The following is a 57,671-nucleotide window of genomic DNA, read 5'->3' on the forward strand; positions in this document are numbered from 1 at the left end:
CCGCCGCCGCGCGGCACCTCGAGCACGTAATCGCCGGACGGGTCGTCATGCGTCAGCGCACGCGCGCCGCAAAATGCGGTGACGCCATGCGCTGCGGTCAGCACGAGCGCACTCGCGGCCGCGCACACGATATCATCGCCACGATCGGCGAAGCCGGCATGACCGCTGACGGTCAACTTGACGATCGTGCCCTTCGGCGAGCGCTCGCATCGCACGATGAGACTGGGCTTACGCGAGCGAGATCTTCTCAATCCGGAGTTCGGTGATGGGCTGGCGATGGCCATGACGGGTTCTCACGCGCTTCTTCGGCTTGTAGCGGAAAGCCATGACCTTGGCGGCTAAGCCTTGCCGGACGACGCGAGCGCTCACGCTGGCGTTTTGGACGAGTGGCGAGCCGACGATGAGGTCCTTGCCGTCGTGCGCGAGCACGACGCGGTCGAACACGATTTCCGCGTCGGCGTCGCCGGCGATGCGGTCGAGGCGCAAAATCTCGCCTTCCTTAACCTTGAGGTGTCGGCCATTTGCTTCGATGACGGCGTACATGGGAGTAGGTTGTGACCTTTCGAATAGCTTCGATACAGACGCTCAATCGTACCACGAGGGGCAGTTGAGCGTCAAACGCAACGTGTCCCGCTGGCCGGCGATAATATCTATTTACAAACCTGAACAAATGCCCTAGTATTTGTTCTTGGTGGCCGGACGACTGCAACAAGGTTCACCGCACCGGAGGTGGGGCTTCCCCAAATTAAACGCTAGGGTTGCATGGGGGCTGAATGGTTGAACGCTCTTGGGACTCACATTCTCGTCGAACTGTCTGAATGCGATCCGGAGATCCTCAGCGACGTCGACAAAGTAACGAACATTTTGGTCAAGGCCGCGAAAGAAGCAAACGCGGAGGTCCTCCAAACCGCCTTTCACCGCTTTAATCCTCAGGGGGTTAGCGGTGTCGTCGTTATTGCGGAGTCGCACCTGTCCATCCACACGTGGCCGGAATACGGTTACGCAGCCATGGACATCTACACGTGCGGCGACCACACCGATCCCTGGAAAGCATGCCGATTCGCGGCCGAGCAGTTCCAAGCAAAACAGATGCTGACCACCGAAGTGCGGCGCGGAATGCCGGACGAAGCGGGTGTGTTCAGCCACGTCGTCGGCAAGAAGTCGACAGGGATCGAGCCCGGTGCCAAAAACCGAAAACTCTCAGTGGTACGTTGAGCAGGTAGCCGACGGAGAACTGCACAGCCATGCGCTAAAGCAGACGTTGGCCCAAGGCAGATCTCACTACCAATCCTACGCAATAGTCGAAAGCCCGCTTTTCGGTAAGATGCTCGTACTCGACGGCGACACGCAAAGTGCCGCCCTAGACGAGCATATCTATCACGAATCGCTTGTGGCTCCCGCCTGCGCGGTGGCGGGCACACCCCGATCCGCGCTCATCCTCGGCGGCGGCGAAGGTGCGACGCTTCGCGAGTTGTTGCGCGTGCCGTCGATGCGCCGCGTGGTCATGGTCGACATCGACGGCGAAGTCGTCGAAGCGTGTCGCCGCTTGATGCCGGAGTGGAGCGCCGGCGCATTTGAAGATCCGCGCACCGAGTTCATCGTCGGCGACGCCAAAGCGTACGTAGAACGTTCGTCCGAGAAATTCGACGTGGTGCTGAGCGATCTCACCGAACCGCTCGAAGATTCTCCGTCTTACGGCTTGCACACCGCCGCGTTCTATCGCGCCACGCGCGCTCGTCTCGCTCCCGGCGGCGCGTATGCGATACAAACATCCACCGCCGGTCCTCACAATTTCGCGCTTCACGCCCGGATGATCGCGACGCTGCGCGCGGCGTGGCCGGCGGTGGCGCCGTATACTGCTTACGTGCCCGCGTTCGACACCGCGTGGGGTTTCGCGCTGTGCGCCGACCAGCTTGATGTGTTCGGCGAAATCATGTGGGAACGGGCGGACGAATTGGCGCGCGCGTGCGGACTGCGCCATTACGATGCGCAGACTCATCGTCATGCGTTCAATCTGCCCCGCTATCTGCGCGATGCATACGCGGCGGAAAAGCGCGTCTTCGAATAAAATTCGGCGTGTAGGAGGGCAGGCATCGCTTGCCCAGTGGGTGAGCGATGCTCACCCTCGTACGGGATGGTCACCGTACTACGAACAAAACGACGGGGCAATCGATGCTTGCCCTCCTACTCAAATGAATTTATCTGACGAGGTTGTTCGAGATCGCGTGAATCGCCGCTTGGGTTCGTGCGGTTATCTTCAATTTGCGGAAGATGTGCGAGATATGGTTTTTGATCGTCTTCTCGCTCAGGCTGAGCTTATCGGCGATCTGCCGGTTGGTGAGGCCAAGAGCGATCAGGCGGATAACGTCGGTCTCACGCAAGGATAGGTCGGGCCGCTTCGGCGGCGGACCGACGTCCGGCGTCTTCAGCAGAAGGCTCGCAATCTTCGGATCGATGTAGACTTGACCACGAGCGACGGCGAGCACCGCGCGGTGCAACTCCTCTATGCTGCAATCTTTGAGCAAGAAGCCGTCGGCGCCCAGGCTCAGGCATTGACGTACTGTGGCCGGCAGCGCGCGATACGCGAGCACGCAAATCCGCAGGTTTTGGCCTGTGCCAAGCAAGCGGCGCATGAGATCGCGGTGGTTCTCGGGTTGGAAGTCGAGGTCGAGGACGACCGCATCTATTCCGGGGCCGAAACCGGCATCCGGAACATTTGGTACACCGAACGGTTCGACGTCCCCATACTGCTCAAGCGCCGCGCATAGCGACGACCTGAACACGCCTTGCGGAACGATGACCGCGACCCTTAGCGCGTTTCCCATTTCGCGTTTCCCGGGCGCCGATCTCCATCGCCGGTGCCCTGTAATCTCGGTCGGGAGTCATTACTCAATAATCGATTACGAGCGATCGCTCCCAAAAAAGCAAGCTTGACGCTCGCTCATTCGCCCGAAGTGTTCGTAACACCATAACATGCGGATGACTACACGTCGTCTGACTCGCGGCTCATTTACGCGCCGGACTCTCGACCTAACAGTCCGCACACCTACCGCGCGTTCCGTCTAGGACTGCAGTCTGGCTGCCTGACTCACGCTCATGGGACTAACCGGGGGGCCTATGTTCGAATGTGGACGCCGGGGAAAATGCGAAGGGCCGGTAATACTTCCGGCCCTACGAATTACCACTGAACTGGGGCTTTTGCCTAGACAATTCCGCTTTTTATCGCGTAAATCGCTGCTTGCGTTCTCGCGGTGACGTTGAGCTTACTAAAGATCCTGCTGATGTGATTCTTGACCGTCTTCTCGCTCAAGAACAACTTTTCCGAAATCTGTTTGTTGGAAAGTCCGAGTGCGATGAGACGGATGACATCGGTTTCGCGCTCCGAAAGTTCGGTGGGGTCGTTGCGGTAGCGCTTGGTGCTGAGCCGGCGCAGCATGTTGCCCGCAAGTCTCGGATCGACGTAGACGTCGCCGCCGTGGATCATGAGCAGCGCGCGGGTGAGATCGGATGGGCTGATATCTTTGATTACGTAGCCTTCGACGCCGAATATGAGGCTTCGTGAGAGCAAATCTTGCTGTGCGTGCATGGAAAGCAGGCAGATGCGAACTCCCGGATGCGACTCGCGAAGCGCGCGAACCGCGTCGACCGGATCCCCCTTGTGGAAGTCCACATCGAGAAGGACGATGTCGGGTTTTGCGGCAGCTATGCGCTGCAGATCGCACTGTTCGATGCACTCTGGGACGATGCTGAACCGCTCATCTTTTGCGAGGAGCTGGCAGAGCGATTTACGGAACAGTGCTTGCTGTTCGACGATAGCAATGCGGACGCGATCCATTCTATATCCTTCCGGCCTGTGGTGGAGCTGTGGAGTCGGCTGATACGAAGGTGTCTTAGGACCATGGAATGCTTTTGGTCCCGCTACCAGACCGGTTAGTATTGAGTCCCTAGACGTCTAGAGTAGTGCTTTCGGACTCGTTTATGTCGGTTCCGGTCCTAGGGTTATACCATAGTTCCTAAAGCGTAGTCCACCCCGGGAATCAGGGTACGTCCCATATAACATTGTAAGCTACGCCATAGGACCTAAGGGGAATTCACTTCGCGTCGAGGGCGCCACGCTTGAGACGGGACTTGTTTACTCCTCGAAATGGACGAGAATTTTTTTTGCCTGATTTGAACCCAGGGTCCCCGACCCCAGCGGATCGACCGTCATCTGTCCCAATCGGGGCCGCGCAGCACCGCCAAATGCCGGCGGTGATCGTGGTCGATGCAGACGATCGCATCGTGTTGGTCAACGACCGGGCGATGAAGCTGATGCGGGAAGTCGCCGGCGCGGAACTGGCCGGCAACGGCGGCGAGCTGTCACCTATATTGAAGGCACTCGTTCCGGAGCTGCGAGCCCGGGTGCGGGACCGGCTCGATACCTCGACCGTGGCCTTGCTGACGATCGACAACTGCGTCAGGGCCTGCCTCCTAGACGGCTCCGCGGGCCGCCACCTCCTGCTGGTCTTCGAGCGAGTCGAACGTAAGGACGCCGTTCAACACAATCTCGAGCGGTACGCCTTGAGCCCGCGCGAGTGCGAAGTGGTGATGCTCGTGCTCTACGGCTACTCAAACCGCCGCATCGCCGACCAGCTCTTCCTCACCGAATATACGGTCGAAGATCATTTCAAGCGAATATTCGCAAAGCTCGGCGTCCGGTCGCGAACGGCGCTCGCCGCCAAAATCCTCGGTTGGCACGCGGGTTGAGCTTTGCGCACCGCAGCGTCACTAGGACGCATTCGCCACCTGAGCGAACCAACGCGCGTGACCGTAGACGCCGACGTAGCGCGGACACCCCTATACGATGTCCACGTCAGCCTGGGTGCAAAAATGTCCCCGTTCGGGGGCTTTCTTATGCCCATCTCTTACTCGGGGATCATCGAGGAGCATAACGCCGTTCGCGGAGCGGTCGGTCTCTTCGATCTTTCGCATATGGGCCAGTTCGTCGTCAGGGGCGAGGGCGCCGCGCGGTGGCTGGATTCGCTGACGTGCAACGACGTCGAGACGATGAAAGCCAATCAAGCCCGCTACAATATCTTCACGAACGATCTCGGCGGCGCGATGGACGATGCCATCATCTACCGGCTCGACGGCCGATGGCTAGTCGTCGTCAACGCCTCGAACGCACCGAAGATGTGGGCGGCGCTCTCGAAGAACGTTCCCGACGGTGTGACGATCGAGAACCGGACACCGCGGTCCGCACTTATCGCGCTGCAGGGGCCGCGATCGTACGAGCTGCTGCAGACATTCACCGGCGTCGATCTTTCGGCCATGAAATACTACTACGCCGCTGAAGGCAAGGTCGCCGAAATCCCCGCCGAGATCGCGCGTACGGGCTACACCGGCGAAGACGGCTTCGAATTGTTCGTGGCGGCCGATGCCGCGGAAGAATTATGGCAGCGGCTTATGACAGACGCGGGCCGCGTCGGCATGATGCCCGCCGGACTTGGCGCGCGCGACGTCTTACGGCTTGAGGCCGGGATGCCGCTGTATGGCCACGAGTTGGAAGAAGACATCTCGCCACTTTCAGCGGGGTTGGATTGGGTCGTCAAACTCGGTAAGCAATTCCGCGGCAGAGACGCACTAGCCGCGCAGGCGGCCGATCAGCTTTACCCTCGCATCGCCGGCATCATCATGGCCGGCCGAGCACCCGCACGCGCGGGATACCCGGTCTTCCTCGACGGTGTCCGCGTCGGCGAGGTCCGCAGCGGCTCGCCGGCACCCAGCCTAGGGGGCAAGAATATCGGGACGGTGCTCGTCACTGCCGAAGCGGCGTCGGCGGGGACGGAATTGGAGGTCGAGATCCGCGGTCAGCGGCACGGCTGCCAGGTGGTGCCCCTTCCATTCTACAAGCGGAAAAAATAAAAGGAGACACCGAATTGCCCGCTCCCACCGACCGCCTTTATACTAAGGAACACGAATGGGTGAAGATCGACGGCGCGAACGCGACGATCGGCATCTCCGATCACGCGCAGTCGGCGCTCGGCGACATCGTCTACGTCGAGCTGCCGAAGCCCGGCGCAACTCTCGCGCAGGGCAAGCCGATCGGCGTCATCGAGTCCGTGAAAGCCGTCTCGGATATCTACGCCCCGATATCGGGAACCGTCACCGAGGTGAACGGCGCCGTGGAGGACGATCCGGCCAAAGTCAACGCCGATCCGTACGGAACGGGTTGGCTGGCGAAGATCACGATCACAAACGCGGATGAGGCAAAATCGCTTCTCGACGCGGCGTCGTACGAACAGTTTTTGAAGAGCGAAGATCACTAGATTCCCGGACGATCAAGGGCCACCGGAACAGATAAGGATACCAACGACCAGCCATGCATGCACCTCACACCGACCGCGACGTTCGGGAGATGCTCGACGTCATCGGGGCGCCGTCGCTTGCGTCGCTTGCGGCGCCGCCGAAGGGTCTCGAGGTCAAAGGTGCGTTCGATGTCGCGCCGGCGCTGCCTGAAGCACTGGCGTTCGCGCATCTGACCGAACTGGCGAACAACAATCTCGGCGCGCGCATGACGAGCTTCATCGGCGCCGGCGCGTACCGCCATTATCAGCCGCCGGCAGTACCGTACCTCGCCACGCGTTCGGAATTCATCACGGCATACACGCCGTATCAGGCAGAAGCAAGCCAGGGAAGTCTACAAGCGATCTTCGAGTGGCAGACCTACATCTGCTTGCTCACCGGGCTCGACGTGAGCAACGCGTCGCTGTACGACGGATCGACCGCGCTGGTTGAAGGCGTCATCATGGCGTCGCAGGCTACCGGCCGGCGGCGCGTTGCAATTAGCCGCTCGGTGCATCCGGGCTATCGCGCCGTGCTCGACACGTACGCGCGCGGCATGGGCATCGAGGTTGTCGAGCTTCCGGTTGGTGAAGACCTGTTGGTCGACATGAAGTCGGCGGCCGTCAAAGATCTCGTCGCCGGCGCCGGTGCCATCATCGTGCAAAGTCCGAATTTCTTCGGGTGCATCGAAGACGTGGCCGGGGCGGCCGCGCTTGCCGGGGCCGCAGGTGCGCTCACCATCCAAGTGATCGTCGAGGCGATGTCGCTGGGCGCGCTCAAAACGCCAGCGGAATGCGGCGCCGATATCGCGGTGGGTGAAGCGCAGTCGTTCGGGCTGCCCGTGGGCTACGGCGGTCCTTACGTGGGATTCGTCGCCACCACAAAACAGCACGTGCGCCGGCTTCCCGGACGTTTGGTGGGCGAGACCCACGACGTCGACGGCCGCAAAGCATATGTGTTGACGCTGCAAGGGCGCGAGCAGCACATCCGGCGCGAGCTGGCTTCATCCAACATCTGCACTAATCAAGCGCTGTGCGCGCTCTTCGCTACTATATATCTTGCGACGGTGGGCGCGCACGGCTTGCGCTCGATCGCGGCGGCGAACATGGCACGCGCGCGCGAGCTTCGCGCCGCGGTGCTGACCGTGCCGGGCATGCGCCCCGCCGGGAGCGCGCCGTTCTTCAACGAGTTCGTCGTGCACACGCCCTTGCCGGCTGCACTGCTCACGGAGCGCATGGTCCGGCGCGGTATCCTCGCAGGGGTGGACCTTTCGCGTTGGTATCCCGACATGCCGCAATCGCTGCTTCTGTGCGCCACCGAACTCACGTCGGCAGACGACATCGCCCGCTTCGCCGGAGCGCTTGCAACGGAGATCGACAATGCTGTCGCTGCTGTTTGACCAGGGCGCGCCCGGCCGGGGAAGCGATTTCGTCGCGCCCGCGGGCACGCCGTCCGACTACTTGGATGCCGGTCTGCTGCGTGCCGACTTGCCGTTGCCGGATCTCGCCGAATTTGAAGTGACGCGCCATTTCGTGGCGCTTTCGCACCGCAATTTCTCGGTGGACACGAATTTCTATCCGCTTGGATCGTGCACTATGAAGTACAATCCGAAGCTGAATGAGGCGGTAGCGGCGTTCACCGGTTTCACCGATCTCCATCCGCTCGCACCCGACGCCACCGCGCAAGGCGCGCTCGAGCTCATGTGGACGTTAGAGCGCACGTTGTCCAGCCTTTTCGGCATGGAAGCGTTTTCGCTCATGCCGTGTGCGGGCGCTCATGGCGAGCTCACCGCGATGCTCATGGCGAGGGCCTACCATCGCGATCGCGGCGACGACAAGCGCCTCACCTGCATCGTGCCCGACACGGCGCACGGCACGAATCCCGCGAGTGCGGCGATGGTGGGCTACAAAGTCGTAGCGATACCGTCCACGCCGAAGGGCCGCACCGATATCGTGGCACTTCGTGCAGCGCTCGACGACACCGTGGCCGTCTGCATGATGACCAACCCGAACACGCTCGGTCTGTTCGAAGACGATATCATCGAGATGACTAAAGCGGTGCACGACGCCGGCGGTCTCATGTACTACGACGGCGCGAATGCCAATGCCATCGTGGGCCTCTGCCGCCCGGGCGACATGGGCTTCGATCTCATGCACCTCAACCTGCACAAGACGTTTTCCGTGCCGCATGGCGGCGGCGGTCCCGGCGCGGGCCCGGTCGGCGCGTCGGCACGTCTTGCCCCGTATCTGCCGGTTCCCCGCGTCGGCAAAGACGCCGACGGGCTTTTCTCGCTGCAGGAAGCAGAGCCGAAATCCGTCGGCCCCGTGCGCGTCTTCGCGTCGCACTTCATCGCGCTGGTGCGCGCGTATGCGTACATCATCGTCCATGGTGCGGAAGGTTTGAAGCGCAACAGCGAGCTCGCGGTATTGAACGCCAATTACGTGCGCGCGAAAGTGAAAGATATCCTCACGGTGCCGTACAGCGACTACTGCCGGCATGAATTCGTCTGCTCGGCGGAGTCGCTCAAGAAAGAGACGGGCGCGCGTGCGCTCGACCTCGCCAAAGGACTGCTCGACGCGGGCGTGCACGCGCCCACGATGTACTGGCCGCACGTCGTGCCCGAATGCCTCATGATCGAGCCCACGGAGACCGAGACCAAGCAAACGCTCGACGCATTTTGCGAGACGCTGCGCGCTTTGGTCAAGCAAGCGCACGACGATCCGGCGTCGATGCAGGAGCTTCCATTGCACACCTACGTCCGCCGGGTGGACGAAGCGCAAGTCGGGCGGCTTGCCAATAAAGGCATCGGGTTGCGTTGGACCGGCGAAAAGTAGCCGCGCCCGCCTCGCGCCGGTCGCCTCGGATCAAGCACGAACGCTCGGCCGGCGGGCTCGTGCTCATGCGCGAAAACGGCACGTATTCTGGTCTTTTGATCGGGCGCAACACGCCGCGCATCTGGTCGTTGCCCAAAGGGCACGTCGAGGCGGACGAGACCATCGAGCAAGCGGCCGTCCGCGAGGTCCACGAAGAGACGGCCGTCCAAGCCACCATCGTCTCGAAACTCTCCGACATCCGCTATTGGTTCTATAGCCGCGACGTCAAGCACAGCAAGATCGTGCACTTCTTCCTGATGCGCTATGTGACCGGCAAGCCCAAGCCACAGGAAGGCGAAGTCGACGAAACCGCGTGGGCGAAACTCGATGAGATGCCGGAGATCATGACGCATCGCAACGAGCGGCGGTTGATCGAGATGGCGCGCACGATCGTCGCGGAGAATCCGGCGGGCGATCTAGGCTTTTGAAGGGGACCTTGAGCGCTCGGCTCGGGCTCGCGCCGCTCACGCTGTGTGCGGCGGTCGTACTCGCAATCGCAGGGTGCGCCCGGCATGCGGCGCCGCCGGTGCCGAAGCCCTCGCCGACGCCAAGGCCGAAGATTCTCGCCGTGGACCCGCTCGACGGCGTGCTGGTCGATCCACCCACACTCAAGCATCGCATCGCCGCCGTGATGATCGACAACTATCCTATCGACGCGCGGCCGCAGAGCGGCCTGCACGACGCCGAAATCGTCTACGAGGTCGAGGCCGAAGGCGGCATCACGCGCTATATGGCGCTCTACTTGACGTCCAAGCCGGCCAAGATAGGGCCGGTGAGATCGGCCCGGACGTATTTCGTGGAGCTTGCCCGCCCCTACAACGCGCTTTTCGCCCATGCGGGCGAGAACGACGACGTTTGGGGCCCCCTCAAGCTGCTGCGCGCCGACGGCTTCGCGGATATGGAAGAGATCGTGGGTACGCCGGAGGCGTTTTGGCGCGACAACACCCGCGAAATGCCACACAATTTGTACACGTCGGTCACGAGACTGCGGGCGGCCGCCCCAAATCACGGCTGGCCCGACAGCGCATTCAAGCAGCCCGAGTTCGATTTCGACTATATGAGACCGCCGATCGTGAACTCGGCCATCGTCTCGTTCTGGATGCACTACCAGGTCGACTACCGCAGGTCGGGGTTTGCGTTCGAGCGCTCGATCTCGGGCGACGTGCAGCACGATCGCGACGACTCGCGCCCATACCAAGTCTCCGACATCATCGCGATTTGGATTCCGGCGCAAGTGCTCGACAATCTCGGCGATCTCGCCATGTCGGTCTACGGCGATTTTCCCGCCGAGGTCGTGCGGCCCGATCGCGTTGAAGCGGCGCACTGGATCGCGACCGGTCCGGACGCGCCGCCGGAAATCGTGGACGACGTGGGCAACCCGATCGCATTGGCGCGCGGCCAGATCTACATCGAGGTCTTGCCGCAGGGCGGAAGCGTGACGGTCGGGAAACTCACCATCAGCCACTAGCACGACGGGAGCGAATCGATATCCTGGTAGTGACGACAGCGCCTACCGCATCCGCCAAGCCGGCACTGCTGGTCAAACTCGACGTCTTCGACGGGCCCCTCGATCTACTTCTCCAACTCGTGCTGCAGCAAGATCTCGACATCACGCAGGTCAGCCTGGCTTCGGTGTGCGAGCAATATCTTTCGTATCTCTCGTTGATGGAAGCGCTGGATATCGGCATCGCGAGCGAATATCTCGTCATCGCCGCCACGCTCATCTTCATCAAATCGAAGAAATTGGTGCCGCCGCCGCCGCCGCCGTTCGATCAGGATTTCACCGACGATGCGGCCATCGCCGAAGAAGCGTTGCGGCAACGGCTCATCGCGTACCGGCACTTCAAAGATGCAGGCGGCCACTTGCGCGAGCGCATGGAAACCGCTGCGGCCTATTATCCGCGGCCCGCGGAAGCGTTCGAACTCGAAGGTCTGGTGCAGCGTTACGTCCTCGATTCGAAGACGCTCGCCGCGGCGTTCATGCGGGCGTTGGAAAACGCCGAAGTGCGTCCGGCCGTGCTCAAGCGCGAGGCGTTCTCGGTCGTCGTCAAGATGAACTACGTGCTGCGCTTGGTGCGCGAGCGTGAGAGCCTGACCTTCACCGAACTCGTCGCCGGCTGCGCGCCGCTGGAAATCGTCGTCACATTTCTCGCCGTGCTCGAGCTGATCCGGGCGCGCAAAGTCCGCTACGAACAGTCGAAACTGTTCGACGACATCGTGTTCACGCCAATGCCGAAAGGTGCGGTCGACGACCTTGCCCAGTCTGCGTAGCCGCCTCGAAGCGGTGCTCTTCGTCGCGAGCGAGCCGGCAACGCTCAAGGATTTGTGTGCGGCCACCGACGCCGAGCCCGGCGCGATCAAAGCCGCGCTCGCCGATCTCGCGGAGTTCATGCGCGATCGCGGCATGACGCTGCGCGAAGTAGGTGGCGGCTGGCGCCTGACCGCCAATCCGGCGTGTAGAGAAGACGTCGAACGCTTTTTGCTGCCTCCGAAGAATCATCTTTCGCCCGCGGCGCTAGAGACGCTCGCTATCGTCGCGTATCTGCAGCCCGTAACCCGCGCCGAAGTCGAAGGTCTGCGCGGCGTCATCTCCGACAGCGTCATGAGCACGCTCGAGCAGCGCGACTTCGTCCAAGAGCTTGGCCGCAAGGAAGTCGTAGGGCGTCCGATCCTCTACGGCACCACTGAGTTCTTTCTCGAATCGTTCGATTTGCAGTCGCTCGACGATTTGCCGCCGCTGCCCGACAGCGCGCCGAAGCGCGTGGACGGCAGGGTCATACAACTTCCGTTGCCCGAAGGGCGCGAGCAAGCCATGGCACAAATCCACGATGCCGTTGAAGGCCATGAGGACGATGTCTCCGCCATGGGCGATGCAAAGCTCAGCGACGACGTCTCGCACGAACTCGAACGCGCGCTCTCCGACCCGGATTGACGAAGGCCGCCGCGCACCGTTCCGACTTTTCGTCACTTGCAAAGCAATACGCGGCGTATCGGACATCGTACGGTGACGATCTTTTCGACACGATAGCGTCGTTCGCGCGCGCGTCGCTGGCTGACGATTCCATCGACGCGCGACCGGCGAGCCTTCGCGCGCTCGATCTCGCCTGCGGCACGGGACTCAGCACCGCGGGATTGACGGCGCACGGTTATGCGGTCAGCGGCGTCGACATCGCAGCCGGGATGCTCGCGCAAGCGCGCCAAAGCGTCGACGGTGACTGCACGTTTTACGAAGCCCGCGCCGAGGCGCTGCCGTTCGCCGATGGTGCGTTCGAACTCGTTTCGTGCGCACAGGCATTTCACTGGTTCGACGCTCCCAAGAGCCTTGGAGAGATCGCGCGGGTGTTAAAGCGCGGCGGCGCGGTCGCGCTCTATTGGAAGCACGCGCTGCCGGACGACCCGTTCGAAACGCGCGCCGTCGAGCTGATGCGCGAGATCTCCGGCCGCGATGATCCGTACAATGTTTCGCGTTCGTTGACCGATCGATTCGAAGAATTCTGGTCCGAGCGTCGTGCGTTGCGCGATCACGAGCAATGGCGCCTGCCGCTCGAGCTCTCGTTCACCGTCGAGTCGTTCGTCGGCTATCACTCATCGCGCGAGATCGCGCGGTTCCAGTTGGGCGATAGGCGCGCGGAGTTCTTGACGCGGCTGCAAAAGGACGTCGCCGAAATGGCGCCCGGCGGATCGTTCGCCGTGAAAGCTCTGCAATATCTATTTCTGGCGAGGAAGCGATAATATGAGGTTCGGCGTTCATGTGGGCATCGCAGGCAAATTCGCCGGAACGGTGGCAGAGGCCACGGCGGCAGGCTGCGAGTGCATCCAAATATTCGCGGGCAATCCTCGAGCGTTCAAGATCGGCGCTTACGACGCCGGCTCATGGGATGCGTTCGCCGCGCAACGGCGCGCGAACGACATCTACCCGACCGTCATCCATACGTCGTATCTCGTCAACCTCGCCACCGACAACAAGACGCTGCGCGCGAGCAGCGAGAAGCTCGTCGCAAACGATTTAAGCGTCGCGGCCAGCGCCGGCATCGAATACGTGAACACACATCTCGGCAGTTACGGCAAGCAAGATCGCGGCGTCGGGTTGGCGCGCGTCTGCGACGCGGTGGCACGGCTTATCAAAAGCGCGAAGGCGGGTCCGATGCTGCTGCTGGAGAATTCGGCGGGCGCCGGCAGTCTTTGCGGCGGAACTATGGAAGAACTCGGTGAGATCGTCGCCGCGGCGAAGAGCAAACGCGTGGGCGTCTGTCTCGACACCGCGCATGCGTGGGCGGCCGGTTACGATCTCTCGACACCGGCCGGCGTTAAGACATTTCTTGCGTTGGTCGAAAAACACATCGGTCTCGCGAACGTGCGTGCGTTGCACCTCAACGATACGGAAGTCGATCTCGGCGGACGACGCGACCGCCACTGGCATGTCGGCAAAGGACGCATTGGCGATCGCGGCTTCAAAGCTATTCTCCGTACGAAGTCGCTCTCGCACGCCGCCGGTATCTGCGAGACGCCGAAAACGCCGGAACTCGACCGCGAAAATCTTGTCACCGTGCGGCGGCTTGCCGGAGCGAAGGGGCCGCGACGGAAGTCGCTCAAAGGTTGATGGCTCGAGCGGGAACGTGCTCATGCAGCCCCTTCCGCAGGCTAACTTCTTCAAAAGAGGCCGGATAGTCCAAAGGCCGGGACGTTTTTTCCCCGAAGTTCGTAACCTCGGCCGCGATTCCGCAGTAGACTCAGTCGACATGGCAATGAAACACTTACGTCCGTATGCATATGCTTCGATTATCTGCGCGCTCGCCGTTGCAGGTCCAGCCGTTGCTTTGGCCCGGGCGGGCGGCGGCCAAGGCTTTGGCGGAGGCGGCGTCGATATCGGCGGCGACGGCTTCGGCCTGTGGAGTCTGTGGCCGTTGTTATTCCTCGGGCACGGCAGCGGTTTTGGCGGAGTTTTCGTCGTCCTGTTCATCCTATGGATCGTCTCCCGGCGAAGCCGCGCGGTCAACATGGCCTTCGGCGCGAGCACGCCAAATCCGGGAATGCATGCGTCTGCGTTGATGGACCCGCCCGCGCCGGCGAGAACCTTCGATCAAAGCGCGATCGACGCCGGCCTCGGCGCCATCAAACTGCACGATGCCAACTTCGACGAGCGAGCTTTCTTGGACCGTGCGCAAACGGCGTTTTTCAAACTGCAGCAAGCGTGGACGGCGCGCAATCAGGATCTCGCGCGCGACGTCATGAGCGACGCGCTCTACGAGCGCCACAAGATGCAGACCGACCAGCTCATCGCGGCGCATCAGATCGACGTGCTCGAGAACATCGTCATCGGCAGCGCGCGCATCGTGGATGCGCATCCCGGCTCGGCATTCGATTCGATCGCCGTCGCGTTCACCGTGAGCATGACCGACTATACGATCGACGACCATACGAGACAAGTCGTCTCGGGCGATCGCTACCAGCAGACCTTTACGGAGATTTGGGATTTCATCCGCCGTGCCGACGCGAAATCCGTCGTCGGCGCCACGACAACGGCCGCCACGTGCCCGAATTGCGGCGCGCCGTTCCACACGAGCGGCGGCAAATGCGATTACTGCGGGTCGTATGCACGCACGTCGTCGTCGGATTGGGTCGTGGACACCATCGAGCAGACGAATTGACCGGTAAACCCACTTCCGATCGCCGCCACTCACCGCGATTCAACATTTCGCTTCCGGTGACGTTGAGCATCAAGAGCACAGGCCGCATCTGTGCGGCGACGGTCGACAACATCTCAATGGGCGGCGTCTTGCTGCTCACCGATGTTCCGCTCGCCAACGACACCGAGATCGTCATCCATCTGCCGATCGACGTCGACGCCACCATCAACGTTCATGCCAACGTCGCGCGAACGACCAAAGTCGGCGAGTTCGGCGTCGCATTCATCCATCTCACGGACGACGAGATGGAGCGGATTTCTACGTTCGTCGAGAGTCGCGCCGCGGGGAAACCGTACTAGGGCGAGCATCGCTCGGCCGTTTTAATATGTAGGAGGACCGCTGTACTAGGGCAAGCATCGCTTGCCCAAAAAATGGGTGAGCGTTGCTCACCCTAGTACGGGTTGCTCACCCGCCTACAACAAAAATGCAAACAAGGGAAACATCGGGCCGCCGCACTAACGGCCCGTCATGGCGGAAACGCTGGGTGTCCACTTCGAGCGCGAGATACGCGAGCAGCCCGGCGTATGGGAACGAATCGCCGCAGGCAGCCAAGCAAAAGAGTTGGCGGGCGCATTCGACAACGACATAGTCTTGGTCGGCAGCGGCAGCTCGTTGTTCGTCGCCGAGTTGGGCGCGCTCGCGCTGCGCAGGCGGGGCATCCGTGCGCACGCGCTCGCGGCCACCGAAGCGCAGCTCGATCACAATGCCTATGAAGGCCTTACGGTCGTGGCCATCTCGCAAAGCGGCGGCTCCACCGACCTGCTTGAAGCGCTCGACGTGTTGGCGCCGCGGCGCCTTATCGCGCTCACCAATACGGCAGAATCACCACTTGCTACGCGCGCGGACGTCACCATCGACGTCGGCGCAGGCCGGGAAGTCGCCGTCCCCGCCACCAAAAGCGTCACAGCCACGGTCGCAGTCTTGCTGCACGCAGCCTCAATCGCAGTCGCGGACGAGAGCCGAAATGCCGGCGTGTTATTGCATGTCGCAACTGCGGTGCGTGCCTGGATGGATGGTCCCAAACTCGACGACGTCGCTCGCGCCGCACGCAGGATCGCCTTGCGCCGCAGCGTCGCGGTTCTGGGATCGGACTATGGCTAGCCGATCGCACGCGAAACTGCCCTCAAGATCAAAGAAGCGAGCTACCTGCACGCAGAGGGGTTTGCGGCCGGCGAGTTCCGCCACGGCAGCATCGCGATGATCGATGCGTCGTCGGCCGTCATCGGCATCGTGGATCGCGACGCTTTGCGAACCGTCGCCGCGCCGATGCGAGAGATCAGGTCGACGGAAGCACTACGCTACCTTATCGGCACGGAGACAATCGACGACGTGCCATGCTTGGGACCCGTTGTCGACGATCCATACAACACGCTTGCGTGGCTCGTCACGGCGCAATTGTTGGCGCTGTACGCGGCACGATCGCGGCAGGTCGACAGCGACAAGCCACGGGCCATTGCGAAGGCGCTCATCGAAAGGCGTTGACTAGAGAATGGCGACTGACACGGCTGCCGCCCCTGCACCGACACGCCTCACTCGCTCGCTCACGCTTTGGGACCTGATACTGTACGGCGTGATCGTCGTCCAGCGCAAGTGCACTGGACTGCTTGTCGAAAGAGAAGGTACATGGCGACGCGGCCGGCGATATCGTGACGCGGCCGTGGGGAGAGCGATCGTTTTACGTGGTGGATCCTTACGGGAACGGGCTGTGTTTCGTGGACGAAACGACGCTCTTCACGGTAGCGCGCTAACGACGGCGCCGCTACTTCTCGAGAATGACCCGCGTGTTCGGATAGTCCAGGAACACGGCGCCGAATTTCGAAAGGGCGCCGGCGCCAAGGATGCCGTCGGATTGGGTCGGGGCGAACGCACCGGTTGAACGAAGAACTACCTGTGTGAACAGATCGACGATGGAGAATTGTCCGAGGTCCATCCGCGAGATGGTCGCGAGCCGCACGGGGATATCGCCGCCGCCCGCTCCACTTGCGCTGTCGACCGCGGGTTTGATCGGCGAAGCCAGGTCCGGGCCTCTGGTCACGCGCGAATCCATGGGGTCCATATTGCCGAGACTCAAGGTTTCGAAATCGTCGGCGTGCGAATCGGCGTACGACCGATAGAGGACGAGCGCGCCGTCGCTGCCGGTATCGACGGTCAAGGTCACCGCGTCGTGGCTGCGGCCCAGCTTCGCGTCGATTCGGGGAACGCGGTTCGTGATCGTCATCGGCATCACAGCGCCGGTCCCCGAATACTTGAACGCGGTCGGCAACGTGAACTGCACGTTGTTATTGTAATAGGAAATGCGCGCGACTAACTGCGCGAGCACATCGTAGCCGATGATGCCGTCGATGTGATCTTGCGCGAGCGCGCGCGGTAGATTGAGCGGCACCGCCTCCATCACGAAGTCATGAAACGTCGCGTCGCCAACCGTGAGCTTGTCGGCGCGCGTGATCGTTCCGTCGAGTTCGCTGGCAGCGTTTATCTTGGCGACGCCGCCCGTCGGCATGCCGAGGCGGGTTGCCGAGCTGGAATCGATCACATTGGTCGACGAGCCCGAGTCCAATAGCAGCTTCACCGGCTTGTCGTTGATGCGGCAGTCCAGCTCGATGAGACCGCGCTCCGATTCGAACGGTACGGTGATCTGACTGACTCCAGCGGGCATGTCCGGTTCGCGTTGCGTCGGCGCGGCGAACGTGGCGGCGCTGGTGTGGGTCGCGAACTGCACGCTATCCACTGTTGTGGTGGTGCTCGTCGTTCCGTCATCGTCGATCGCCTGAGTCGGCACCGGCACGCCCTCGAATCGCTTGTACGCGTGATAACGGACCGTGCGCGAGCCGAAGTCGCCGCCGTCCACGAGCGCCGACGCCACATCGATATAGAGGACCGCGTCGGTTGCGCCGATCCGGGCATGCACGGCGTAGGCCAGGTGACCGTCGATGTTCATGATGCCCGCGACGGTCGCCCCGGCAACGTCGAATTTGTAGTCGTTGAGCCGCAGAAGCCGGCTTACCGCGCCGTGATGGGAGGTGGCTGGAACGGAGGTCACGTTCCCGTTTTCGTCCTGTTGCCAATATACGTTGCCGTCATCGCCCTCGGCGTGGGTCGAGAGCGGCAAGTTCGAGTCTTGGCGGTAGTGGCCAGTGGAGTCCGCGACGACTTCGTACGTGGCTTGCGTATCGCCCGACGTGAGCGTGCCCGACCAACGAATGCCGCCGAGCGGCAGCAGCCCGTAAGCGCGGGAATGGCGTTGGAATAGTGTCGAAGGCGTGGGCAAGGAAAGATTCGACGGCGCGGATGCTCCCGGCGCCGGCGAAAGTGGCGAACCAAACCGAATCGCGAAAGCGATCGCGATGGGAGCGATGAGCATGACCGATGGTTCGCTGCGACCGCGGCCGTTGCCCTCGCGAACATCCCCAGGACACCCCAGCACGCGCGCAAAATCGGCGCAATATGAAAAGACCAACCCGAGCGAGCCCGCTCGCGCCCACGTGGCTGGTCGGTGAAAAAGTGCGCCTCCGCGCGATCGAGCCCACCGACGTGCCGATGCTGTTGCGATGGTTCAACGAGTCGCCGGCGCGGACGTGGCTCATGACGCGGCTGCCGCTTTCGCGCAATGCCGAACAGGAATGGGCCGCTCGTGCTGCCGTGAGCCCAGGCACGCCCACATTCGTGGTGCAGACGAAAACCGGCGAGGATATCGGCGTCGCCGGCCTCACGCTGTTCGGGGCGCGCGCCGAACTAGGCATCGCGCTGCACGAATCGCGCCGTTGGAACGGCGGCTACGGCACCGACGCCGTACGCACGCTGGTCGATGGCGCGTTTCGCGCGCTGCCGTTGCAGCGGATCGAATTGTTCGTCTATCCGGATAACGTGCGCGCCATCCGCTGCTACGAGAAGGCCGGCTTCGCGCGCGAGGGCGTATTGCGCGGGCGCGAGTACCGCAAAGGACGCTACGACGATGTCGCCATCATGAGCATCCTTCACGAAGAGTGGGCTCAAGCGCGTACCGATGGCTAGAATTTCCAAGGCCGGACCTCTTGGCGTGCGCATCGTGCCGCGAACTGAGCGGCATCTGCCCGAGATCCAACACGGCTTCGATTCCGGCGCCGTCTCCGCGACCACCGTCTATCACTTGCCGCGTTCGCTTTCTGTCGCGTCGGCGACGCTTGCACAAAGCAAACGGCGGCGCGACCGCCCATTGTACTCGATCGTCGCCGGGCGCCGCGTCGTCGGCGTGTGTTCGCTTCGCGCCCCGCTGTTCGCCGGCGTCGAGCTGACGATCGCCATTTTCGATCCAGCTTATCGCGGCGCGGGGGTCGGCGCGTTTGCCGTGCGCACGCTATGCGACACGGCCTTCGGGGAACTGCGGATCGGCCGCGTTGAGCTTGGTGTGTATCCCGATAATTTGGCGGCGATCAAGTGCTACGAACGGTGCGGTTTCGCACGCGAGGCGCTGTTGCGGCGATTCGTCTACCACGACGGTGCATGGCGCGACCTGCTGTGGATGGCTAAAACCAGCGCCTGACTTTGAAGAAGATCACGAGCAGGGCGATCGCGAGGATCTCCGTGCCGAACCCGAATATGTAGAAGCTCGTCGGCGTCTGGATGTGCGCGACCATGAACGCGAAATTCTGGCCGAAGAATCCGGTGATGAATGTGAGCGGCATGAAGACGGTTGCGATGATCGTGAGCTGTTTGACCACTTCGTTTTGACGATTCGCGACGAGCGATAAGTTGAGATCGAGCGCACCATTGACGAGGTCACGCGCGGCATCGATTTGATCGAGTAGGCGGATCGCGTGATCGTAGACGTCGCGGAAATACGCCAGGTCGGTGTGCGCGAACAACGGGATGTCTTCGCGCAAGATGGCGTTGAGCACGTCGCGGAGCGGAGCGACCGCGCGACGAAAGTATTGCAGATCGCGTTTGAGCGAGAAGATCTTGCGCGGAATGACCGTGACGACCGCGGCGCCGCGGAATAGCGCCGCCTCGAGTTTTTGGATCTCATCGTCGATGGCGTCGCCGACATCAAAAAAACGATCGACGATGGTGTCGAGGATGACGTAGAGCAAGCCGCTGGACGATTTTCGCGATTCTGCCGGCCTCGCGAGCCAGCGCTTTTCGATTTCGTCAAGCGAGAACGACGAATCGCGCCTGATGGTGATGATGTAGTTCGCCGCCGCGAAAATGGCGATCTCACTGCCTTTGATGCCGGTCGGAGTTGGTGTAGCTCCGTGCACGATCAGGAAATAATAGCCGTCGAACGCTTCGATCTTCGGACGCTCGTGCGGCGTGGCGGCGTCTTCAAGCGCGAGGGGGTGCAGATCGAATTCGTTCTTCAGCAGAGCGTAGTCGACTGCCGTGGGCGATGCGACATCAAGCCAGACGAGTTTGCCCGGCTGTTTGAGGACGTCGCTGATGTCGTCAAGGTTGTCGGGTGCCTGCGTTGGCTGTCCGTCTGTGTAGACGGCACAACGGATTGCGTGCTGCTCGTCTTTCGCAACCTCGCCATCCGGATGCTTGAGAGATACCCAAGTCTGCGCCATCGGTTTCCTTTTGCTGTAATCTAAGGATTCGTACTAGGGCAAGCACCGCTTGCCCCTCGTCGCGAACTCGTAGCGACGATATCCGTACTAGGGCAAGCATCGCTTGCCCATAATGCGCGATCTGTAGGAGGGCAAGCATCGCTTGCCCATCTATTTAATAATCGGCGGGAGAAGATAGGAATCGAACCTACCAAGCCCCTTGCGAAGCCCAACACGGTTTTGAAGACCGGCAGCGGCACCAGCCGCAGACTTCTCCCGTACTAGCGGAAGCGGCCATTTGACGGGGGTTTGTGGGGTTCCCGTGACCGCATGCAAGGTTCGAGCTCACCTCACGTCACATATATCGTTCCCGCGTCTGTCTGGCAACGGATAGACTCGTCGGAGCAACGAGGAAGAAATAAATGTCTCAACGAGCGTCCGTCGTCTGCACGATGATTCTTATCGCGCTGATTTCCGCAGTTTCCGGATGCTCAAGCGTCTCGCATCCGACGTTTGCGCTTCCTTCTGGCGCGTCTGGCATTCGAATGACGCCGCAATCCCTCGGGAAGTGGACCACCTTGACACCCATGCCGACGGCGCGCAGTAGTATAGCGGGAGGTGTCGTCAACCGCATATTTTATGCTGTCGGCGGCCTTAACACAATCCAATCGAATACAGCGTATGATCCTGCGACGAGTATCTGGACCGTCAAGGTGCCCCTGTCGACGCCGCGCTTGGGCCTAGCAATGGGCGTCATAAATGGCATACTCTATGCTGTCGGGGGCTGCTGTGATATCAACGGTCAGAGCTTGAACACGGTTGAGGCTCACGATCCTGCAAGTCCTGCGACGGACACTTGGATCACCAAGGCATCGATGCCTACGGCGCGCTTCGGCCTAGCTGCGGGCGTCGTCAAGGGTATACTATATGCCGTCGGTGGCGCTAACGACATCAACGGCGGCGGCACCTTGAATACGGTTGAGGCCTACGATTCGGCGACAAACACTTGGACCACCAAGGCATCCATGCCGACGGCGCGCTCCGGTCTTGCAGTGGGCGTCATCAACGGAATACTCTACGCCGTCGGAGGCTGCGACAACAACACGACCCAACCTCACAACTTTAATACGGTCGAGGCCTACAATCCTACGACGAATACCTGGACCACCAAGACATCTATGCCGACAGCACGACAGTACCCAGCCGTTGGAATCATCAACGGAATACTCTATGCCATCGGCGGCCTCAACGTTTATGACCTGAATACGGTTGAGGCCTACAATCCCGCAACAGACGCTTGGACCACCAAGGCATCCATGCCGACGGCACGCGACGGCCTAGCTGTAGGCGTCATCGGGCGGAGACTGTACGCTGCCGGCGGCTGGAACGGCGGTAGTTTGAAAACGTTTGAGGTTTTCGACCCACGATAGTTGGAAGAGCTCGGCTGTAAGGATTGGCTCATTTCCACGATAGGGGGACATTATGACTTGTCGATTGTCGATGGCTTGTACGATGATCGCTCTTGGGTTTGTCTCCATTGTTTCAGGCTGCTCGAGCATCTCGAATCCGAACATAGCAACTCACTCTCATGCAGTCGGCATTCAAAAGACGCCGCAATCGATCGGTAGCTGGGCCACCAAAGCTCCCATGCCGACGGCGCGCGCCTTTCTAGCCGCGGGTGTCGTCAACAGCATACTCTATGCCGTCGGCGGCATCGGCATTCACAGCGACATCTTGAATACGGTTGAGGCGTACAATCCTGCGACGGACACGTGGACCACCAAGGCATCGATGCCGACGGCAAGTTATGGCCACGCTGTGGGAGTCGTTAACGGCATACTCTATGCAGTTGGCGGCTATGATGGTATCCGCTACCTAGATACAGTTGAGGCGTACAATCCTACGACGAACACTTGGACGACCAAGGCATCGATGCCGACACCGCGCTATGGCCTAGCTGTAGGAGTCGTTAATGGCATACTCTATGCTGTCGGCGGTACCGGCATTCACGGCCGCTCGGATATGGTCGAAGGGTACGATCCGGCGACGGATACGTGGACGATCAAGGCATCCATGCCGAAGGCGCGCGAGAACCCAGCAGCGGGTGTCATCAATGGTATACTTTACGCCGTTGGCGGCTACGCCTACGGCCCCAGGCATGACAATCAGGCTTACAATCCCGCGACAAATACTTGGGCCGCCAAAGCACTAATGCCGACGGGGCGCTGGGACCTTGCCGCGAGCATCCTCGGGCAGCGTCTTTATGCTGTCGGCGGTTATAATTACACCAATCGCTTTTCAAATACAGTTGAAGCTTACAATCCTGCGACGGATACCTGGACCACCATGGCACCCATGCCGACGGCGCGGGATGGATTGGCTACGCGTGTGGTCGGGAACACACTCTATGCCGTCGGCGGCCTTCATAACGGCGGCTACTTGAGTACGGTTGAGGCCTTCACCCCACGCTAGTTACGAGGATACTGCGCCAGACTCACTATTAGGTTCTCTTGCAGGGTGCGCGGATATCGAGCAGATCGCAGGTCGGTTGGAAAGCTGCTACTGGATTGCTAATCCGACCAGCGATACGCCATGATACTGGATGAGACGAAGTTAGCCAATTCACGCGACAACACGCCACTCAACGATACTTGGTGCTACTGCGCGTCACGAAGCAAGCACAATTTGAAGACCGGCAGCGGCACCAGCCGCAGACTTCTCCCGTACGTGCGGAAGCGCCCATTTGACGGGGGTTTGCGTGCTTCCCGCGGCGGCACGCAAGGTTCGAGCTCACGCAACGTCACAGATAGCGTCCCCGCGGGTATTTTGCCAGGGGTTTGGTTCACATATGATGGGGAGTCACCACATGTCTCGACGATTGTGCATCGTTTACACGATGTTCGTTCTTGCATTTGCGTCGGCCGCCTCCGGATGCTCAAGCGCCTCTGCTCCAACGCCGCTGCCTCACTCTGGCGCGGCTGGCATTCGAGAAATGCCGCAAGCCAAAGGGAGTTGGACCACCAAGTCACCCATGCCGACCGCGCGCGCCGATCTAGCCGTCGGCGTCGTCAACGGTATCTTGTATGCGGTTGGTGGCAATTCGCCGTCGTGCGAACCCTTAAGCATTTGCAATACGGTCGAAGCCTATGATCCCTCGAGCGATACCTGGACCACCAAGGCATCGATGCCGACGGCGCGCGGCTGGTTAGCTATGGGCATCGTCTCCGGCATACTTTATGCCGTCGGCGGAGTTAATAGCTCCAACAGGTACTCAAATGCGGTTGAGGCGTACGATCCTGCGACGGATACCTGGACCACCAAGGCATCGATGCCGACCGCGCGCTCAAGCCTAGCCGTGGGCGTCGTCAACGGCATACTCTACGCCGTCGGCGGCCAGCCCGGCTACTTGAAAACGGTTGAGGCGTATAATCCTGCGACGGACACCTGGACCACCGAGGCGTCCATGCCGAACGGACGCTTCGGCCTCGCTGCGAGCGTCCTCGGGCACAAGCTCTATACGGTCGGAGGCTATAACCACCAAGGCTCGAGGAGCACTGTTCAAGCATATGATCCTACGTCGAATACTTGGACGGGCAGGGCACACATGCCGACCGCCCGCGCAGAATTGGCTGCGCGCGTAGATAACGGCAGACTTTATGCGATCGGCGGCTCCACAAACGGCTACGACTTCTTGAATACGGTTGAAGCTTACAATCCTGCGACAAACACTTGGACCGCCAAGGCGCCAATGCCGACGCCCCGGGATTTTTTAGCCGCAGGCGTCGTCAACGGCATACTCTATGCAGTTGGCGGCTTCGCCGGTGAGACGTTGAGTAGGAATGAGGCCTTCACCCCAAGATAGCTGCAATAAATCCCCCAAATCCGATACCGCAGTTTTCTTGGTAGTGCGGGGGCATCCAGACATTCGGCCGCCGTCGGCGTCTTACGATCGAATGGATGGCTGCTAATGGATTGCTAATGCGCTCAGCGGCACGCCACGACACTAGATGGGACGAAGCCCGCCAATATACGCGACACCACGCCACTCTGCGATACTCGGCGATACTGCGCATCACGAAGCATACACAATTTGAAGACCGGCAGCGGCACCAGCCGCAGACTTCTCCCGTACTCGCGGAAGCGCCCATTTGACGGGGGTTTGAGCCGTTCCCGCGCTCGGCCGAAAGTGGCCGAAAAGGGCAAGTTGCTAATGGATTGCTAATGCGATGGGTGATACAAGGCGGCACTCCACGATACTGAGCGGCACTTCGATCGCTCGAGCTAAGTCTGCGCTAGTGTGCGTTATCCCGGCGTCTCGGGTCCGATTGATCCATGCGACGGTCAAACATGAAGAGCCGGCGGGTCCCCACTCGTCGACCGCGAACCTGTACCGACTGAGAATCGCTCAGACTGAGGGGCAGCAATGCGTCGTTTCTCTGTTCTCGCCGCCGTTAGCGTAGCGGCAGCGATGGCGCTGCTCCCCGGTTGCTCATCCGGTACGGCGGTTCCACAGAAACCGCCCACCTTGAGCAGTCACATGCGTTCTTTAGCGAGCTTCATCGCTACGTCTCGGAGCCCCCTCGGTTTGCACGCCGATAATCTGAACGCTGGTCATCAGCTCAAATCTTTTTATACGTGCCCCGCGACGATCTCTATCGAGTACTTTTCAGATTACAAGAATAACATCATAAATGTATTTGCAGGAAAATTCGAAGGTCAGATCCCGTGTGGCAAGATTACAGACGTAACCAACCCGCAGGGCTTGTATGTAAATGCCTCCACCCACGATCTATACGTGGCAAACACGGGCGGACACAATGTTCTGGTCTTTCACCGAGGCGAGACTGTCGCATCCAATTCTTATACCGATCCAACCAATCAATTCCCTTATGACGTCACGATGGCTAGAGACGGCACCGTTATCGCCAGCAATGTCTTCCAGACGGGCGGTCCCGAGGCAGGCTCCATTTCAACTTGGGTTGGGGGACCGAACGGTGGTGCATTCGTCGGCAATTTTCCAATGACAAACGACTCCGTAGGCTTATGGATTACCGTCGACAAGCACGGCACCGTTTATTACAATGATATCGATCTTACTTCAGGTATCGGTGCGCTCTGGTCTCTAACATGCCCATCCGGTGCGTGCGGCAACCAGACTCAGGTCGCTGGCGTTTCTTTCAGTGCACCCGGTGGCCTTGCAATTGACCGTACAAACGACTTACTCGCGAACGACGCGCAACCTGGCACAGCCGATACCTTTGAGCTCCCTAATCCAAAACCCAAGACCTTTCCAATCGCCAGCGGTTCACTTGACCTGGCCATCGATATGCTGAACCGCCATTGGTTCGCTCTCGACAGTCAGAATAGCAACGCCGCAGAATACTTGTACCCGAGCGGCGTACTCGTTGGCACGGTTTCGTGCGGGACGAACTGCATCGCGAGCGGAATCGCCGTCGATCCCTAGAGCAATACCAGACGGACGACATTGTTCTTATTGACATGCGGGGCGGGTGATTCGCCATCTACCTCGGATTTTATTGCCGCCAAATAATAGCGGCGTCCGCGCAAAGAGCCCAATCGCAGAATAAAGCGATTTGTACTCTATCGCTGCACTTTGCACACAATCGCGCCGCGATTAGAGAATCCGACGAACCACAAATCCGCATCGAGTGTCTGTGTTCTTGAACAAGTCGACACGTTGTGGCGCTCCAGGATTTGCCGCGATACGGCCATGCTGAAATTTGAAGACCGGCAGCGGCACCAGCCGCAGACTTCTCCCGAACGTGCGGGAGCGCCCATTTGACGGGGGTTTGAGGGGTTCCCGTGGCGGAGTGAATTATGTCGAAAATGGCGAATTGCTAATGGATTGCTAACGCGATACACGATACGCTATGATACAGGGTGCCATTCAACCGTTTTCAACCTACAAATTGAGGAAAAGAATGTTCCGACTTCAGGCTACTTTTCCTGATCTTTGTGACGAGCTGGGGCGCCTATTCCTTAAGCTGGGCGAACAACGGCTCGCATCAGAGGTTTCGGCGCTAGAAATCCGAGACCGATGTCGATGCAGCGACGATTTCTGCGCCACGATGTTCGTTCGGCCTCGACCAAGAAGTGGGGTAGAGGGCCAAACCGGTCGAACCGTCGATATGGAGTCGGAAGATGGATACTTAATCGTGGATATCGTTGACGATCATATCGCCGAAATCGAGATTCTCTATCGAGACGAGGTTCGGTCCCGTCTCAACGAATTGATGCCAATCGTTTAGGTGATCGTGGAAAACACCGACATCCCCAGCCGCAGATTTCTCCCCTACTAGCGGAAGCGCGCATTTGACGGGGGTTTGCGCCGTTCCCGCGCCGGGCGGTAAGGAGCCGCGAATGGCGATTTGCTAATGGATTGCTAATGCGACGGGTTGTACCAGACTGCACTAGACGGTACTACCTGGCATAACAATCTTAATCCGCGCGGCTATTCAAGACCAGGATTCTTACCTCGACAGATTCTGCCATGGCCTAGGACACGCCGCGACGCGCTCTTCCAGAGCGACAAGCGTTCCATTTCGTGCTGTCTTCTCGCGCTTGCGAACCGCCTGGGCGTGTGTTACGCTCGCATCATCCGCGGGTACAAGTGCGCTTGACGCGTTACGAAGAGGTACGAATATGAAAATACAACTTGGCACGGTTTGGCATTTCAGTCTTGCCGTCAGAGACCCGGAGAAGCACGCGCACTTTTGGACCAAGAACTTCGATCTGCAGGAAATGTTCCGGTCCGATGAGGCCATCGCGCTGACGAACGACGCCATGATCATCGGGTTCTTCAAAGGCACACCACATCCCGACACGATCGACCACATGTCGTTTCACCTCGACGGTATGCGCGCGCTGCGCGAAGCGCTCGAGACGTTGAAGAAAAACGGCGTAGAACTGGAAGACCCGGGTGACGAGATCGGCCCTACATCGCCGGGCTCGCCGCATTTGGGCCTGTGGTTTCACGATCCGGACGGGTATCGCTGGGAGCTCTCGGTTCAGAACGGTGCCCACGAGCGCTAACCGCGCAGCGCTGCGCTAAGTCCCCTTGCGCTAGATCGTCTCTGATCATTCTCGTCACGATGCAACGCGCGGGGAACGGTGGCAGACCAGCCGCTACATATCTCTTGCATAGTTTTTCAGTCGAAACGACGTAATCGGGTTTCCCCGGTACCTGCGACGAACGCGTGGAACCCATGCGTTGCGACACCATGCATGTCACCCATGCCGACGGCGCGAGGCTACCTAGCTGCAGGCACCATCGGTCGCAGACTCTACGCAGTCGGCGGCTATGACGACAACTATGTACTTTCGGCTAAGGTTGAGGCCTTCAACCCGCGATAGCTTGGAGTCCCCGCCTGAATCCACTACTCGTGTGTTGCTGGTGCGGTCCATCCAGATATTTGACCGCCCCGTCGGCTACTTCCGATCGAACGAAAATCTGCTAATGAATTGCTAATGCGATGAGCGATACGCCATGATACTAGATGAGACGATACCCGCTATTTTACGCGACAACACGCCACTCGGCGATACTCAGTGATACTCGGCGGCACGAAGCATACACAATTTGAAGACCGGCAGCGGCACCAGCCGCATACTTCTCCCGTACTAGCGGAAGCGCCCATTTGACGGGGGTTTGCGCCGCTCCCGTGCAGGCATCCAAGGTTCGAGTTCACCTAACGTCACATATAGCGTCCCCGCGACTTTTTTGGCCGGGACCATGCCTTACGTGATGAGGGGTTACTTTATGGCTCGACGATTGTTTATCGTTTGCACGGTGATCGCTCTTGCATTTGTGTCGGCCGCGGCCGGATGCGCTAAAGTCTCAAATTCAGCATTGGTCCCTCGTCCTGGCGGAGCTGGCATCCAAGAGGCACCGCAATCACTCGGGACCTGGACCACCAAGGCACCCATGCCGACGGCGCGTTATTTGCTTGCTGCGGGCGGCATTAACGGAATACTCTATTCCATCGGTGGTAATGACGGCAACAACGGCCTGAAGACGGTTGAGGCCTACGATCCTGCGACGGATACCTGGACCGCTAAGGCATCCATGCCGACAAGGCGATCTGGATTTGCGGCGAGCGTCCTCAAGCGCAGGCTCTACGCCGTCGGCGGCTTTAAAAATCACATCGGCTTTTTGAACACCGTTGAGGCTTACAATCCCGCGACGAGCAAATGGATCGCTAAGGCATCCATGCCGACAGCGCGCGCTGATCTAGCTTCGGGCGTTATCAACGGCATACTCTATACCGTTGGCGGCGATAATGGCAATCCCCAAGTGGCCTTGAATACAGTTGAGGCTTATGATCCTGCGACCAATACCTGGGCCACCAAGGCATCCATGCCGACGGCGCGCTCAGGCTTAGCTTCGGGTGTCATCAACGGCATACTCTATGCCGTCGGCGGCTGGAAAAGCGGCTACCTTACCGCCCTTAATACGGTTGAGGCTTACAATCCTGCGACGGATACCTGGACCACGAAAGCGTCCATGCCGACGGCGCGCGGGTGGCTAGCGGCTGGCGTCGTCAACGGTATACTCTATGCGGTCGGCGGCACAAGCAACGGCTACCCCTTTAATACAGTTGAGGCTTACGATCCTGCGACTGATGTCTGGAGCGCCAAAACGAACATGCCAACGGCGCGATTCTGGCATGCCGTTGGCGTCGTCCACGGCATACTCTATGCGGTCGGAGGCTACGATGATAACAACGATATCTTTAATACGGTTGAGGCCTTCAACCCACGATAGCCGCAACTATTTCGCTGAATCCAATTCTACGTTTTCTTGCTTGTGAACCGAGACAGTTGGGCGCAGTAGGCTAACGAGGATCGAATGGATAGCTGCTAATGGATTGCTAATGCGATGAGCGATACGCCATGACACTAGATGAAACGATGTCCGCTATTTTACGCGACAACACGGCACTCAGCGATACTCGGCGATACTGCGCATCACGAAGCATACACAATTTGAAGACCGGCAGCGGCACCAGCCGCAGACTTCTCCCGTACTAGCGGAAGCGCCCATTTGACGGGGGTTTGCGGCGTTCCCGTGTCGGACTGGAACCGGGCGAAAACGGCGATTTGCTAATGGAGGGCCAACGCGGTTCTCATTCGACTTGGCTTTGCATCCAGCGTGCGCGATGATGCCCAAGCGGCGCAGGCCGACGCCGGACGCCGCCAATCACGCAGGTCAGCGTCCGGACGACCGTATTGAAAGTAGCCTCGTTCTACCACGCGTTGTGGGCGAGCGTGTTAAGGATTAATGCGCGGATCGGAACCCTATCGGAATCCGTTTGACGGCGCATCGTATGTGTGGACGACGTTGCCGCTTGCAGGAACGTCGAACGCCCTGAGTTTCGGCATCGTTGATACAAGAGGCAGACGGGAAGCGTTCGTATCAAATGGCTTTGCGACGATTCGGTACCCAAAGCCAACGGTTGCCCGACCGCCACGGTTTTCGCGCACGACGAATCCTTGCGGTGATTTCGATGTCACATAAACGCCGTTCGTGTCGCCTTCAGGTGTCACGAGAACGGTATAGACTGTGTTCTCATCGATCGCAGTTGCAAATTTGGGGTCTATGCGGACATACGATGAGCCGTTGACCAATTGCGCCTCGCCTGTGTCTTCGATCGTCGGTTGACTTTGGCGAGATCCGTAAGATAACACTTTCACTCCGGTAGTCGTTTGCGTCACGAAGGTCGGCACCCCATTTTGGGTGATAGATCCGCGCGCAATCAAATTGCCGTTGACATCTAGTGACAAGACGTAGCAATTGCACGTCGCTTGAGCCGCTCGAATCAACGCCCCTGTGCCATCTTGCCAAATAAAGAGTGATTGTTTCGTTGAGGAACCTGATTCCGCTCGGACGCCGGTGCCGTCGGATGATAGCCCATACACTCCGAACCGGGCGCCGTTGCCTTTGACGGCATCGAGTGTCGTTGAGAATCCTACTACCCCGATACCGGCGTTTGATACGCCGTCGACGCCGGCGCCGTTCGTCGACAAACCGAGAATACCGACGTTGAAGCTACCGCTCGTCGACAGATCTTGTCCCAGGACTCCAATCTGGCCATTGCTTTGTGATGTGCTATTGAATTTGGTCTGGCCAATCATGCCCGAGCCCTTTTTTGAAATGCCGGTGACTGCCGAACCGGTTGATTTATTTGTTTCGCTGAGACACGGACTAGGGCTCGTGCACGTTACGTCGGGTCCGACACCGTTGCCAGCGGCGGCTTGGCGCGGCGAGCGGAGACTGATGCCGACAACGAGGAGGGCCGCGAGTATCGCGACTGCTGCGATTTTCGATCGCAATATATCCATTTCAGATTTCCTTTTCCGGGCTTGGGAAATAAAGTTGTCACGACACCTTATCACTAAGATGCCGGGGCGTGACACTGCTGCCAAAGGTGACCGGATACCTTGGCCGAGGAAGCACAAATGCCGACGGCCTACTTATTAGCAGCTATGATCGTCTGAGAGCAAAGATTTTTATGCGCCCGGGCGTGTCAAAATGGATTGCTGATGCGATGAGCGATACTGGGTGACACCAGGCGATACTATGCCCACTTAAGGCAAATCCAATCATCGCTTGAAATATGATCCACGCGCGGGTTAGATAAAATGACGCCAAGTCCGCTTGCGAGAGGTTTGTGGGGGCCAGCCGACGGTCGGGCCTTTTCTTGGCGCTCGTATGCAAGCAAACGACCGCCGCGAGCGGCGGCGGTCGTTGCGTTGTGATGTCGTACTGGTCAGTGGATTGGAGAATGGTCCGGCGCGTGCCCACGTATGATCTTGGGCGGCGAGAATTTGATGGCCGGGAGGCGCCCCGATGTGACCCCCGCCGCACGCCCGATGATTCGATAGTCAAACGAAAGCGTCGACTGGCCGCCTTGCGACTCGCGCACTTCGAAGCTAGCTGGCGATTTCGAAGCGACATACAGACCCTTGCTGTCGCCCATCGGCGTTAAGAATACGTGGTAGCCGGATCGCATGTCGAGCGTCCGTGCGAACGTGGAATCGAGCTGGACAACGCCGCGTCCGTCCACAATGCGGCCCGTGCCGACATCGGACATCTCGGCGTCAGCCGACTGAGCGGCGTACGACGTCACATGTCGTCCGTCGCTGGTAGTCGCACGGAGTTGCGTAACGAACCCTTGCGCGTACATCGTTCCGCTTGCTATCACGTTGCCAGCACCATCCATTTCTACGACGCCGCCCGGACTCTGTGCGGCGAAGGTGTAGCCGCCGCTCGCGTCGTTGGCTACGGTGAGGGCGAAGATGTCGGCCGTGCTGTTCTCGAAAGCTCCGCCCGAGTTGTTAGCTGAGTAAGCGTAGACACCTGAGCCATTTGTTGAGTCGCCCTGGATGCCATTAGCGTTGGTTGAGATACCGAAGACGCCGAGTCCGTTGGTTGAGCTGCCGCTGACGCCCGAGCCGTTGTTTGAAGAACCTGCGACACCGACGTTCTTGGTGCCGCCGTCCGTCGAGTCGTCGTGGCCCCAGACGCCGGAGCGGCCAGGATGTGTCGTGCTATTGTTGTTCGTGCCTGAATTTAGGCCGTCGTTATTGTTCGAGTAGGATTGAATGCCATCGCCATTCGTCGACGTCGAGAAGGTGGCGCTGCCGTTTGTCGATACAGCAATGACGCCATTCCCACTTCCCGCGACACCCTTAACCCCCGCACCGGCACCGGAGTTCTTGAATTGCTTGCAAGCACCCGACGTGGAGCATGTCGTGATGCTGAGCGCCTTGAGCATTGAATTGACGTCTTGAGCCGTAGCTGGATTTGTAGCGATGCTCGCCCCGACGGTTGCAGACCCGACGACAAGGGCGGCCACGCGCAATACTAAACCATGGATCGAATTCATGACATTGCCCTTCCTCATGAATAGAAGCTGTCAGCCGACACATGTAGTGCGTCGACATCAGCAATATGATACCACGCCGCGTCCACCCGGTGAAGCGGTCCGACCTAGGTCCAAGGCACCGGGCGAGGTACGATTCGCCCGTCAAGGCGGACACGAGCAACCGATGTCCGCTTATTTTCGCGATAACACGCGATTCAGCGATACACGACGGCACGAAGCATACACAATTTGAAGACCGGCAGCGGCACCAGCCGCAGACTTCGCCCGTACTAGCGGAAGCGCCCATTTGACGGGGGTTTGCGCGGTTCCCGGGTCGCGCGAGAAATGGCCGAAAATGGCAATTTGCTAGTGGACTGCTAACGCGATGGGTGGCACGAGGCGGCACTTAACGACACTTAACGCGCCGACAGTGCTTTGCCAACGCAACGTCGGACACGCCGAAGCGCGGTGCTTTAGTGCGCATCTGTTTCGACAAAACTAGATCGTAAAGCTCTTGGCGGCTTATTCATGACGTTTTCCTCGATTCTTTCCGGTACATAGTTTTCCTCCACTTCAACCAGCTTGGAATGACGGTCGAGTAACACGGTAAAGAAACCCACGTCAAAGGGGCGGCCGGTCAAAGTTAGCCGAAATCCGCCGAGGGCGACTGAGAATCCCGCCATTTTTATGACGCAGAATTTCGCCATACACCTAAAATTAGTTGCATCGAATCCAAGCGCCCTTGACAGCTCTGACGTGCCGTAGATTCACCCGCCGAATGTATTGAGCGAGGTCCGTCTCACACGGCGGCGAAACAAGCTTTGTGGCCCAGATTAAGAGGCCAAGCGCCATATGAAGTTGCGCTTTGCAATGTATCAGATCGGCTAAAGTAGGCCGGCCGGATTGTCTTATCAACATTATAGGGAGTCATGATATGTCTCGACGATTGTCCATTGTTTGCATGATGATCGTTTTTGCATTCACCTCTGCGGCCGCCGGATGCTCAAGCATCTCTAATCCGATTCTGGCGCCTCATTCTGGTGCGGCTGGCCTTCAAAAGGCCCCACAATCCCTCGGATCCTGGACCACGAAAGCACCCATGCCGACGGCGCGCTTCGAACACGCTGCGGGCGTGGTCAACGGCATACTCTATGCCGTCGGGGGCTGCGATCTTTACACTTGCTCCAACGTGTTGAATACGGTCGACGCATACGATGCTGCGACGGATACCTGGACAACCAAGAGCCCCATGCCGACGGCGCGCTACGCACTAGCTGCGGGCGTCGTTAACGGCGTCCTCTACGCCGTGGGCGGACTGAATAATAACGGCTACTTGAATACAGTTGAGGCCTACGATCCTGCGACGGATAGCTGGACCACCAAGACATCAATGCCGTCGGCGCGTGCGACCCTTGGCGTCGGCGTCATCAACGGCATCCTCTATGCCGTCGGCGGCGATAATGGCTTTTTTGGTACGAATGAGGCATATGATCCTGCGACGGATAGGTGGACAATCAAGGCTCCCATGCCGACGAAGCGCGCCGCCCTAGCTGTTGGGGTCATCGATGGCATACTTTATGCCGTCGGCGGGACTACACCTAACGGCAATTTGCACACACTAGAGGCTTACGATCCTGTCACGGATTCCTGGTCCAGTAGGGCAAATATGCCAACGAAGCGATTTGGACTCTCTGTGAGCGTCCTAGGAGGCAAACTTTATGCGATCGGCGGCTGCTGCAAGAGCAATAACCGAGCCTTGCATACGGTTGAGGCTTACAATCCTGTAACGAACACTTGGACCGCCAAGACCCCGATGCCGACGGCGCGCTTCGGATTAGCAACGCGCGTTGTCGGGGGCCTACTCTATGCGGTCGGCGGCGCTGACTCCACTAGCCCCAACCCGTTTAATACGAACGAGGCCTTCACCAAACGATAGCTGCAACAATTCCGCTCTACCCGATACTCTGGCTTTCTTGCGAGTACGAGGGCGTTCGGGCGAATGGATGAGCAAGCATGCGCGTGGCCGCACCGTTTCGACCGATGAATTGTGGAGTGGACTACAGAACACGGTTCCTACTGTTCAACATTATCAAGACGCCAACGTCGCCCTACTGCAGGCCGCACGCGAGGCGCTCGATATCGCCGGCGAATTCCTGCGGCGCCATCTCGCGCGATGAACAACGTTTCGCGAATTTCCGATCAACCCCACCCGAATGGAGAAACCAAATGACCAAGATCCTATTCGTCGGCCAGAAGCCTGAAACGGTCGATTTCTCAGACCCTTCCCTGCCGCCCGGTTTCAATGCCGAAAAGATCAACGCCGGGATCGCCTTGGGTGTCAAAAAGATCGAGGAACACGATTGGAAGGGCGATACGTGCATGATCACGCCAGATGCCGCTGGGAGCGCGATGCTCGAGAAGGCGCTGGCGGGCGCCAACTATGACTGTGTGGTGATCGGCGCCGGCATGCGACTCCCGCCCAAGGGCCTCGTGCTGTTCGAGACGGTGGTGAACATCATCCATAAGGCCGCCCCAGACGCCACGATTGCGTTCAACACCCGGCCCGAAGACACCGCCGACGCCGCTGCCCGTCAGGTGAAGGCCAGCTTAGCTTAGCTAAGCGGGCCTTGGATGTTTTATTAACCAAGCCAGTTGCCGACGTTCGACTTCTTTTCGTAAGAGTAGCTTTTCCCTGAGACCCTTCTTGAATGAAGGCGGAAGCTTTCGCGTTGGTACGACGTGACCACTTAATTTCAATGTCCACATTCCGGCGTCGAACATCGCGTGATGGTTCGCGCACAATGATAAACCATTACACGGATGATCCGGCCCATTGTGTTTTACCTGTCTGATGTGTGCAGCCGTAAGTGCGCAAGCGCTTTGAAAGTTTTTTGGTCGGAGCAAGCGGCGCATTTGCCGTCGACGCTGTTCTCGAATAACGGATGACTCAGGCGGCCTGATGTATGATCAAGAACACTCCACCAAAGCGGGCCAGCTCCACAATACTCCCGCTCGACTCCTTGCATTAAACATAGTCTTCGCCTCGTCTCACGTTTGGCGTCGAAAGCGAGTCGGTCTTCGGCTTTTGCGCGAATGATCTTCGGTTCACGATAACTCCCTCGCGACCGTTAAGTGCTTACGCGCCAGCAGGACCGCAGCGAGCATACCGAACGCCGCGAAAGTCACGAGTGTTTCGGCGACACGAAACGGAACGGCGTTATAGTCTGGACCGCGCATGATCGCCACGAGCAACAACGGCAGAACCCCGACGGCGACGGAGTTGACGCACGCAATGCACCATGCGCGCCGATCCCCCACGCGAACTCCGAAGCTCGCGATCAGCGTGTTGATTCCGAGTGGAAAAAGCAAGACACCTACGACGACGTGATTGAGCAGAAACGGCGGGCCGAGAACCGGCAGTGCGTTACGGACGCTGCGCCCAAACCAACTGTAAAGCTCCGGGGAAATCCACAAGTGGATGATCGCCACCACAATGAGCGTGACGCCGCAAATCGCCAAGACGATCGATGCTAATCGAATCTCGCGGGGGGCCGTTCCTCTCATTTGCTTGTCCTCGCTAGTGTGTTACGGCAACTCAAATGAAGATTTTCATAATTCGTTCATCTCAATTATGACCTGGAATGCCATCATCTTCTGGATACAACGATGCCTTGCGAAAGTTTCATCCGCGAGCGGACCGTGCGGTGAGTACGCTTCGAGAGGCGCCATCATCGGCGGCTGCGCCGAGGGGCGGATCGGACCGCGTAGCACGGGCATTAGCGAAGCGGTGGCGGATGTCGCACAGACCATTCGCACTTCGAGATCCTCGCGGTTGTAGAGCCGGCATTGTCCGCTTCGATGTCTCTTCGGCTGCTGCCCATCGAAAAAGGTTTGGGCTTACGATCCGGCGACAAACAAGTGGTCGGGGGGAAGCCCCCTCTCGATGGCGCGCGACTTCTTCGACTCAGGCGTTATCAACGGCAGACTCTATGCCGTTGGCGGCGATTCGAAAGGCTATTTGAATTCGGTCGAAGCCTACGACCCTGAGACGAACAATTGGATCGCCAAAGCATCCATGCCGACGGCCCGCGACGGTCTGGCCGCGGGCGTCGTTAACGGCACGCTCTACGCCGTCGGCGGCTGCTGCGACGTCAACGGCAATGCATTCACTACGAATGAAGCGTATAACGCACGATAGCTGTCATTGGATGGTCCCCAGAATCGAAGGTGTCGCCGCCACCGCGGTTAGAGGGGCGCCGAAGCTATCACTGAGCGCCCGCGCGGCAGTAGCAGACTGCACTAGCCGATATCAACTGGCACAACTATCAGTTAACCTAGCTTAGCGCTTCGTTGCGCAATCCAGATCCGAATCGCGCTGCGGCGGAGGTCCGGCGCATCGTACCGGACCGGTGTGTAACAAGTCACTGAGAATCGGGTCTAAGTGATAGAGAGTTGCCGTAGACGGCCCGCAATTTTCCTCGCCGAGGAAGCCGACATACGACGGCCATCATATGATTTCCCATAATCGAACGGACGTCTTCGGGTGAAGAGGCTGCAAAAGGGATTCACGTTGATCGAGCTGATGATCGTCATCGCGATCATCGCGATTCTGGCTGCCATCCTTATCCCAAACTTCATCCATGCGCGTGCGGAATCGCAGACATCGGCCTGTGAGGACAACGAAAAGGCCATCGCCACCGCGATGGAAGAATACGCAGTCGACAACGCCGGCCAGTACACTCAGACCCTGCCGTCCAGCTATCTTTTGCAGCAGCCGAGAGACCCGGTCGACGGATCCTCGTACGTCATCGATGCCTCTGCTAACGGCTCATACGGATCCTATCAGATAACCGACTCGGGTGGTCACGACCAGACCACGATGGGCAACCTGAATCAGAGTGGCGGAACGACCTGCGGTCAGGCCACCTGCACTAGCGTCCTCTTCAATCAAAACTCGGGATTGCTCGGCAAGTAAGTAAGCCGGACGCGGACAGATACGTGCTGCAGACGGATCGGCTTCTTGATGATAACGAAGTGCGCCAATTCACGCGACAATACGCCACTCGGCGATACTGCGCGTCACGAAGCAAACCACAATTTGAAGACCGGAAGCGGCACCAGCCGCAGACTTCTCCCATAGTGGCGAAAGCGCCAATTTGAGGGGGGTTTGCGGGTTTCCGGGTCGCGCGAGAAATGGCCGAAAATGGCAATTTGCTAGTGGATTGCTAATGCGATGGGTGATACGAGGCGGCACTCGATGGCACTATGCGGCACGACGATCAACTTTCGCCCGGACGAGGTCCCACTGCCTGGCTTTAGTGTAGTCTTGTTGGTGTGAATATCGAGGAGCCTTTCATCGCGACCATGGCTGGGACCCTAACGACTGTGTCCTCTCCGTAGACCTCGATGTCGACACAGCGATGAGCGATCCACCACTAAGCGTTCTGCGTTCGGAGCTATAGTCACAGTGCCAAAATCGGAATGTGAGTACGTGTTCCAGTACGGCTCCAACATGTGCGGCCAGCGGATTCGCGCCGGGGATAGAATACCCGAGGCGCGGAGTGTGGAGGCCGCCTGGACGGACGACACATTTGACTTTACATTTCCGGTCTGGAGCCGCACGGCCAATCGCGCCGCTTGCGGTATTATAGGGAGCGACACGGGGAGGCGCATTTTCGGAGCAATATATCTTATACCGTATAACCTGATCGACCGCAGCTGCGCCCGACGTGGCCGGAAGACGCTTGACGTGATCGAGGGTGAAGGCGTCAACTACGAGCGCCGGAGTATCCGGGTTATCGGCGTCGAGTCCGGGCAGCACTTTTCGGCGCTCACGTATTTGCCTATAGAGCAGTCGTGGAGAGCTCCAACGGACCAAGAGTACGCGGAGTACATCTTTTCGGGGCTTGCCGAGTTGCGACCCGAGCAGAAACGGTCGCGGGCAAATCCATCGGAGGATTGCCTCGGTCTAAAAGATGGTTAGAAGCCCATATCGATTTGAATCGTCGACGGCCGCTTAATCGCCACTCCCTCTCCGCTCGCAAACTTTCGGACCGTGCTGCGCATGATTTTCTCTGCCACAAGCAAGAGGAATTCGATCCATATCCGCAACCGTTATAGAAATAGCGATCCGGTAAAGGGTTAACAGCCTCCCGGATCGCGTCGCATGTTTGAAACTAGACCGCTAGGATTTCGTGCAAACCCCACTCGCGGTAGCCGCTTGCGGGTCCCCCATCTTGTTGTTGCCCATCGTTTTATATTTATATTGAGTATCGCTGACTTTCGTTACCACGTTGGTGCCTTTTGTGCCGTCGGGATTTGTTTGACTCCAAGTCATCGTGTTGTCGACCCAGCCAGGCGATGTCGAAAGACCGTATGTTCCGAAATTGTCAACAGCCTGATTGATCCATAGTTTAATAGTAGGGTCCCACGTTGTCCAATCGTCGCCTACTTCATCCCGGGTGCGATTCTTGTCGAACGGTGGCGAAACGCTATGATTTTGCATTTGCCAACCATCGTACGCCATGCTGTACGTATCGGTCTCCAAACGAGTGCCGGGTCGTCCGACGATGGCCTGACGGCAATTCCAAGTGCCAATTTGAAAACTCATCGACGAGAAATCGGGAGCAGTGTTAGGGACTGGGGTCGGCTGTGCCGCTAGCGCGACGCTTGTGCCAAGCAACGCGAGTACGAGACCGCAGACAGCGGATATCCGAATCATTGATTAACCTTTCACAGCAAAATGAAGCTTCCAGTCATTGCAACGGAGACCCGAGGCATTGACATAGAGCAGTAATGTGCGATCAACATATTTTCGTGGAATAATTTGCCCGTCCTTTACAGCGTTGCCAATAAGATCGCAACCTTACGAATTATCCGCCCTAATTATAGACATACGTACGTTCGTAAAGGATTGAACGCGGCTTGGCGGAGTTGTTAATCGAATCGACACACGTAGTACTGTGGTGCGCGCGGTCAGCGCAGCATCAAGTTAAGCTGGGTTTCTCCGAGAAAGGGGAATTGCAACCAGTCAGCGATGCCAACGGCCAGTGACAGCAACCATCAGCCGATCTTGCCTCGGATGCGAGTATTTGGACATTGAGTATCGCCTGAACGATTCAGGGGTGTCGGTCGCCTTTGGTCTCAGGTAGGTGTGTGGGCCGATGTCTCGATCAAAAAACTTTGTAAGACAAATTGTCATCATGCTGGTACCGCTGCTTATGGGAATCATGGCAGATGCAGCATTCGGTGCTTGCCCGGAATTGACCGACGAGATAAACGGACAGATCGCCACACTCAACCTTGCGGAGACGGCAACGGACGCTCAAACAGCACTGACGTACCTAAGGCAAGCTGATAGCGAGGATCGCAAGATGATACTCGAATGTCCCCACAGCGTTCCAACAAATCGCTATTAGCAAGCTTGCCAAACAATCCCATCTTCGAGTATGTCTAAACTACTACGAGGCGAACGCCAGGTATGCGCTTGCTACGAGTTGGGACGAGCTCACACTTTTCTATCCAACACGAGCTCAAATCGGCGAGATATACACGAGAGCAGAGCTGGCTGCTATGAAGGCCGCTGCGTTTTGGAAGATGCGGTTGTCAAATCTTGCAGAGGGCGCTGATAGAGCAGATCAGTTGATGAAGAAGTACCAGCCCGCCGCAGACGCGGCCTTAGAAACCCTTAATGCCAAAACCCTCTCCGATTGTCCTCATCCGTAAGGGCGCGTGCGGTCTCGCTGGCGTGTCATTTAAAATTGATTCTGCGATACTGGGCGATACTTACCGGCACGAAGCAAACACAATTTGAAGACCGGCAGCGGCACCAGCCGCAGACTTCTCCCCTAGTGGCGGAAGCGCACATTTGACGAGGTTTGCGGGTTTCCCGGGTCGAGCGAGAAATGGCCGAAAATGCCGTTTTGCTAATGGACTGCTAATGCGATGGGTGATACTAGCCGACACTAGGCGGCACTGCGATCGCTCGAGCCAACTTTACACTAGGAGCCAGTCATTCCGGCGCCCCGTGTCCGATTCGTGCGGAACCGCCTCGTCAATAACGGCCCAAAACGCCTCTTGCCAGATTGATTTTCTGCGAAGGTCGGGCTCAGGCGGCCGACGATGACGCCGTTGAGGTCGATATTGTAGAGGAGGACGTCGCCGGTGTTTGGGCGCGCAATCCCGCGTCGCGGCGTCACGTTATGCCGTCGACCCTTACCTCCGACGGAGAACCGCACCTAGTTTCTTGAGGATCACGCCAAGCAATTCATCATCGCCGCGCGCGAAGAACATCGTAAGTGCGACCTCGACTATGGAACTCTCGCTTAGCCTGTGGGTATAGGCCAAGCTGCGAAGGCGTTCGGAGATATCATGGCTCACGTTGACCGAAAGTTTGCTACGCGACGCAGCGGAGTCGGAACCAGCCTCGTGCTCGGGATACGCCGACGGCTGAGGCGTACGAATCATTTCGCTCGTTGCGTTACCAACCTGTCCGCTTGGGATCTGACTTCCTTCGTTTAGCATCTTGACGCCTGCTCAACCCCTTCTGGCATGCACATTCTGCGCATCCCGCTCGAGTTATCGGCTGGTTATGCAATAAAGATAAGAATGCAGTTATAGAATCGTTCAACGACCACTTCAGCCCACCTCGTCCGCCGATGACGCTCGTTCCCAGCCCCGGTGGCACCCCCAAGCCCAACGGGCCCGCTAGCCCCGCTCAACGTCCGCAACGCAGCGGACGAGCCGAGACTAGACTGCCCTCTCGGGATTGACTGCCGTTCGCGACCCCAATCTCAGGATCTGAGCCGCCGCTTTTCGTGCGGCGTTGCTCTGCCCTGCACGATATCACGCCAGCGTCGCTCGGACATCCCGAGCGCGGTGGCGACCCGCTGCTGCGGAAACCTGCTCAGTACGTCAAGTGCCGTCAGCAGCTCGGCATCTATGGCATCACAGAACGGGGACGGATACGTCCTCCGCGAAACGGATTAATTTATCAATCGGCATTTTATAAGATGTTCGGTCTAGGTAAGGCTGATAGAGCCAGATACTGCGTCGCGCGAGCAATCTCTACGTGTCAAATTCTCGCTGCGTTAGTATGCGGCACTTGGCAATAAAGCAGGACGGCCGCGATTAGCCGCGCGACCGCCCTTGAGCTTGAACCGCCCGCTCGGGCTAGCCCGTCGCGTTACTGGCCGCCCGGATTTGTGATAAGCGAGCCGCCGGCCACCGGGATCGAAACGGCTCCAGTCCCCAAAGCGCTGCCGCCCGCGAGCGCTCGGCCGGTTAACCAAATTGACAACCAACGTCTCATCGCATATGAAGATCCGATTCTCGCTGCGGCGGAGGTTCGAAAGTCCTGTGCGCGAGGCGACCGGGCTGGCGAAATGATTGAATTGTTTGTAAACGGGAACAACTAGTACACAAATCCGATTGTCGAACTTATATTGTTACCATGTGCTGCGATGCGTCGATTTTACTCGCAGCGCGCGGCGGTTTCTCGGATACGAGCGGCTGTCTTGCGTCGCCCGTATACTCACTCAAATTCGAAGGTGTATCCAATGCGTATTCTCACACCACTTCAAGCGCTGAGCGCAGCGGCGGCGTTAGCGCTGCTTGCTGGCTGCTCCGGCGGTTCGGCGATCGCGCCGAACCCGTCCACCCCCCGAGGCTTCATCCCCATGACGATGGGTGGCATAGTTGCCCCTGTGGGCCAGCTGCCCCAGCCCAACGCGATTATAGCGGATGTGCCCCTTGGATCGGACTCCAGATTTGCGGTGCTGGCCGGCTCCACGGTTACGAACTCCGGTCCAACAATAGTGACAAGCAATCTCGGGTTAAGTCCGGGCTCGGCGGTGACCGGATTCCCGCCGGGAATCGTGAAAGACGGAAAGATCCACGCTGGTGATATTCACGCGGCGCAGGCTCAACTCGATTTGACCACCGCATACAACAACGCGGCCGGACGAAAGAACCCGACTAAGGTACCCGCTGATATTGGCGGGATGGTAATCGGACCTGGCCTTTACAAGGCACCGGTTTCGCTTGCGATCACCGGAAACTTGACCCTCGACGGGCAGAATAAAAAGAACGGCGTCTTCATTTTCCAGGTGCCATCAACTCTCACTACCTCGGTCAATAGCAGCATCACGCTGATTAACATGGCCAAGCCGTGCCACATTTTCTGGCAGGTCGGCAGCTCGGCAACTCTTAAAACGGGATCGGTCTTCAAAGGGGTCATTCTGGCGCAGGCATCAATCTCTCTTGGTAAAGGCGTCTCGGTCGAGGATGGAAGACTGTTGGCGCGGTCCGGTGCGGTAACATTGCTCCGAGACATTGTTACTGAGCCGGGCCCGTAAGGAACACACGACGGAAAGTCCAAATGAGCGCGAAGCATTCGCTTAGCGTAATTTCCTTCGACTAACGAGTCAACCGTTGATTTCCATATCGACACGTGAGGCGGGCGCTGCGGCGTCCGCCCCGTTCGTAAGCGAGGCAGTGAGCAATATCGCTCCGGCCATCCGCACTGCTAGATCTTCGCGGACTTCGCGATGAGCGCTTGTTTCTTTCCCGGCCTCATCAGTTGGCGCGAACGCGTCAGCATTGCCCGTCGCTGCGTCCGATTCCAGGTGCAACTCGGTCAAGGTCGAGGTGCAGCACCACTGCAGCGTCAGGTGAAAGGCTGTGAGAAGGCGACGCGGTAAAGCCAGGCCCACCGCGCGCCAATTTGCATATGTCACCGACATTCGAAGGCCAGCGCCCGCCGCGGCAATACGCCATATAAGTAACGCTCCGCGGCGATCAGCGGGTCTAGGTGGGGGGTTTATCGGCTCGGCGCACGTATGGTCTGGGTCGTCCCCGTCTTCTTATTATGCGTTAGCGGCAATAGGCCCACTTCATGGACAAGAGAGCGGCCAGGAACTAACGCAGAAACGAGATCGGCGGATGGATATTAGCGGCGTTTGGAACCGCGCTCCTTAGAGTGCGCGGCGGTTGGGCAACACGACATGAATCACCGCAGTTCGCGAAGGCCGTGAAGAACGCGGATGGAAGCTGCCAACATACAGGTCTCGTCGGTAAGCCCTAAGCGGTTCGAAAGGAACCAAAACGATGACTAAGGGGATATACTACCATACCAATTCTGTGGATTATCCGCCGAAGCATAGAAACGTACATCACGATCACGAGAATTGCCTCGACGGTAAGCGCATCGAACTGAAACATCGAGAAGGTGGAACCGGCGGTAAGCCGCTGTGCAAGGCGTGCGAGAAGCTCGGTTAGAGGAGTCTGTTCCGAATCGTTATTTCCATATACGAAGGTAACAAGAACGTGATTCGCTATCTGAAACAGACTCTGGTCGAAAAATTAGGCGAGGCCACGGAATTCAACGTTTCCGAGGACGTCAGCGACGGCGCTGGGAATATGCCGACCGTGTCCATGAAAAGATACCACCTGAAATGGGGTTGCGGACGCCACTCCGGTTCACCCAATCCGGATGACGTTTATCAAATGCATGACATCTGCCCGGGCCATGTCGGCGTCGTCTCGACCTAACGACGTACTCCAAAGCTCAGAGCCGGGGGACCGCTCGTGACGACCATTGACTTCGTGGAATGGTTAGACTTGGTTTGTGACGCGCTAGAGAGTCACGTGAATATACTCGGAGGATGGAACCCCCGCACGATGGTCTACCACACTGCGGTCGGAATTCTATTCTTCTTCGAGCAGGAAGGCGACAAGGTTCGCGTCCGGTTCAGAGATGAAACTCGCCAGTCAGCCAACATGGCTATCGAGATTGACCGCGCTAAAAAGCCAGCAGATGCGGCTGCGGACATCGCACAGGGCATGCGCGTGTTCGTGAGCAGCCTTAACAAAAACTAACGAGCCTTGTGGACGTTTCCAATGAGAAGGGCGGCGACTTCGTGTCATCGCCCTTGGGGTGTTGTGGTCTGTGGCTCTAGATGCGCGGTTCAAGAGAACAGTTTGTAGTGTTGCACTCCGCAAGTGTCAATATAGAGCAGACCTGACGAATCGATGTCTGCCGTCACGCAACCGCACCTGAATCGGAGCGGCGCGCGATTTCGCGGGGCACAACCACGACGACTCCGCCACCCAGTGCCGGCGGAAACTTCGGTATAGGTGAGTTGGGCCATGTAAAACGACATTGAGTGGGGCTTCTCCGAGCGCTTACCCACGTTCAGCGATCTTCCGTTGAGCGCGTTGGCGCTTATTCGCGGCGCTCGAGCATGACATCGTGCTCTCCAAAGATGATAGGGCGACGACCTTGCCGGTCATCGCCCTTCGCCCTGATCTATGGCGGCGTTAGATAATGTCATTGTAGCACTTTGATGCGGTTAGCGGCGCTTCCAGGAGAGTATCGTCTTCGAATCACGAACATGTTTGATGCGTCAATTGGCGCAGAAACTTGGAGGAACGTAAATGTCTAGGGTTCCCTACTTCTACTCGATCAATGAGGGAATGAAACCAAAAGCCGATCGCGTCTATCACAACAACAATACGTGTCCTCCTGGTCTTGACATACCGAAGAACGAGCGGCGGAGGGGCAAGAACGAGTATCGACCGTGCAAAGACTGCGCAGGGCGCGACTAACGCCTACGGTCAGAAGGGGTAGCGGCATCGTAGAGCGGCTCCTGATGGCGCCGCTCAAATTTATTACCAAGCCCAGCTGGTGGTATCAGGCGACACGCCATGACACTCATCGTGGGAGCCGAACGGCGACAACGTCTTGACGTGCCTTTTCACCTCATTGAAAATGAGCACACTTGCATCTTTACACGCAAAGCGGTAGTTGGGGGTCTCGGCGATTTGAAATTATTGCGATAATGATTACGACGGAAGCTGTAGCCTCTGCACACAAAGCGGCGTCGCGAAACGTCGCCGTTCGGTTGTGCTGAAAGGCATTGGCGAGCGCGAGCGCCGCACCAGCATGTCGCCGAACGGCTTCGAACGAGCCGCCACTGTGACGGCTGGGATCGAACCCATTGAACGGTGGCATTGGCCCCGTAAACGGAGGTCCTATTCCGTTCGTGCACCACGCCACATAACCGTATCGCATATGAGCTAGGGGCCCGCATCCTACTATAGAAGTAGCATTGTTACCATTGGCTGCGGCGCGTCGATTGTACTCGCAGCACGTGGCGATTTCTCATATACGAGCGCCTGTATTGCTTTGCTCGTTTACTCACTCAAATTCGAAGGTGTATCCAATGCGTATTCTCACACCACTTCAAGCGCTGAGCGCAGCGGCTGCGTTAACGCTGCTTGCCGGCTGCTCCGGCGGTTCGGCAATTGCGCCGAAGCCGTTCACTCTCCAAGGCCACGAGCACACGACGATGGGCCGCACAGTTGCCGCTGTGGGCCCGATGGCCCAGCTCACGGCAGCCGTCAATCCTGATAGGGCGATAAAGCGAGTGCCACTTGGATCGGCCGCAAAATTTGCGGTGCTGGCCGCCGACACCGTCACCAACGCCGGTCCGACCATCGTGGCCGGCGATCTCGGCGTGAGTCCGGGCTCGACGGTGACCGGATTCCCGCCGGGAAAAGTGATCGACGGTTCGATACATGCCGGTGATCCTGTCGCGGCGCGAGCTCATCGCGATTTGACCACCGCGTACAACAATGCGGCCGGACGAAAGAACCCGACCATGGTGCCCGCCGATATCGGCGGCATGACCCTCCGGCCCGGCCTCTACAAAGCGCCGGTGTCACTGGCGATCACTGGGAACGTCACGCTAGATGGTCACAACGACTCCGACAGCGTCTTTATCTTCCAGGTGCCGTCCACCCTGACGACGTCGGTCAATAGTAGCGTCACGCTGATCAACCGCGCCAAAGCGCGCAACATCTTCTGGCAGGTCGGCAGCTCGGCAACCCTTAAGACGGGGTCGATTTTCAAAGGGGTCATTCTGGCGCACGCATCGATTTCTCTGGGTAGAGGCGCCACGGTGGTGAATGGGAGATTGTTGGCGCGGATCGGTGCAGTAACATTACTCCGTAATACAGTTACCGAGCCCGACCCGTAAGAAACAGACGACGGCAGAGTCCAAACGAGCGCGTAGAGTTGCTTAGAGTAACTTCCTTCGACTAGCCAGCCAACAGTCGATTTCCATATCAACATGCGGGGCGGGCGCAACGGCGTCCGCCTCAGTTGTAAACGAGGCAGTGAGCGGAGTTGCCATGGCCATTCGCATTGCTAGATCTTCGCGTACTTAGCGATGGGCTCTCGTTTCTTTCTGTATGATGTGTATTTTTCGCAGGGTAAGAAAAAAGTGCCACACTTCAAATATCTAATTTAACGAGCAGTAACCTCGCCAGATGAGACGATTATTGCAATCGGCGATTTTAACACTGGGCGCAACGATCTCTTGAACTAGAAACGCATTGGAGCGAAGCCTGGCGCCAATTGCACCCGGAGGGCGACGAATACTCTTGGTATTCCCGCCTTTACAAGCGGGCGGAGCAAGTGGCTGGCGCATTGATCACTGTTTTTTGTCTTCATGCCTGCGAGCTCGGCTTAAGGACGGGTTCTACATTCAAGATGTACGATTGGAGAGGTTCACAGACCACTCCGCGCTCGTCGTCGATATCGAGCTCTGATGTCGTAAACGTCCGCCCGTGAGATGGTCACGAGTGGCGTCCGGTTTCCATAACTCGGGACGCGATGGACTCGTAGAGAAAAGGCGTTTGTCACGAAGCGGTTTCATGCAACCAACCTTAGTCCCTAAGTCCCACACGGCGAAGATAACCGTTAGCGTGCGCCAACGTGAATCTTGTATAGAGATGTTTTCGAATAGGTGTACGTTTGCATATATAGCTACCGAAGCTTTGACGTTATTCGGGCACTCATGTGTGGGGCGGTCATGAAAAAGCGTTATGCAATAGCGGGTCTAGTTATCTTGTTGGTCAATTGTTCGGCCAGCAATGCTGCGAATCCGACCAGTGTATTACCAGGCGCTCGAAGTCTCGTGCCGCAGGACGTCGTCGATTCCTTCAATCAATCCACGAAGAACGTTATCTTCAGGTACCCGCTGCCGCATGCAAATTCGTTTCCTTCCTATATGGCTACCGGCTCCGATAAGAACGTTTGGTTTACGGAAAATAACGCAGCGCGCATCGGCAAGATCACGCCAAGCGGTGTCGTTACCGAATACGCGATTCCAAGCAGACAGACTGGATATGACATTGCAGCGGGAGCGATGGGCACATTGTGGTTTAGCGAATCCGGCGGCATCATCGGCAAGATCACAACCGTCGGAAAAATCACTGAATACCCGCTGCCGTCACGTTCATGTTCATTCGGGATAGGCAAAGGTCCGGACGGGAACATGTGGTTTACTGACGCCTGTTCCAATCAAATCGGAAAGATCACACCCACGGGGAGGGTTACCGAATATCCCACCCCGACAGCGGGCGCCTCTCCATACGATATTGTCACCGGACCAGACGGCAATCTTTGGTTTGTCGAATGGAGTCATAAGGTTGGCAAGATAACGACTGGCGGCACAATCACCGAATATACCGCTCCAACGAATGACAACCCATTCGCGATCGCCGCTGGTCCAGACGGTAACCTGTACGCCAGCACATATCTCGGGATTTGGCGCATAACGACTGCCGGTGTGATCACGCAATACTCGGACCCGGCGACCGCGTTCTGGCAAGATATAATCCTGGGTCCAGACAAGCAGATGTGGCTGAGTAGCTTCAACTACGGCGACTATGGCGCTCTACAAGAGTTTAATCCAAAGACGCAGACGTTTTCTGCGACGATTACGCCAGACCCAGGCAAAGTAATCGGCGGTCTCACCGTTGGTGGGGACGGCGATATCTGGATCGCAGGTTACGGCAATAATACAATCGATGTCTACGAAGATAAAATTACTACCATCGGCATCCGCCTCATTGGCGAAATGTCAATCATCGATCCAAAGTACGGCTTCGAGTTAGGCTACGCGGTCGCCACGACATCGACTCAGACGCAAACGATCAGCCTGAGCATGGGGGAGTCGGTCCTGTTTCAAAATGTCGATACGATTCCGCACTCTGCGGCATTCCTCGGTAACGCGACCAGCAACAGCGCTCCATGGCCGACGTCGTTTAACGGTTCAACCACGCGATCGGTGGCGGGTACGGCAATAGGAACGACCGGCTTTGCCACGGGCAGCCTCAATCCAAACGAGAAGTCTCCCGTCTATGAGACTGGCCTTCCCGGTTTCTACATGATCGGATGTCAATACCACTACGAGAGCAACATGATACGAACGGTGATTATCGTTCACTAGATCCTGTTAAAGTGAGATGAGGCCAGGACTCCAATCCTGGCCTTTATCTTTTAGATTGTCGTTCTAGTGCAGTGAGCGCTCAACACTTTGCCGTCGGATGAAGCCCATAGACCCTCATGATCACCCATGCCTGCAATAACACCGAGACTAGGTTGCCCACCACGATACCAAGCGTCACATGTCGACATTTTGGGACGAGTTTCGCGTATCCGATGCAACCGGGCGTTGCCGGGCATTCCGGCGAATCTGCCGCGCAGCGTCTTATGCGAAGATTACTCAGAAAACCCAAGCGTCGCCGCCTAGGCGGCGACGCTTGGTCGTAAGGATCGCCGGGCAAGCCCGACTTAGTAGCCCTTTATCCTAGATTTCGGAACGTGGTGGAGCGTGGCCGGATGTGGCAGTTGGTGCGACGGTGCGCGCTCTGGACGCATCGCAGCTGGCGCCGAGCCGAACGGCTTGGCTACGACCCGGTAACTAAATACCGCTTCCGAGCGTCCACCCTGATTCTCTCGTACGACAAAGCCGGCAGGCGTTTTTTGCGTCACGTAGAGTCCGCGCGTATCGCCCTCCGGTGTGATGAATACCATGTACGAGTACCGCGAATCGATCGCGGAGGCATACGCGGGCCTGAGGCTCACGTATGCCTGGCCGGCGGTCAACTGCGCTTCGCCGAAGTCCTCGATATTCGGCGTGGTCGATGTAGTCGCATAGGAGGTAATTCTCTGTCCACCCGGGGTATCGAAGAAGTTGATGAATTGGTGCGCGAACACGCTTCCGTCATCCTGTATTTGTAGCTTCAGGTTGCCGCCGCTGTCGAATCCGTTGACGAGGACGCCGGTACCGGACGCATCCTGCATCTCAAGTGCTGTACCACCACTGGTCGAGAAGTTGACGCCGAAGACGCCCGTGGGGTTCGCTCCTACGCCGACTCCCTGAACACCGTTGGCACCACCTCCGAAAACGCCGATGGCAGAGGTGCTATTGCCCACGGTGAGAGCGTCAACAAACTGCTCGCCTTGGACGACCTCGCTGCCCGCCACGAACGTGTTGCCGTTGTCGTTCACGGTGAAAACGTCGGCGCCTCCCGAGTTGTTTCCGTCGAAGAGCAGGCCGCCGAAGCCGTTTGCCCGGACGGCGGTTGCGGTGGCGTTGTTAGATCCTTGGACGCCGGCGATGTACGAGCTAGTTGAGCTCGTTGCACCCGAGACACCATAGGACGAAGCCGAGCTTCCAACGACACCGGCGGACGAGGTCGAATTTCCCACGACACCGATGCTCGAAGTCGACTCTCCGAAGACGCCGAACCCGCTCGCCGACGTTCCATTCACGGCGTTACCCGCCGTCGCCTGACCCAGAACTCCAGTGCCGTTCACCGTCGCGGTTCCGAGTAGGCCTGCACCTGAGAAAGAGCTATTTGTATTGATACCTTGCAGGCCGGCGCCTGTGCCGCCATTGTTGTATTTTATACACGGTTTCGTCTTATTGCATGTTATGAATGGACTCACCATCGCGGATCCGACGACCGCGAAAGCCGGCCGAAGGGCGAGTCCGCCCGCCAAAATTCCGGCCGAAGCGACGATTGCCGCCGTCATCAACGTCGGACGCATGAATGTGATTCGCATTGATCCTCTCCTCAATCTCAAGCAGCGGGCCAATGAACGCGCCTCGTGGCGAAGTCCGCACCGGCCGCAACAGGGAGAGTCTAACTTATCGCCGTTCCAAGTTCGTTCCCAACGTGTCTCAAACGCCTATTCGGGATCGCTAAGGCGGATTGGGACGGATCGGTCACTGAGATACTCGATGGTGTGGCGATGCCAGGGCAAGCGCGAATAGGATTCAGCCAGATCGGCATCCATCCGCATCGCCCCCTCGACAAATGCACGTGCGGCCGATTCCGCGAAGTGCCAGGCGCGAGCGCTTTCGCCCAACAGAACATGTGCAGCGGCGAGGTGCCACGCTTGCTCCGCGAAATGCTGAATCTGAAAACCCTCTGCCAGGGCGATTGCCTGCGCTGCGTGCGCCCGCGCCGCCGCAAAGTCACCGACGCCCGCACTAAAGCGGGCGAACAGCGCGCGCGTTTCCATCGTGAGGGCTCGCTGCTCGAGACGCTGTAGTCCGGTAAGTGCCTCGTCCAGAAACGTTCGCGCTTCCGCATCGCGCCCCATCCGTGCGCAGAACTCGCCATGCAGCGCCGCGACGCGTGCTATATACAGTTCGTTCTTAAGTCGCGTAGCAAGGTCGCGCACCTCGACGAGGTGGTTTTCAACCTCAGACATGCAACCGGAACGCATCGCGAGTGCTGCTCGGGTGTAGATTACGCGTAGTGCAATTCCTGGCTGTTCGAGCGTTTGGTCCGGCAACTCATTAAACAGCGCTTCGGCACCTTCGCGGTCGCCGCAAAATCCGCGAACCGTGGCGAGATTCACGATCGATGCAGCGACGCCGGCGACGTCGCCGACGTCCCGGTACGCCTCAAGCGCCCGCTCGTGCTCGCGAAGGGTCGTCTTGAACTCGCCCATTTTCCCGAGGTATACCGCGGCGTTTTGGTGACCGCGCGCCTCGGCAAATCGATCGCCGACCCTTAACGCGAGCTCCAGTGATTGACGCGCATCGTTCAAAGCGATCTCGGGGAGCTCTCCGAGTAGCGTGGATGCGACGTGGTGGAACTCCATTCGCAGTTCCACGTCTTCGTTGGCCTCGTATGCCGGCCGCACGTTTGCAATTTGTTCTGCAGCATGCTTGTAGTCACCCAACCGGCAGAGCGAGTTGACGTATTGCGCCCAGGCAAGAAAGGCCGCGCGTGGGTCACCAAGCCGCTCGAATGCTTGCGAGGCTCGAAACGCAGCATCCCGCGACGTGGTGAAATCATGCTCCAAGAATGCATCGGTGGCCGACATGCGGTCAAAGATCGCAGCATTTCGTTCGGAGGCCGATGCGAGCACTTCCAGACGCGCAAGCGTCTCGCGTCGCATAAGTGCGTCATCGCGGTACGCGTCAAAGACTCGTTCCAGGGCACTGCACGAACGCTCTGCATCGCCTAGAGAAAGCTCGCGCAACGAAAGTGCGTCCGTCCGGCGCTCGGCAAGAGCGCCCATGCGCGCGAAAGCGCGCTCGCGAATTGCCAGCAAATCGTAGGTCAAACGCGCCTGTGCGGGATCGCTCCCATCGATGAGCGATAGACCTGCAGAGGCGGTATCCCGAGCCTCTTCATTCGCGAACACATCTAACGCGTAACGCGCGGCTCGCAAGAAATATTCAGCGGACTTCGCCGCGTTGCGGGCGGCTTGGAAATGCCGCGCGATTTCCGCAGAACGGGCGCTATGGCTTTGCGGCAACGACGCAAGCGCGCGCGCCACCAATGCATGCGCGACTTCGAGCTCCTGCGCCGAGAGATGCTCGAGTGCCGCAGCATACGCGAGATGGTGCGTGAACGAAAAAGCAAGCCCGGGAGCCCGTGCGCTCGCGCGTATGAGGCCCAGTTCGATTGACTCGCGAAGAGCATCAACCAGTTGATCGTCGCTCCAGCCGGTTGCCGCTGCCAAGGCCGTCACATCGAAGCGTGCACCGATGACGGCACCATACATGAGGGCTGTCTCGGCATCGGACGAGAGTCGAGCTAGGCGCGACTTGAAGACCTCTTCGATTCCGCCGCTATTCGTCTGCCGCCCAGACACAATGTCCTGCAGCGCTTCGTGCAAGAGTAGCGGCACGCCGCCGGACCGCGTCACCGCTTGCTTCAGCATTTGGTCGTCTACCGAATCCGGAACAGCAGTTCGGGCAGCGGTGTTCGCATCGACAGCGTCGAGCGGACCAAGCTCAAGCTCGCTCGCATTGCCGTGACTCTGAAGTTGACGGCGCAGAGCGCGAAGCGGATGCGCGGTCGGCAATTCATCGCTTCTGAATGTCACGACGATCAGCACTTGCTCATTGCCAAGTCGCGTCGCCACGAATTCGAGCAGGTCGATCGTTGCCGCACCAGCCCAGTGGACGTCCTCGAGGATTACGGTTGCAGGGCGAGTGCGCGCCAGATCAGACAATCCACGCCGCACCGATTCAAAAAGTCGAACTCTCGCGGCTCGGTCGTCAACAAAAGTCGCGCGCGCATACTCGTCCAGCAACTCATCGAGCATGCGCTGCCAAACGTCGTTCTTGTCGCGTGGCGCGGATCGCGCACGAATCGGGGCTGCATTCCGCAACGCCTCCACAAATGCTTCGTACGGGCGATGTTCCCCGCCGGCGGCGGTCTCGCCACGGACGACGACGCCACCTTCGCGCTCGATCGCACGCGCGAGTTCGGTCGTAAAACGGCTCTTTCCGATGCCGGCTTGACCTGCAACGAAAAGCACTTTCGCGCGCCCGTCCGCAGCAGCGTGCCAAAGACGCAGCCCACTATCCATGGCAATTGCTCGGCCTGCGAATGGCAATGTCAGCGAGGGCGCCCCTTGAGTCTCAGGCCCGCGGGCCGGAGACTCGCTGGACGCCAGGCGGACACCGCTCAAGATCGCGTCGCGAATCGCCAGCGTTTCCGGCATCGGCTCGACATTCATGTCGGCATGCAGACGAACAGCGAACCGCTCGAATTCAGCGAGTGCTCCCGCGCGATCGCCGGCCTCATAGCGGATCGCTATCAATTGGCGCACGATGTCCTCCCGCCATGGGTCCTCATCCAACAAGCGGTGGGCGGACTCAACGGCGCGATCGAATCGCCGCAGCGATCGATCTCGCATGATCGTGCGCGCTAACGCATCATGATAAACGTCGCGCAATCGCTCGCGCTCGCCGTTGGTCCAATCATCGTACAGCGTGGGAAGAAGATCCCCGGTGTAGCACGCAAGTGCGTCACCATCGCGGCCTTCGGCAACGGCGCGGTTGAACGAAAATACGTCCACATCCGCTGCGGCCGTCGGATTCCACGCAATTCGGTCGAACTCCGAAAGGACGAAGCGTGCCTCGTGCGGCGTTTGGGGCAGCGAGGACAGCAAATAGGAGAGATTTCGCCGCAAGTGACCGCGCGCGGTCTCCTCGTCATCGTCGGGGAATAGAGCGTACGCGATCGAGTCGCGCGCCGTGTGCCGCCCGCAATGCAGGATCAAGTACGCCATCACGTTGAGCGTCTTGCGCGGCAATGGAAACTCGCGTGAGTCGTCAGCTGCGGCGACGCGCGGCTGCCCAAAGAGCGAAATGCGAACCGGCAGCACGCCCGGAATTATGTCGGGCGTGACTGTTCCTGACATATCGAGAGTGGTTGGCAATTATCTCAAGTCGCGCCTCCCTTTGCAGGAGGCAAAGAAATCGAGCAGTTCGGCGATGTCGCCGAAATACAAGCGGCGCCCGCTCTTCAGATGCTCGACGCTCCCACGTCGCCATCCGCGGTCGGCCCGAGTTCCAATGTCGTCCGGCTCTAACCACAGATTCACGAGAAATGCTTGTTTGCGCTCGTTCATCGCTAGAATGTAACAGTTCTGCGTTCCGGTCGCGTTCCGGAACGATGTCGGTACAGTGTTGCTGCGCCGGACGTCGGATTCACAAAATTCGAGAATGACGGCAAACTGTCACCAGGATGCGGAACCGGAGCGCCACCCGTGCTTCTGGTGCCGTCGCCTCCGAACACAATTCGACGGGATATGGCCCTGGCAGCCGTTAAACCCAAATTACGGAATGCCAGGGTCGACGGACCCGGCGGACGGCTACGACATCATCGATTGATGTATACTGGAAATTCCAGGCTAGTGGGATTACTCACGATGTGGCCGTCCAAGCAAAGGACTGGAGCACGGTCGAGCAGACCAGTCGGTGTAATGGTCTCTCGTTCTGGGTCTCAAGATGGCGCAATCGCAGCGGCGCGCGGGGATTGGTAGAAGATGGACTTCGTCAACAGCTATGAGGATGCCAAACGCGCCAACGCCTACTCCACGCTCCAATTTGCCAACACGTACTTCCTCGCATACCGTGACTTGCCGGCGATAATCGCCAACCACGTGGCGGGAAAGAGTGCGCTCGATTTCGGCTGTGGGACTGGCAGATCGACCAGATTTCTCCAATCGCTTGGGTTCGACGTCATCGGCGTGGACAGTTCGGAGGACATGCTGAGGCTAGCTCGCGACACCGATCCTTCCGGCGATTACCGTTTGATTCCGGGCGATGACTTCACCGGACTTGGCGTTGGGAATTTCGACCTCGTGCTCTCCGCCTTTACACTCGACAACGTTCCGGGCGTGATGAAGGGGAGAATCATTTCCGATCTCGGCAAGCTGCTGACACCGAACGGGGCCGTCGTCAGCATCGTTTCGTCTCCCGAGATTTACACGCATGAATGGGCATCGTTTTCGACCAAAGATTTCCCGGAGAACGCTTCGGCGAAGTCCGGCGATGTCGTACGCATCGTCGTGACCGATCTCCATGATCGCAGACCGGTCGAAGACATCCTGTGTACCGACGACTCATATCAGGAGATATTCGCTAATGCCGGCCTGAACGCGATCCAAACCCTGCGGCCGCTAGCAACCCGTAGTGAACCTTATGCGTGGGACAACGAGACCACCTTAGCTCCGTGGGTGATTTACGTTTTGAAGCGAGCGTCGTAGTGGGGAGCGATCGCCGGAGGTGACGGTGTGGAAAATTCCCACGGCCGCCACGGGCGGAGCCGTGTTTTGAGATTGGCTACGCCTTTAAAAGGTGCGTGTTTCTATGAACGAACAAGCGAGAATTCCACTACAACGTTGATACCACTAAGGGCAGCACATCTCCACCATACCTAATCCCGCCGGCTGTAAGGTCTTGCGGGATTACATTCTTTCCCCGAGTTAACCGTGGGGCGGCGCGACGCGGAAATCGACTTCCGGCTTTATCCCACTTGCAAGCGTCTGATAGACGACGCAATATCGTTCCGTCAATTTTTGAAGTGTGGCAACTTCGTCGGGCGTTATATCCGCGTCAAGGTCGAAGCGAAGCCGAATATTCTTGAAGCCGACCGGCGCAGCGCGGTCGACACCCAAGGTGCCGCGGAAGTCCAAGTCTCCCTCCGCATAAACGGTTCCGCTTCGTAGCTGAATGTTTTTCGCCGTTGCGACCGACCTCAGCGTAACGCCTGCACACGCGACGAGTGCCTGCAACAACATATCACCTGAACAAGCAAGCGTACCATCGCCACCCGTTGCCGGGTGCAGGCCGGCTCTCACGAGCGCCCGTCCGGTCTCAACGCTGCAGCTGAGCCCTTCGGGGTCATCGACCCGGCCGCTTGCCCTAAGCGTGATGAGCGCGGCATCGGGCTCGGTGCGATAACGATCCTTAATCGGCGCCTGTAGAGCGCGCAAGCTCTCGGTATCCATGTGCGTCCTCCGTTCCTGCTGAATGTTCAATGTTACCTACGATCGCTGCCCCTGACTCGCATATTGCCGCAACGCCCGGCACTCGCCGAAAATCTTTTGGCGTGCCTTATGAGTAGAGCAAGCGCGACATGAGAAGCGCAAGTGCCCGCCGGAGTCGCATAGCCACGTCCGCCTGCTCGCTCTCATCGATTTTACGGAGCGCCGCCTTGATCCAACGGAGGCCCTCTGCCTCGGCGCCGCCGTGCCACCAGAACATCTCCAAAGCACCGGCGATCGAGCCGCCTAGAACCACGTCTTGATCTCTGACTAGCGCCCACTCCATTGTCGCGCGAAAGTTTTCTACGTCCGACTCGAGTATCGCAAGCCATTCGCTCAGCGGCATTGCGCCAAAGCTTCTCTCCGCCTTTTGAGCGATGTCCCGGAAGTAGCCGGCATGCCGGCGCGCGAGCCGCTCGCGCTCACCGCTCGCCGTTAATTTTGCCAGCGCGTACTCGCGAGTGGATTCAAGCACACGATAGCGCTCCTGTTTGCCTCTTGTATCTACCACTAGCAGCGACTTATCCGCAAGCGAAACAATCAGGTCAAGCACATCGTCTTGCTCGATGCCGTCGTCGGTGCATACGACGGCTGCGGCATCGAGAGTAAAGCTGCCGGCAAAAATCGCCACACGATCGAACAGCTCCTGCTCCTGAGGCGAGAGCAAATCGTAGCTCCAATCGATGAGCGCACGCAGCGTCTTCTGCCGGGGAAGAGCTGTGCGGCTGCCTCCGGTAAGAATCTTGAAGCGCTCGGTTAGCCGTTGCGCGAGGTTGGGAATGCTCATCACTTTCACGCGTGCCGCGGCCAGTTCGATCGCAAGTGGGATGCCATCGAGCCGACGACAAATATCCGCCACGATCAGCGCGTTGTCGTCGTCGAGGCGAAACGATTGATCGACGAGCGACGCGCGGTCAGCAAAAAGGGCCACCGCACCAAATCTGAGCGCAGCCGTGGGGTCGAGATTAACCGCACTATCGGGTACCGCCAGCGAGGCGAGCCCTAACACTTTTTCCCCGCTCACTCCTAGCGCCTGGCGTGAGGTGGCAAGAATGCGCGCGTTCGGACATTGGCGATGAATCGCATCGGCTAGGGCAGCAGCGGCTCCAAGCACGTGCTCGCAGCTGTCGAGAATTAGGAGAAGCTGCTTTAATTTGAGAGACTGCGTCAGCGACTCGTCGATCGGGCGCATTTGCGCTTGGCTAACGCCCACTGCCTTGGCGACAACGCTCGACACCAATTCCGGGTCGGTGATCGGTGCGAGATCGGCGATCCATACGCCGTCTGGAAAGCGATCGAGGACTTCGGCGCCAAGTTGAACCGCTAGCCGCGTCTTGCCAATGCCCCCGGCTCCAAAGAGCGTGACCAAACGGTGTTCGACGATGTGCACCTTCAGATCTTCAAGGTCTTGCTCGCGGCCGCGGAAGCTCGTGACTTGAATCGGCAGGTTATTGGGAAGCGTATCCAGCGATTTAAGCGGCGGGAAATCGCTTGATAGGCCGCTTAAGGTGACTTGCCATACGTGCTCGGGCTCGGCAAGATCCTTGAGTCGGTGCAAGCCGAGATCTGTGAATATCCGGTCACGAGATGCTTCGTGTTGCACGAGCGCGTGGGTGGCACCCGATAACAGTACCTGCGCACCGTGGCCGATGGACATGAGCCGTGAGACGCGGTTGACGGCGGTACCAAAATAATCGGCGTCACGTTCGTCTGCGTAG

Annotated in this window: 55 protein-coding genes and 1 tRNA gene (1 of these 56 running past the window's edge); 38 read left to right on the forward strand and 18 right to left on the reverse strand. The window is 58.7% G+C overall.

What is annotated here, in order from left to right; all coding sequences use genetic code 11:
• Both VII69_14035 and rplU read right to left on the reverse strand, forming a co-directional pair.
• A partial coding sequence (locus VII69_14035; protein ID HEY5096228.1) for a ribosomal-processing cysteine protease Prp occupies positions 1-251 on the reverse strand: 251 nt, incomplete at its 3' end.
• Entirely contained in the window at positions 229-543 is a 315-nt protein-coding gene (gene rplU / locus VII69_14040) for a 50S ribosomal protein L21 (protein ID HEY5096229.1), read from the reverse strand. The genes rplU and VII69_14035, both read right to left, overlap by 23 nt.
• Positions 544-777: 234 nt before the next feature.
• On the opposite strand from rplU, the gene speD reads away from it, so the two are divergent.
• Both speD and VII69_14050 read left to right on the forward strand, forming a co-directional pair.
• Positions 778-1,215 (forward strand): adenosylmethionine decarboxylase, encoded by a 438-nt coding sequence (speD, locus tag VII69_14045; GenBank protein ID HEY5096230.1) that lies wholly within the window; start codon positions 778-780, stop codon positions 1,213-1,215.
• Positions 1,181-2,068 carry a methyltransferase domain-containing protein gene (locus VII69_14050; protein HEY5096231.1) on the forward strand — a complete coding sequence of 296 codons (888 nt, stop codon included), beginning with the start codon at positions 1,181-1,183 and terminating at the stop codon, positions 2,066-2,068. The genes speD and VII69_14050 overlap by 35 nt, the downstream gene beginning before the upstream one ends.
• 130 nt (positions 2,069-2,198) lie before the next feature.
• On the opposite strand, the gene VII69_14055 is transcribed toward VII69_14050, so the two are convergent.
• Both VII69_14055 and VII69_14060 read right to left on the reverse strand, forming a co-directional pair.
• Complete coding sequence (locus VII69_14055) at positions 2,199-2,825, reverse strand: response regulator transcription factor (protein ID HEY5096232.1); 627 nt, start codon at positions 2,823-2,825, stop codon at positions 2,199-2,201.
• A gap of 377 nt (positions 2,826-3,202) precedes the next feature.
• Entirely contained in the window at positions 3,203-3,835 is a 633-nt protein-coding gene (locus VII69_14060; protein HEY5096233.1) for a response regulator transcription factor, read from the reverse strand.
• A gap of 407 nt (positions 3,836-4,242) precedes the next feature.
• Between VII69_14060 and VII69_14065 the strand changes: the two genes are divergently transcribed.
• The 16 genes from VII69_14065 (at position 4,243) to VII69_14140 (ending at position 16,632) form a co-directional block, all read left to right on the forward strand.
• Positions 4,243-4,746, forward strand: coding sequence for a LuxR C-terminal-related transcriptional regulator (locus VII69_14065; protein ID HEY5096234.1), 504 nt, complete (start codon positions 4,243-4,245; stop codon positions 4,744-4,746).
• Between the two features lie 57 nt (positions 4,747-4,803).
• Positions 4,804-5,904 carry a glycine cleavage system aminomethyltransferase GcvT gene (gcvT, locus tag VII69_14070; protein ID HEY5096235.1) on the forward strand — a complete coding sequence of 367 codons (1,101 nt, stop codon included), beginning with the start codon at positions 4,804-4,806 and terminating at the stop codon, positions 5,902-5,904.
• A 14-nt stretch (positions 5,905-5,918) separates the two neighbouring features.
• Complete coding sequence (gcvH, locus tag VII69_14075; protein HEY5096236.1) at positions 5,919-6,308, forward strand: glycine cleavage system protein GcvH; 390 nt, start codon at positions 5,919-5,921, stop codon at positions 6,306-6,308.
• A gap of 53 nt (positions 6,309-6,361) precedes the next feature.
• On the forward strand, positions 6,362-7,723 hold the full coding sequence (gene gcvPA / locus VII69_14080; protein HEY5096237.1) for an aminomethyl-transferring glycine dehydrogenase subunit GcvPA: 1,362 nt from the start codon (positions 6,362-6,364) through the stop codon (positions 7,721-7,723).
• Positions 7,704-9,158, forward strand: a complete 1,455-nt coding sequence (gene gcvPB / locus VII69_14085) for an aminomethyl-transferring glycine dehydrogenase subunit GcvPB (GenBank protein HEY5096238.1) — start codon at positions 7,704-7,706, stop codon at positions 9,156-9,158. The genes gcvPA and gcvPB overlap by 20 nt, the downstream gene beginning before the upstream one ends.
• Positions 9,140-9,625 carry an NUDIX hydrolase gene (locus tag VII69_14090; GenBank protein ID HEY5096239.1) on the forward strand — a complete coding sequence of 162 codons (486 nt, stop codon included), beginning with the start codon at positions 9,140-9,142 and terminating at the stop codon, positions 9,623-9,625. The genes gcvPB and VII69_14090 overlap by 19 nt, the downstream gene beginning before the upstream one ends.
• Positions 9,626-9,633: 8 nt before the next feature.
• On the forward strand, positions 9,634-10,665 hold the full coding sequence (locus VII69_14095) for a DUF3048 domain-containing protein (protein ID HEY5096240.1): 1,032 nt from the start codon (positions 9,634-9,636) through the stop codon (positions 10,663-10,665).
• Positions 10,666-10,694: 29 nt separating this feature from the next.
• Positions 10,695-11,468 (forward strand): segregation/condensation protein A, encoded by a 774-nt coding sequence (locus tag VII69_14100; GenBank protein HEY5096241.1) that lies wholly within the window; start codon positions 10,695-10,697, stop codon positions 11,466-11,468.
• Complete coding sequence (gene scpB, locus VII69_14105; protein ID HEY5096242.1) at positions 11,452-12,129, forward strand: SMC-Scp complex subunit ScpB; 678 nt, start codon at positions 11,452-11,454, stop codon at positions 12,127-12,129. The genes VII69_14100 and scpB overlap by 17 nt, the downstream gene beginning before the upstream one ends.
• Positions 12,126-12,929: a methyltransferase domain-containing protein gene (locus VII69_14110; GenBank protein ID HEY5096243.1), complete on the forward strand. Its 804-nt coding sequence runs from the start codon at positions 12,126-12,128 to the stop codon at positions 12,927-12,929. Before scpB ends, VII69_14110 begins: the two co-directional genes overlap by 4 nt.
• A 1-nt stretch (position 12,930) precedes the next feature.
• Positions 12,931-13,797: a deoxyribonuclease IV gene (locus tag VII69_14115; protein ID HEY5096244.1), complete on the forward strand. Its 867-nt coding sequence runs from the start codon at positions 12,931-12,933 to the stop codon at positions 13,795-13,797.
• Between the two features lie 145 nt (positions 13,798-13,942).
• Entirely contained in the window at positions 13,943-14,845 is a 903-nt protein-coding gene (locus tag VII69_14120) for a TIM44-like domain-containing protein (protein HEY5096245.1), read from the forward strand.
• The gene (locus VII69_14125) at positions 14,842-15,183 is read left to right on the forward strand and encodes a PilZ domain-containing protein (protein ID HEY5096246.1); all 342 of its coding nucleotides are present in this window, start codon (positions 14,842-14,844) and stop codon (positions 15,181-15,183) included. The genes VII69_14120 and VII69_14125 overlap by 4 nt, the downstream gene beginning before the upstream one ends.
• Positions 15,184-15,352: 169 nt before the next feature.
• Positions 15,353-15,985, forward strand: a complete 633-nt coding sequence (locus tag VII69_14130; GenBank protein ID HEY5096247.1) for an SIS domain-containing protein — start codon at positions 15,353-15,355, stop codon at positions 15,983-15,985.
• A 3-nt stretch (positions 15,986-15,988) separates the two neighbouring features.
• Positions 15,989-16,366 carry an SIS domain-containing protein gene (locus VII69_14135; GenBank protein HEY5096248.1) on the forward strand — a complete coding sequence of 126 codons (378 nt, stop codon included), beginning with the start codon at positions 15,989-15,991 and terminating at the stop codon, positions 16,364-16,366.
• Between the two features lie 122 nt (positions 16,367-16,488).
• Positions 16,489-16,632, forward strand: coding sequence for a hypothetical protein (locus tag VII69_14140; GenBank protein HEY5096249.1), 144 nt, complete (start codon positions 16,489-16,491; stop codon positions 16,630-16,632).
• 11 nt (positions 16,633-16,643) lie between these two features.
• Here VII69_14140 and VII69_14145 read toward each other — a convergent pair whose 3' ends face one another.
• Positions 16,644-18,245 carry a retropepsin-like aspartic protease gene (locus VII69_14145; GenBank protein ID HEY5096250.1) on the reverse strand — a complete coding sequence of 534 codons (1,602 nt, stop codon included), beginning with the start codon at positions 18,243-18,245 and terminating at the stop codon, positions 16,644-16,646.
• An 83-nt stretch (positions 18,246-18,328) separates the two neighbouring features.
• Between VII69_14145 and VII69_14150 the strand changes: the two genes are divergently transcribed.
• Both VII69_14150 and VII69_14155 read left to right on the forward strand, forming a co-directional pair.
• Positions 18,329-18,895, forward strand: coding sequence for a GNAT family protein (locus VII69_14150; protein ID HEY5096251.1), 567 nt, complete (start codon positions 18,329-18,331; stop codon positions 18,893-18,895).
• Positions 18,888-19,403 carry a GNAT family protein gene (locus VII69_14155; GenBank protein HEY5096252.1) on the forward strand — a complete coding sequence of 172 codons (516 nt, stop codon included), beginning with the start codon at positions 18,888-18,890 and terminating at the stop codon, positions 19,401-19,403. Before VII69_14150 ends, VII69_14155 begins: the two co-directional genes overlap by 8 nt.
• Here the strand turns inward: VII69_14155 and corA are convergent.
• Both corA and VII69_14165 read right to left on the reverse strand, forming a co-directional pair.
• Entirely contained in the window at positions 19,387-20,424 is a 1,038-nt protein-coding gene (gene corA, locus VII69_14160; GenBank protein HEY5096253.1) for a magnesium/cobalt transporter CorA, read from the reverse strand. The genes VII69_14155 and corA overlap by 17 nt on opposite strands.
• Positions 20,425-20,589: 165 nt before the next feature.
• Positions 20,590-20,681: transfer RNA gene (locus VII69_14165), tRNA-Sec, on the reverse strand.
• A gap of 309 nt (positions 20,682-20,990) precedes the next feature.
• Here VII69_14165 and VII69_14170 point away from each other — a divergent pair.
• The 6 genes from VII69_14170 to VII69_14195 all read left to right on the forward strand — a co-directional run bounded on the left by VII69_14170 (position 20,991) and on the right by VII69_14195 (position 29,188).
• The gene (locus VII69_14170; GenBank protein HEY5096254.1) at positions 20,991-21,833 is read left to right on the forward strand and encodes a kelch repeat-containing protein; all 843 of its coding nucleotides are present in this window, start codon (positions 20,991-20,993) and stop codon (positions 21,831-21,833) included.
• A gap of 82 nt (positions 21,834-21,915) precedes the next feature.
• Positions 21,916-22,875 carry a kelch repeat-containing protein gene (locus VII69_14175; protein ID HEY5096255.1) on the forward strand — a complete coding sequence of 320 codons (960 nt, stop codon included), beginning with the start codon at positions 21,916-21,918 and terminating at the stop codon, positions 22,873-22,875.
• A 394-nt stretch (positions 22,876-23,269) separates the two neighbouring features.
• On the forward strand, positions 23,270-24,265 hold the full coding sequence (locus VII69_14180) for a kelch repeat-containing protein (protein ID HEY5096256.1): 996 nt from the start codon (positions 23,270-23,272) through the stop codon (positions 24,263-24,265).
• 561 nt (positions 24,266-24,826) lie between these two features.
• A complete protein-coding gene (locus VII69_14185; protein HEY5096257.1) occupies positions 24,827-25,867 on the forward strand; it encodes a hypothetical protein in 1,041 nt (346 codons plus the stop codon).
• Positions 25,868-27,066: 1,199 nt separating this feature from the next.
• On the forward strand, positions 27,067-27,456 hold the full coding sequence (locus VII69_14190) for a VOC family protein (GenBank protein HEY5096258.1): 390 nt from the start codon (positions 27,067-27,069) through the stop codon (positions 27,454-27,456).
• An 892-nt stretch (positions 27,457-28,348) separates the two neighbouring features.
• A complete protein-coding gene (locus VII69_14195; GenBank protein HEY5096259.1) occupies positions 28,349-29,188 on the forward strand; it encodes a kelch repeat-containing protein in 840 nt (279 codons plus the stop codon).
• Between the two features lie 533 nt (positions 29,189-29,721).
• On the opposite strand, the gene VII69_14200 is transcribed toward VII69_14195, so the two are convergent.
• The 3 genes from VII69_14200 to VII69_14210 form a co-directional block, all read right to left on the reverse strand.
• Positions 29,722-30,849 (reverse strand): hypothetical protein, encoded by a 1,128-nt coding sequence (locus tag VII69_14200; protein HEY5096260.1) that lies wholly within the window; start codon positions 30,847-30,849, stop codon positions 29,722-29,724.
• 344 nt (positions 30,850-31,193) lie between these two features.
• Complete coding sequence (locus VII69_14205) at positions 31,194-32,312, reverse strand: hypothetical protein (GenBank protein HEY5096261.1); 1,119 nt, start codon at positions 32,310-32,312, stop codon at positions 31,194-31,196.
• Positions 32,313-32,764: 452 nt separating this feature from the next.
• Positions 32,765-32,998 (reverse strand): hypothetical protein, encoded by a 234-nt coding sequence (locus VII69_14210; GenBank protein HEY5096262.1) that lies wholly within the window; start codon positions 32,996-32,998, stop codon positions 32,765-32,767.
• A 392-nt stretch (positions 32,999-33,390) separates the two neighbouring features.
• Here VII69_14210 and VII69_14215 point away from each other — a divergent pair, with 392 nt between their 5' ends.
• From VII69_14215 to VII69_14225, 3 genes are all read left to right on the forward strand, one after another.
• Complete coding sequence (locus VII69_14215; protein ID HEY5096263.1) at positions 33,391-34,227, forward strand: kelch repeat-containing protein; 837 nt, start codon at positions 33,391-33,393, stop codon at positions 34,225-34,227.
• 67 nt (positions 34,228-34,294) lie between these two features.
• The gene (locus VII69_14220; protein ID HEY5096264.1) at positions 34,295-34,468 is read left to right on the forward strand and encodes a hypothetical protein; all 174 of its coding nucleotides are present in this window, start codon (positions 34,295-34,297) and stop codon (positions 34,466-34,468) included.
• Positions 34,469-34,517: 49 nt separating this feature from the next.
• Positions 34,518-34,907, forward strand: coding sequence for a hypothetical protein (locus tag VII69_14225; protein ID HEY5096265.1), 390 nt, complete (start codon positions 34,518-34,520; stop codon positions 34,905-34,907).
• A gap of 489 nt (positions 34,908-35,396) precedes the next feature.
• On the opposite strand, the gene VII69_14230 is transcribed toward VII69_14225, so the two are convergent.
• Positions 35,397-35,855, reverse strand: a complete 459-nt coding sequence (locus VII69_14230; GenBank protein HEY5096266.1) for a hypothetical protein — start codon at positions 35,853-35,855, stop codon at positions 35,397-35,399.
• Positions 35,856-36,234: 379 nt separating this feature from the next.
• Here VII69_14230 and VII69_14235 point away from each other — a divergent pair, with 379 nt between their 5' ends.
• Together VII69_14235 and VII69_14240 are read left to right on the forward strand one after the other, a co-directional pair.
• Entirely contained in the window at positions 36,235-36,489 is a 255-nt protein-coding gene (locus tag VII69_14235) for a kelch repeat-containing protein (protein HEY5096267.1), read from the forward strand.
• 345 nt (positions 36,490-36,834) lie between these two features.
• A complete protein-coding gene (locus VII69_14240; GenBank protein HEY5096268.1) occupies positions 36,835-37,266 on the forward strand; it encodes a type II secretion system protein in 432 nt (143 codons plus the stop codon).
• 1,209 nt (positions 37,267-38,475) lie between these two features.
• Here VII69_14240 and VII69_14245 read toward each other — a convergent pair.
• Entirely contained in the window at positions 38,476-38,901 is a 426-nt protein-coding gene (locus tag VII69_14245; protein HEY5096269.1) for a hypothetical protein, read from the reverse strand.
• A gap of 553 nt (positions 38,902-39,454) precedes the next feature.
• On the opposite strand from VII69_14245, the gene VII69_14250 reads away from it, so the two are divergent.
• Positions 39,455-39,709, forward strand: a complete 255-nt coding sequence (locus tag VII69_14250; protein HEY5096270.1) for a hypothetical protein — start codon at positions 39,455-39,457, stop codon at positions 39,707-39,709.
• Positions 39,710-41,848: 2,139 nt separating this feature from the next.
• Complete coding sequence (locus tag VII69_14255) at positions 41,849-42,646, forward strand: ice-binding family protein (protein ID HEY5096271.1); 798 nt, start codon at positions 41,849-41,851, stop codon at positions 42,644-42,646.
• A 69-nt stretch (positions 42,647-42,715) separates the two neighbouring features.
• On the opposite strand, the gene VII69_14260 is transcribed toward VII69_14255, so the two are convergent.
• Complete coding sequence (locus tag VII69_14260) at positions 42,716-43,033, reverse strand: hypothetical protein (GenBank protein HEY5096272.1); 318 nt, start codon at positions 43,031-43,033, stop codon at positions 42,716-42,718.
• Between the two features lie 583 nt (positions 43,034-43,616).
• Here VII69_14260 and VII69_14265 point away from each other — a divergent pair.
• The 4 genes from VII69_14265 (at position 43,617) to VII69_14280 (ending at position 48,589) form a co-directional block, all read left to right on the forward strand.
• Entirely contained in the window at positions 43,617-43,841 is a 225-nt protein-coding gene (locus VII69_14265; protein HEY5096273.1) for a hypothetical protein, read from the forward strand.
• Between the two features lie 36 nt (positions 43,842-43,877).
• The gene (locus VII69_14270) at positions 43,878-44,168 is read left to right on the forward strand and encodes a hypothetical protein (GenBank protein HEY5096274.1); all 291 of its coding nucleotides are present in this window, start codon (positions 43,878-43,880) and stop codon (positions 44,166-44,168) included.
• A 1,346-nt stretch (positions 44,169-45,514) separates the two neighbouring features.
• On the forward strand, positions 45,515-46,330 hold the full coding sequence (locus VII69_14275) for an ice-binding family protein (protein HEY5096275.1): 816 nt from the start codon (positions 45,515-45,517) through the stop codon (positions 46,328-46,330).
• An 837-nt stretch (positions 46,331-47,167) separates the two neighbouring features.
• Entirely contained in the window at positions 47,168-48,589 is a 1,422-nt protein-coding gene (locus tag VII69_14280) for a hypothetical protein (protein HEY5096276.1), read from the forward strand.
• 344 nt (positions 48,590-48,933) lie between these two features.
• Here VII69_14280 and VII69_14285 read toward each other — a convergent pair whose 3' ends face one another.
• From VII69_14285 to VII69_14295, 3 genes are all read right to left on the reverse strand, one after another.
• Entirely contained in the window at positions 48,934-50,211 is a 1,278-nt protein-coding gene (locus VII69_14285; GenBank protein HEY5096277.1) for a hypothetical protein, read from the reverse strand.
• A 126-nt stretch (positions 50,212-50,337) separates the two neighbouring features.
• Positions 50,338-53,823: an AAA family ATPase gene (locus tag VII69_14290; protein ID HEY5096278.1), complete on the reverse strand. Its 3,486-nt coding sequence runs from the start codon at positions 53,821-53,823 to the stop codon at positions 50,338-50,340.
• A gap of 18 nt (positions 53,824-53,841) precedes the next feature.
• Positions 53,842-54,033, reverse strand: a complete 192-nt coding sequence (locus VII69_14295; GenBank protein HEY5096279.1) for a hypothetical protein — start codon at positions 54,031-54,033, stop codon at positions 53,842-53,844.
• A 417-nt stretch (positions 54,034-54,450) separates the two neighbouring features.
• On the opposite strand from VII69_14295, the gene VII69_14300 reads away from it, so the two are divergent.
• Positions 54,451-55,173, forward strand: a complete 723-nt coding sequence (locus VII69_14300; GenBank protein HEY5096280.1) for a class I SAM-dependent methyltransferase — start codon at positions 54,451-54,453, stop codon at positions 55,171-55,173.
• A gap of 219 nt (positions 55,174-55,392) precedes the next feature.
• On the opposite strand, the gene VII69_14305 is transcribed toward VII69_14300, so the two are convergent.
• Complete coding sequence (locus VII69_14305) at positions 55,393-55,917, reverse strand: OsmC family protein (GenBank protein HEY5096281.1); 525 nt, start codon at positions 55,915-55,917, stop codon at positions 55,393-55,395.
• Positions 55,918-56,023: 106 nt separating this feature from the next.
• Positions 56,024-57,671, reverse strand: partial view of an adenylate/guanylate cyclase domain-containing protein gene (locus VII69_14310; GenBank protein ID HEY5096282.1) — the 3' portion only. 344 nt of this gene lie beyond the right edge of the window; 1,648 of the gene's 1,992 nt are visible here — the last part of the coding sequence; the start codon falls outside the window, past its right edge; it ends in the stop codon at positions 56,024-56,026.

This window comes from Candidatus Eremiobacteraceae bacterium, from assembly GCA_036511855.1.
In the GTDB taxonomy this organism is placed as follows: Bacteria; Vulcanimicrobiota; Vulcanimicrobiia; order Eremiobacterales; family Eremiobacteraceae; genus JABCYQ01.

What these genes read in the sequence shown, in the direction of transcription:
- rplU (HEY5096229.1), bottom strand. Translation starts at nt 543, where the DNA reads ATGTACGCCGTCATCGAAGCAAATGGCCGACACCTCAAGGTTAAGGAA.
- VII69_14055 (HEY5096232.1), bottom strand. Translation starts at nt 2,825, where the DNA reads ATGGGAAACGCGCTAAGGGTCGCGGTCATCGTTCCGCAAGGCGTGTTC.
- VII69_14060 (HEY5096233.1), bottom strand. Translation starts at nt 3,835, where the DNA reads ATGGATCGCGTCCGCATTGCTATCGTCGAACAGCAAGCACTGTTCCGT.
- VII69_14065 (HEY5096234.1), top strand. Translation starts at nt 4,243, where the DNA reads ATGCCGGCGGTGATCGTGGTCGATGCAGACGATCGCATCGTGTTGGTC.
- gcvPA (HEY5096237.1), top strand. Translation starts at nt 6,362, where the DNA reads ATGCATGCACCTCACACCGACCGCGACGTTCGGGAGATGCTCGACGTC.
- gcvPB (HEY5096238.1), top strand. Translation starts at nt 7,704, where the DNA reads ATGCTGTCGCTGCTGTTTGACCAGGGCGCGCCCGGCCGGGGAAGCGAT.
- VII69_14115 (HEY5096244.1), top strand. Translation starts at nt 12,931, where the DNA reads ATGAGGTTCGGCGTTCATGTGGGCATCGCAGGCAAATTCGCCGGAACG.
- VII69_14120 (HEY5096245.1), top strand. Translation starts at nt 13,943, where the DNA reads ATGAAACACTTACGTCCGTATGCATATGCTTCGATTATCTGCGCGCTC.
- VII69_14130 (HEY5096247.1), top strand. Translation starts at nt 15,353, where the DNA reads ATGGCGGAAACGCTGGGTGTCCACTTCGAGCGCGAGATACGCGAGCAG.
- VII69_14145 (HEY5096250.1), bottom strand. Translation starts at nt 18,245, where the DNA reads ATGCTCATCGCTCCCATCGCGATCGCTTTCGCGATTCGGTTTGGTTCG.
- VII69_14150 (HEY5096251.1), top strand. Translation starts at nt 18,329, where the DNA reads ATGAAAAGACCAACCCGAGCGAGCCCGCTCGCGCCCACGTGGCTGGTC.
- VII69_14155 (HEY5096252.1), top strand. Translation starts at nt 18,888, where the DNA reads ATGGCTAGAATTTCCAAGGCCGGACCTCTTGGCGTGCGCATCGTGCCG.
- corA (HEY5096253.1), bottom strand. Translation starts at nt 20,424, where the DNA reads ATGGCGCAGACTTGGGTATCTCTCAAGCATCCGGATGGCGAGGTTGCG.
- VII69_14170 (HEY5096254.1), top strand. Translation starts at nt 20,991, where the DNA reads ATGCCGACGGCGCGCAGTAGTATAGCGGGAGGTGTCGTCAACCGCATA.
- VII69_14175 (HEY5096255.1), top strand. Translation starts at nt 21,916, where the DNA reads ATGATCGCTCTTGGGTTTGTCTCCATTGTTTCAGGCTGCTCGAGCATC.
- VII69_14180 (HEY5096256.1), top strand. Translation starts at nt 23,270, where the DNA reads ATGTCTCGACGATTGTGCATCGTTTACACGATGTTCGTTCTTGCATTT.
- VII69_14185 (HEY5096257.1), top strand. Translation starts at nt 24,827, where the DNA reads ATGCGTCGTTTCTCTGTTCTCGCCGCCGTTAGCGTAGCGGCAGCGATG.
- VII69_14190 (HEY5096258.1), top strand. Translation starts at nt 27,067, where the DNA reads ATGAAAATACAACTTGGCACGGTTTGGCATTTCAGTCTTGCCGTCAGA.
- VII69_14195 (HEY5096259.1), top strand. Translation starts at nt 28,349, where the DNA reads ATGCCGACGGCGCGTTATTTGCTTGCTGCGGGCGGCATTAACGGAATA.
- VII69_14205 (HEY5096261.1), bottom strand. Translation starts at nt 32,312, where the DNA reads ATGAATTCGATCCATGGTTTAGTATTGCGCGTGGCCGCCCTTGTCGTC.
- VII69_14210 (HEY5096262.1), bottom strand. Translation starts at nt 32,998, where the DNA reads ATGGCGAAATTCTGCGTCATAAAAATGGCGGGATTCTCAGTCGCCCTC.
- VII69_14215 (HEY5096263.1), top strand. Translation starts at nt 33,391, where the DNA reads ATGCCGACGGCGCGCTTCGAACACGCTGCGGGCGTGGTCAACGGCATA.
- VII69_14220 (HEY5096264.1), top strand. Translation starts at nt 34,295, where the DNA reads ATGAGCAAGCATGCGCGTGGCCGCACCGTTTCGACCGATGAATTGTGG.
- VII69_14225 (HEY5096265.1), top strand. Translation starts at nt 34,518, where the DNA reads ATGACCAAGATCCTATTCGTCGGCCAGAAGCCTGAAACGGTCGATTTC.
- VII69_14230 (HEY5096266.1), bottom strand. Translation starts at nt 35,855, where the DNA reads ATGAGAGGAACGGCCCCCCGCGAGATTCGATTAGCATCGATCGTCTTG.
- VII69_14235 (HEY5096267.1), top strand. Translation starts at nt 36,235, where the DNA reads ATGGCGCGCGACTTCTTCGACTCAGGCGTTATCAACGGCAGACTCTAT.
- VII69_14245 (HEY5096269.1), bottom strand. Translation starts at nt 38,901, where the DNA reads ATGAGTTTTCAAATTGGCACTTGGAATTGCCGTCAGGCCATCGTCGGA.
- VII69_14250 (HEY5096270.1), top strand. Translation starts at nt 39,455, where the DNA reads ATGTCTCGATCAAAAAACTTTGTAAGACAAATTGTCATCATGCTGGTA.
- VII69_14255 (HEY5096271.1), top strand. Translation starts at nt 41,849, where the DNA reads ATGCGTATTCTCACACCACTTCAAGCGCTGAGCGCAGCGGCGGCGTTA.
- VII69_14260 (HEY5096272.1), bottom strand. Translation starts at nt 43,033, where the DNA reads ATGTCGGTGACATATGCAAATTGGCGCGCGGTGGGCCTGGCTTTACCG.
- VII69_14275 (HEY5096275.1), top strand. Translation starts at nt 45,515, where the DNA reads ATGCGTATTCTCACACCACTTCAAGCGCTGAGCGCAGCGGCTGCGTTA.
- VII69_14280 (HEY5096276.1), top strand. Translation starts at nt 47,168, where the DNA reads ATGAAAAAGCGTTATGCAATAGCGGGTCTAGTTATCTTGTTGGTCAAT.
- VII69_14285 (HEY5096277.1), bottom strand. Translation starts at nt 50,211, where the DNA reads ATGCGAATCACATTCATGCGTCCGACGTTGATGACGGCGGCAATCGTC.
- VII69_14290 (HEY5096278.1), bottom strand. Translation starts at nt 53,823, where the DNA reads ATGTCAGGAACAGTCACGCCCGACATAATTCCGGGCGTGCTGCCGGTT.
- VII69_14295 (HEY5096279.1), bottom strand. Translation starts at nt 54,033, where the DNA reads ATGAACGAGCGCAAACAAGCATTTCTCGTGAATCTGTGGTTAGAGCCG.
- VII69_14300 (HEY5096280.1), top strand. Translation starts at nt 54,451, where the DNA reads ATGGACTTCGTCAACAGCTATGAGGATGCCAAACGCGCCAACGCCTAC.
- VII69_14305 (HEY5096281.1), bottom strand. Translation starts at nt 55,917, where the DNA reads ATGGATACCGAGAGCTTGCGCGCTCTACAGGCGCCGATTAAGGATCGT.